50 protein-coding genes and 1 tRNA gene (2 of these 51 running past the window's edge) are annotated in these 57,671 nt (G+C 61.2%); 26 read left to right on the top strand and 25 right to left on the bottom strand.

All coding sequences use genetic code 11. The annotated features are described in order from the left end of the window. The 11 genes from hisS to trmJ form a co-directional block, all read right to left on the bottom strand. Positions 1-1,237: the 5' portion of a histidine--tRNA ligase gene (gene hisS / locus IE061_RS03265; protein WP_193460966.1), read on the bottom strand. It extends 80 nt beyond the left edge of the window; the window shows 1,237 of its 1,317 coding nt (coding positions 1-1,237); the start codon lies at positions 1,235-1,237; the stop codon falls past the left edge of the window. A gap of 68 nt (positions 1,238-1,305) precedes the next feature. Beyond that, the gene (ispG, locus tag IE061_RS03260) at positions 1,306-2,421 is read right to left on the bottom strand and encodes a flavodoxin-dependent (E)-4-hydroxy-3-methylbut-2-enyl-diphosphate synthase (RefSeq protein ID WP_193460965.1); all 1,116 of its coding nucleotides are present in this window, start codon (positions 2,419-2,421) and stop codon (positions 1,306-1,308) included. Positions 2,422-2,429: 8 nt separating this feature from the next. Beyond that, positions 2,430-3,371, bottom strand: a complete 942-nt coding sequence (locus IE061_RS03255; protein WP_193460964.1) for a RodZ domain-containing protein — start codon at positions 3,369-3,371, stop codon at positions 2,430-2,432. Positions 3,372-3,411: 40 nt separating this feature from the next. Then, entirely contained in the window at positions 3,412-4,143 is a 732-nt protein-coding gene (gene pilW / locus IE061_RS03250) for a type IV pilus biogenesis/stability protein PilW (RefSeq protein ID WP_016914921.1), read from the bottom strand. Positions 4,144-4,244: 101 nt separating this feature from the next. Further along, complete coding sequence (rlmN, locus tag IE061_RS03245; RefSeq protein ID WP_193460963.1) at positions 4,245-5,423, bottom strand: dual-specificity RNA methyltransferase RlmN; 1,179 nt, start codon at positions 5,421-5,423, stop codon at positions 4,245-4,247. A gap of 81 nt (positions 5,424-5,504) precedes the next feature. Then, positions 5,505-5,930 carry a nucleoside-diphosphate kinase gene (gene ndk / locus IE061_RS03240; protein ID WP_039180317.1) on the bottom strand — a complete coding sequence of 142 codons (426 nt, stop codon included), beginning with the start codon at positions 5,928-5,930 and terminating at the stop codon, positions 5,505-5,507. A gap of 168 nt (positions 5,931-6,098) precedes the next feature. Further along, positions 6,099-6,425: a HesB/IscA family protein gene (locus IE061_RS03235; RefSeq protein ID WP_016914918.1), complete on the bottom strand. Its 327-nt coding sequence runs from the start codon at positions 6,423-6,425 to the stop codon at positions 6,099-6,101. A gap of 28 nt (positions 6,426-6,453) precedes the next feature. Continuing rightward, a complete protein-coding gene (locus IE061_RS03230) occupies positions 6,454-7,644 on the bottom strand; it encodes an aminotransferase class V-fold PLP-dependent enzyme (protein ID WP_193460962.1) in 1,191 nt (396 codons plus the stop codon). Then, a complete protein-coding gene (iscR, locus tag IE061_RS03225; protein WP_016914916.1) occupies positions 7,641-8,144 on the bottom strand; it encodes a Fe-S cluster assembly transcriptional regulator IscR in 504 nt (167 codons plus the stop codon). Before iscR ends, IE061_RS03230 begins: the two co-directional genes overlap by 4 nt. 76 nt (positions 8,145-8,220) lie before the next feature. Continuing rightward, entirely contained in the window at positions 8,221-9,072 is an 852-nt protein-coding gene (gene cysE, locus IE061_RS03220; RefSeq protein WP_193460961.1) for a serine O-acetyltransferase, read from the bottom strand. Positions 9,073-9,190: 118 nt separating this feature from the next. Continuing rightward, positions 9,191-9,946 (bottom strand): tRNA (cytosine(32)/uridine(32)-2'-O)-methyltransferase TrmJ, encoded by a 756-nt coding sequence (trmJ, locus tag IE061_RS03215; RefSeq protein ID WP_016914914.1) that lies wholly within the window; start codon positions 9,944-9,946, stop codon positions 9,191-9,193. A 140-nt stretch (positions 9,947-10,086) separates the two neighbouring features. On the opposite strand from trmJ, the gene IE061_RS03210 reads away from it, so the two are divergent. Next, entirely contained in the window at positions 10,087-10,881 is a 795-nt protein-coding gene (locus IE061_RS03210) for an inositol monophosphatase family protein (protein WP_193460960.1), read from the top strand. 128 nt (positions 10,882-11,009) lie between these two features. Beyond that, positions 11,010-11,594, top strand: a complete 585-nt coding sequence (locus IE061_RS03205; RefSeq protein ID WP_193460959.1) for an LOG family protein — start codon at positions 11,010-11,012, stop codon at positions 11,592-11,594. 10 nt (positions 11,595-11,604) lie between these two features. Here the strand turns inward: IE061_RS03205 and IE061_RS03200 are convergent, their stop codons facing one another. Continuing rightward, a complete protein-coding gene (locus IE061_RS03200; protein ID WP_081195257.1) occupies positions 11,605-12,513 on the bottom strand; it encodes a LysR family transcriptional regulator in 909 nt (302 codons plus the stop codon). A gap of 104 nt (positions 12,514-12,617) precedes the next feature. On the opposite strand from IE061_RS03200, the gene IE061_RS03195 reads away from it, so the two are divergent. From IE061_RS03195 to IE061_RS03155, 9 genes are read left to right on the top strand one after another with little or no spacing between them, the layout of a single operon-like run. Beyond that, positions 12,618-13,370, top strand: a complete 753-nt coding sequence (locus IE061_RS03195) for a cysteine hydrolase family protein (RefSeq protein WP_193460958.1) — start codon at positions 12,618-12,620, stop codon at positions 13,368-13,370. Between the two features lie 35 nt (positions 13,371-13,405). Then, complete coding sequence (locus IE061_RS03190) at positions 13,406-14,470, top strand: ABC transporter substrate-binding protein (RefSeq protein ID WP_230478359.1); 1,065 nt, start codon at positions 13,406-13,408, stop codon at positions 14,468-14,470. A 10-nt stretch (positions 14,471-14,480) separates the two neighbouring features. Further along, positions 14,481-15,275, top strand: a complete 795-nt coding sequence (locus tag IE061_RS03185) for an SDR family NAD(P)-dependent oxidoreductase (RefSeq protein WP_081195260.1) — start codon at positions 14,481-14,483, stop codon at positions 15,273-15,275. A 14-nt stretch (positions 15,276-15,289) separates the two neighbouring features. Continuing rightward, positions 15,290-16,741: an allantoinase AllB gene (gene allB / locus IE061_RS03180; protein WP_193460957.1), complete on the top strand. Its 1,452-nt coding sequence runs from the start codon at positions 15,290-15,292 to the stop codon at positions 16,739-16,741. Further along, positions 16,735-17,592 carry an ABC transporter ATP-binding protein gene (locus tag IE061_RS03175; RefSeq protein WP_081195264.1) on the top strand — a complete coding sequence of 286 codons (858 nt, stop codon included), beginning with the start codon at positions 16,735-16,737 and terminating at the stop codon, positions 17,590-17,592. The genes allB and IE061_RS03175 overlap by 7 nt, the downstream gene beginning before the upstream one ends. Before the next feature lie 10 nt (positions 17,593-17,602). After that, on the top strand, positions 17,603-18,382 hold the full coding sequence (locus IE061_RS03170; RefSeq protein WP_193460956.1) for an ABC transporter permease: 780 nt from the start codon (positions 17,603-17,605) through the stop codon (positions 18,380-18,382). A gap of 19 nt (positions 18,383-18,401) precedes the next feature. After that, complete coding sequence (locus tag IE061_RS03165) at positions 18,402-19,418, top strand: ABC transporter substrate-binding protein (protein WP_039180283.1); 1,017 nt, start codon at positions 18,402-18,404, stop codon at positions 19,416-19,418. 56 nt (positions 19,419-19,474) lie between these two features. Then, entirely contained in the window at positions 19,475-20,920 is a 1,446-nt protein-coding gene (locus IE061_RS03160; protein ID WP_193460955.1) for an amidohydrolase family protein, read from the top strand. A gap of 11 nt (positions 20,921-20,931) precedes the next feature. Then, entirely contained in the window at positions 20,932-22,143 is a 1,212-nt protein-coding gene (locus tag IE061_RS03155) for a M20/M25/M40 family metallo-hydrolase (RefSeq protein WP_193460954.1), read from the top strand. Positions 22,144-22,217: 74 nt separating this feature from the next. Here IE061_RS03155 and secF read toward each other — a convergent pair whose 3' ends face one another. The 5 genes from secF to queA form a co-directional block, all read right to left on the bottom strand. Further along, positions 22,218-23,144: a protein translocase subunit SecF gene (gene secF / locus IE061_RS03150; protein ID WP_193460953.1), complete on the bottom strand. Its 927-nt coding sequence runs from the start codon at positions 23,142-23,144 to the stop codon at positions 22,218-22,220. A gap of 48 nt (positions 23,145-23,192) precedes the next feature. Next, positions 23,193-25,046: a protein translocase subunit SecD gene (gene secD / locus IE061_RS03145; RefSeq protein ID WP_193460952.1), complete on the bottom strand. Its 1,854-nt coding sequence runs from the start codon at positions 25,044-25,046 to the stop codon at positions 23,193-23,195. A gap of 134 nt (positions 25,047-25,180) precedes the next feature. After that, positions 25,181-25,507 (bottom strand): preprotein translocase subunit YajC, encoded by a 327-nt coding sequence (yajC, locus tag IE061_RS03140; protein WP_016914910.1) that lies wholly within the window; start codon positions 25,505-25,507, stop codon positions 25,181-25,183. A 74-nt stretch (positions 25,508-25,581) separates the two neighbouring features. Then, entirely contained in the window at positions 25,582-26,709 is a 1,128-nt protein-coding gene (tgt, locus tag IE061_RS03135; RefSeq protein ID WP_193460951.1) for a tRNA guanosine(34) transglycosylase Tgt, read from the bottom strand. A 53-nt stretch (positions 26,710-26,762) separates the two neighbouring features. Beyond that, positions 26,763-27,794, bottom strand: a complete 1,032-nt coding sequence (gene queA / locus IE061_RS03130) for a tRNA preQ1(34) S-adenosylmethionine ribosyltransferase-isomerase QueA (RefSeq protein WP_193460950.1) — start codon at positions 27,792-27,794, stop codon at positions 26,763-26,765. 113 nt (positions 27,795-27,907) lie between these two features. Between queA and IE061_RS03125 the strand changes: the two genes are divergently transcribed. The 8 genes from IE061_RS03125 (at position 27,908) to IE061_RS03090 (ending at position 40,068) form a co-directional block, all read left to right on the top strand. After that, positions 27,908-27,994 (top strand) — tRNA-Leu (locus IE061_RS03125). Positions 27,995-28,275: 281 nt separating this feature from the next. After that, the gene (locus tag IE061_RS03120; protein ID WP_193460949.1) at positions 28,276-34,377 is read left to right on the top strand and encodes a calcium-binding protein; all 6,102 of its coding nucleotides are present in this window, start codon (positions 28,276-28,278) and stop codon (positions 34,375-34,377) included. A 157-nt stretch (positions 34,378-34,534) separates the two neighbouring features. Then, entirely contained in the window at positions 34,535-34,891 is a 357-nt protein-coding gene (locus IE061_RS03115) for a RidA family protein (protein WP_039180261.1), read from the top strand. Between the two features lie 119 nt (positions 34,892-35,010). After that, positions 35,011-35,778: a helix-turn-helix transcriptional regulator gene (locus IE061_RS03110; protein WP_193460948.1), complete on the top strand. Its 768-nt coding sequence runs from the start codon at positions 35,011-35,013 to the stop codon at positions 35,776-35,778. Between the two features lie 222 nt (positions 35,779-36,000). After that, positions 36,001-36,945 carry a bifunctional Delta(1)-pyrroline-2-carboxylate/Delta(1)-piperideine-2-carboxylate reductase gene (gene lhpI, locus IE061_RS03105; protein ID WP_096922240.1) on the top strand — a complete coding sequence of 315 codons (945 nt, stop codon included), beginning with the start codon at positions 36,001-36,003 and terminating at the stop codon, positions 36,943-36,945. A 35-nt stretch (positions 36,946-36,980) separates the two neighbouring features. Continuing rightward, positions 36,981-38,012, top strand: a complete 1,032-nt coding sequence (locus IE061_RS03100) for a histone deacetylase family protein (protein WP_193460947.1) — start codon at positions 36,981-36,983, stop codon at positions 38,010-38,012. Then, positions 38,009-39,115 carry a class II histone deacetylase gene (locus IE061_RS03095; RefSeq protein WP_193460946.1) on the top strand — a complete coding sequence of 369 codons (1,107 nt, stop codon included), beginning with the start codon at positions 38,009-38,011 and terminating at the stop codon, positions 39,113-39,115. The genes IE061_RS03100 and IE061_RS03095 overlap by 4 nt, the downstream gene beginning before the upstream one ends. Beyond that, entirely contained in the window at positions 39,112-40,068 is a 957-nt protein-coding gene (locus tag IE061_RS03090; RefSeq protein ID WP_193460945.1) for a branched-chain amino acid transaminase, read from the top strand. Before IE061_RS03095 ends, IE061_RS03090 begins: the two co-directional genes overlap by 4 nt. Positions 40,069-40,096: 28 nt before the next feature. Here IE061_RS03090 and IE061_RS03085 read toward each other — a convergent pair whose 3' ends face one another. The 6 genes from IE061_RS03085 to IE061_RS03060 form a co-directional block, all read right to left on the bottom strand. After that, entirely contained in the window at positions 40,097-41,206 is a 1,110-nt protein-coding gene (locus tag IE061_RS03085; RefSeq protein ID WP_193460944.1) for a pyridoxal phosphate-dependent aminotransferase, read from the bottom strand. Between the two features lie 25 nt (positions 41,207-41,231). Then, on the bottom strand, positions 41,232-42,614 hold the full coding sequence (locus tag IE061_RS03080) for an FAD-binding oxidoreductase (RefSeq protein WP_193460943.1): 1,383 nt from the start codon (positions 42,612-42,614) through the stop codon (positions 41,232-41,234). A 119-nt stretch (positions 42,615-42,733) separates the two neighbouring features. Next, positions 42,734-44,386, bottom strand: coding sequence for an ABC transporter ATP-binding protein (locus tag IE061_RS03075; protein ID WP_193460942.1), 1,653 nt, complete (start codon positions 44,384-44,386; stop codon positions 42,734-42,736). A gap of 9 nt (positions 44,387-44,395) precedes the next feature. After that, complete coding sequence (locus tag IE061_RS03070; protein WP_193460941.1) at positions 44,396-45,229, bottom strand: ABC transporter permease; 834 nt, start codon at positions 45,227-45,229, stop codon at positions 44,396-44,398. Further along, positions 45,226-46,203 carry an ABC transporter permease gene (locus IE061_RS03065; RefSeq protein ID WP_081136550.1) on the bottom strand — a complete coding sequence of 326 codons (978 nt, stop codon included), beginning with the start codon at positions 46,201-46,203 and terminating at the stop codon, positions 45,226-45,228. Before IE061_RS03065 ends, IE061_RS03070 begins: the two co-directional genes overlap by 4 nt. Positions 46,204-46,264: 61 nt before the next feature. Then, on the bottom strand, positions 46,265-47,824 hold the full coding sequence (locus IE061_RS03060) for an ABC transporter substrate-binding protein (RefSeq protein ID WP_193460940.1): 1,560 nt from the start codon (positions 47,822-47,824) through the stop codon (positions 46,265-46,267). 216 nt (positions 47,825-48,040) lie between these two features. Between IE061_RS03060 and IE061_RS03055 the strand changes: the two genes are divergently transcribed. Then, the gene (locus IE061_RS03055; RefSeq protein WP_193460939.1) at positions 48,041-48,775 is read left to right on the top strand and encodes a GntR family transcriptional regulator; all 735 of its coding nucleotides are present in this window, start codon (positions 48,041-48,043) and stop codon (positions 48,773-48,775) included. Continuing rightward, positions 48,753-49,793, top strand: a complete 1,041-nt coding sequence (locus tag IE061_RS03050) for a histone deacetylase family protein (RefSeq protein WP_144982283.1) — start codon at positions 48,753-48,755, stop codon at positions 49,791-49,793. The genes IE061_RS03055 and IE061_RS03050 overlap by 23 nt, the downstream gene beginning before the upstream one ends. Here the strand turns inward: IE061_RS03050 and IE061_RS03045 are convergent. Together IE061_RS03045 and IE061_RS03040 are read right to left on the bottom strand one after the other, a co-directional pair. Continuing rightward, positions 49,790-50,095 carry a helix-turn-helix domain-containing protein gene (locus IE061_RS03045; protein WP_039180230.1) on the bottom strand — a complete coding sequence of 102 codons (306 nt, stop codon included), beginning with the start codon at positions 50,093-50,095 and terminating at the stop codon, positions 49,790-49,792. The two genes, IE061_RS03050 and IE061_RS03045, sit on opposite strands and share 4 nt — an antisense overlap. Then, positions 50,088-50,462 (bottom strand): type II toxin-antitoxin system RelE/ParE family toxin, encoded by a 375-nt coding sequence (locus IE061_RS03040; RefSeq protein ID WP_193460938.1) that lies wholly within the window; start codon positions 50,460-50,462, stop codon positions 50,088-50,090. Before IE061_RS03040 ends, IE061_RS03045 begins: the two co-directional genes overlap by 8 nt. Positions 50,463-50,597: 135 nt before the next feature. On the opposite strand from IE061_RS03040, the gene IE061_RS03035 reads away from it, so the two are divergent. The 5 genes from IE061_RS03035 to IE061_RS03015 form a co-directional block, all read left to right on the top strand. Continuing rightward, complete coding sequence (locus IE061_RS03035) at positions 50,598-54,257, top strand: ATP-binding protein (protein WP_193460937.1); 3,660 nt, start codon at positions 50,598-50,600, stop codon at positions 54,255-54,257. Continuing rightward, positions 54,254-54,883 carry a condensin complex protein MksE gene (locus tag IE061_RS03030; RefSeq protein ID WP_193460936.1) on the top strand — a complete coding sequence of 210 codons (630 nt, stop codon included), beginning with the start codon at positions 54,254-54,256 and terminating at the stop codon, positions 54,881-54,883. The genes IE061_RS03035 and IE061_RS03030 overlap by 4 nt, the downstream gene beginning before the upstream one ends. Beyond that, a complete protein-coding gene (locus IE061_RS03025; RefSeq protein WP_230478357.1) occupies positions 54,880-56,145 on the top strand; it encodes a hypothetical protein in 1,266 nt (421 codons plus the stop codon). The genes IE061_RS03030 and IE061_RS03025 overlap by 4 nt, the downstream gene beginning before the upstream one ends. Further along, positions 56,142-57,008: a DUF7281 domain-containing protein gene (locus IE061_RS03020; protein WP_193460935.1), complete on the top strand. Its 867-nt coding sequence runs from the start codon at positions 56,142-56,144 to the stop codon at positions 57,006-57,008. Before IE061_RS03025 ends, IE061_RS03020 begins: the two co-directional genes overlap by 4 nt. Positions 57,009-57,266: 258 nt before the next feature. Next, on the top strand, positions 57,267-57,671 hold the start of the coding sequence (locus tag IE061_RS03015) for a hypothetical protein (RefSeq protein ID WP_193460934.1). 516 nt of this gene lie beyond the right edge of the window; 405 of the gene's 921 nt are visible here — the first part of the coding sequence; it begins with the start codon at positions 57,267-57,269; the stop codon falls past the right edge of the window.

The following is a 57,671-nucleotide window of genomic DNA, read 5'->3' as shown; positions in this document are numbered from 1 at the left end:
GCTCACGGTCATCGCGCAGGAATTTCAGGGTGGCCGTTTGCTGAGACAGCTCGTCTTCACCCAGCAGAATGGCAATGGGCGCGGCGCTCTTGTCGGCCTTTTTCATGCGACTCTTGAAGCTGCCGCCACCGCAGTGCAGCTGCAGGCGCAGGTCGGGCAGTGCGCTGCGCAGCTGTTCTGCCAGGGTGAGAGCTGCCACGGTGGCGCTGTCATCCATCGGCACCAGATAGACGTCGCAGCCGCCCAAGGCTTCTTCCGGTACCAGGTCGAGAGTTTCCAGCAGCAGAATCAGCCGCTCGATCCCCATGGCAAAGCCCACGGCAGGTGTGGGCTTGCCGCCCAGCTGCTCGACCAGCCCATCGTAGCGGCCACCGGCACAAACGGTGCCCTGGCTGCCCAATGCCGTGGTGGTCCACTCGAACACCGTACGGCAGTAGTAGTCCAGGCCCCGCACCAGGCGCGGGTTGACCACGTAGGGAATGTTGGCCGCGTCGAGCATGGCCTTGAGCTGCTCGAAGTGCTCCCGCGAAGTCTCGTCCAGGTGATCCATCAGCTGAGGTGCGCCGTTCAGCATCTCGGCCATGTCGGGATTCTTGGAATCCAGAATGCGCAGCGGATTGCTGGTCAGGCGACGTTTGGAGTCTTCATCCAGTAGCGCATGGTGCTGTTCGAAGTACGCCACCAGCTTGTCGCGGTAGGCTGCGCGGGCGTCGCTGGAGCCCAGGGAGTTCAGTTCCAGAGTGACATGTTCGAGAAGGCCCAGCTCTTGCCATAAGCGGGCAGAGAGCAGAATGACCTCGGCGTCGATGTCCGGACCGTCGAAGCCATAGGTTTCCACGCCCACCTGATGAAACTGACGGTAGCGTCCTTTCTGGGGCCGCTCGTGGCGGAACATCGGGCCCTGATACCAAAGCCGCTGGGTCTGGTTGTGCAGCAGGCCATGCTCCATGGCAGCGCGTACGCAGCTGGCGGTGCCTTCCGGGCGCAGGGTCAGGCTGTCGCCGTTGCGGTCGTCGAAGGTGTACATCTCTTTTTCGACGATATCGGTGACTTCCCCGATGGAACGGGCAAACAGGGCGGTTTGCTCCACGATTGGCGTACGGATCTCATCAAAGCCGTAGCGCTGCATCAAGTGGCGTACCTTGGCCTCAAAAAATTGCCAGCGAGGGCTGTCGCTGGGCAATAGGTCGTTCATTCCACGGATGGCTTGAATCTTTTTAGCGGCGGACTTGCTCAATGAAAACTCCTTGTCTGGGCGGCAGCGCGAGGCGCAAGGCGTGCCGCCTGTTGCAGGCAACGCAGGTGTCAAACGCTGCGTGCAATCATGTTCTCTTGCTGCTGCTCTTTCTGGCGTACCTTGTCGCGGATCAGCTTTTCCAGGTCATCCACCAGATGGTCGTTACGCAGTTTGCTGGCAGGTTTGCCGTCGATGTAGACCAGGTTGGCGGGTGAACCACCGGTCAGACCGATATCGGTCTCCTTGGCTTCGCCAGGGCCGTTGACCACGCAGCCAATCACCGAGACATCCAGCGGGGTCATGATGTCTTCCAGGCGCTCTTCCAACTGGTTCATGGTGCTGATGACATCGAAGTTCTGCCGTGAACAGCTGGGGCAGGCGATGAAGTTGATGCCTTTGGCGCGCAGTCTCAGGCTCTTGAGCATGTCGAAGCCGACCTTGATCTCTTCCACCGGGTCGGCGGCCAGCGAGACGCGAATGGTATCGCCGATACCATCCATCAACAGCATGCCGAGGCCAATCGATGACTTGACCGTACCCGAGCGCAGGCCACCTGCTTCGGTAATGCCCAGGTGCAGCGGCTGCTCGATACGGGTGGCCAGGTCGCGGTAGGCAGCCACAGCCATGAACACGTCCGAGGCTTTGACGCTGACCTTGAACTCCTGGAAGTCGAGCCGATCCAGGTAGTCGATATGGCGCATGGCCGATTCGACCAGCGCGGCGGGCGTAGGCTCGCCGTACTTCTTTTGCAGGTCCTTTTCCAGCGAGCCGGCATTGACGCCAATGCGAATCGGAATGCCGTGTTCGCGGGCCGCGCTGACCACCGCACGGACGCGATCTTCCCGGCCAATATTGCCGGGGTTGATGCGCAGGCAGTCCACGCCCAGCTCGGCGACTCGCAGGGCAATCTTGTAGTCGAAGTGAATGTCGGCCACCAGCGGTACATCGACCCGCTGCTTGATCTTGCCGAAGGCTTCGGCGGCGTCCATGTCGGGAACCGACACGCGGACGATGTCGGCACCGGCTTTTTCCAACTGCTGGATCTGGCCCACCGTGGCATCCACATCCAGGGTGTTGGTGTTGGTCATGCTTTGAACGGCAATCGGGGCGTCGCCGCCCACGGCAACGCTACCAACCTGTATCTGGCGCGAGGGGCGACGTTTGATCGGAGAAGGGGCGTGCATAGGACGGGTCACTCTCCCAGGGTAAAGCGGGCAACATTGTTGGCACCCGCACGTTGCGCCAGGTTGACGGTATCGCCTTGATAACGCAGCTCGACACCGGTGGCATTACCGATCGTCAAACGAAAAGGCGGGGTACCCTCGACGCTGGCCGTGGTGCCAGGCGCTTGCAGGCCAACGAAAACGCGCTGGTTGTTGGCATCGAAAATTTCGGTCCAGGACTGCTCGTTGAACGTCAACTCCAGCAGGTTGGGGTTGGCGACGGGCTCCGGCGCGGTGTCTTCTGCCGCTGCTTCCGGCGCTTGTACCTCGGCAACATCGGTCGCGGGCTCGGCTGGGGTATCGGTGGCGTCGCTGTCCGGCGCAGCGCTGGCGTCGGTGTCGGCGACTTCGTCATCCATGCTGACCTGGGGTTCGTCGATCATGGGCGGAATCACCACCGGCGTAGGTTCGACCACCGGTTCGGCGGGAGGGGGCGTCGTAGTGTCGGTGGCATCCTCTTCCAGCGTGGAAGACGTACCCATGCTCGGGGGTTCGCTGCCACCACGGCTCTGCCACCAGGCGACGGTAACGCCAATCAGGCCCACGATCACCAACAGGGTGACCAGCTTGAATAGCCAGGCACCGACCTTCGACGGGGGCCGGGTAACGGCAACGGGCGTGACCTTGCGTTCGGGCTCACTGCCCCCGTGGCGCGCTTGATACGCCTCCAGTACCAGCCGTTCATCCAGCCCCAGATATTTTGCATAGGAGCGTAGGTAGCCGCGGCGATAGGCCGTGACGGGAATTTCTTCGTAGTTGTCTTTTTCCAGACCTTCGACCACCGCGCTGCGCAGGTTGAGCGCACGGGCAGCATCACTGATGGGCACACCCAGCGCTTCGCGTTGGCGTGAGAGCAGTTCGCCAGCGGTGCTGGTGGGGGTAACGCTATCGTGTAACGGTGTCTCGCTCATGGCTGAGCATCCTTCAAAAATTAGGTGGTCAGGGCAGTGATCAAGGGGCCAGCAGGCGTTGGTATTCGTCTGCCGTGGCTGTGTCGCCACGGGCGAGGGCGATATCCACCGCCATTTCCAACGCTGCCGGGTCGGGGCCTGCCAGCTGCAGGTAGCTTTGCAGTGGCTCCCAGGCCTGATCGTAGCGGCCCTGCGAAACTTCCAGTTCGGCTAACATTAAATACCCGCGTGTATTGCGCGGGTCGATACTCTGGGCGCGCTGCAAACGGTCGCGCGCCTTGTCAAATTCGTCAGTCGCCAGGTAGCACTGTCCCAGGTTGGTGAATAGCTGGGCACGACTGGCGTATTGTGCATCTTCGGAGGCGATTTCCAACTGCTCGCAGGCCTCCGGGTAACGCCCCTGTTGATACAGGAATGCGGCGTAGTTGTTACGTCCTCGCGTGAACGAGGGCGAGACGTTCAGGGCCTGCTGGAAATAGCGGTTGGCCAGCTCACGCTCCCCCTGCTGCTGATAGACCAGCGCAATCGCCTGAAGTGCCTCTGGGTGGCGGGCATCCAGTTCCAGCGCACGATCCAGCGCGTTCAGGGCGCGGGGCAGATTGTCCCGCTCCAGGTAGGCCACTCCCAGCTGGGCATAGGCATCGGCGGCGTCAGGATTGCTTTCATTGAACGTGGGCGTCGAGGTTGCACAGCCTGCCAGCAGCAGGCTGCCAGCAAGGACGGACAGCATGGGCACTCTGAAAAAGGAGAAGCACCTGCGATGACCGATCATGTATGTCCTCTTGAACAGTGCGGCCTTGCTCACACTAATGACGTTAGTAAAAAAACGTGTCCATCAAAGCGCTGTGTTGTGTGGAAGTCAAGACAGCGGCCTTAGTCTGCATCCAGTTGAACCGATTGAATATAGCGCGCACTGCGCTTGGTGCGGTCCTTTACGCGTCCGACCAGCTGCCCGCAGGCGGCATCGATGTCATCCCCACGGGTGGTACGGACGGTGGCGTTGTACTCCAAGTCATAAAGCCATTGCTGAAAACGCATGACCTGGTTGCGCGAGGGCTTTTCATAACCCGAATTGGGAAACGGGTTAAAGGGAATCAGGTTGATCTTGCAGGGCAGCTCCTTGAGGAGCGCGGCCAGCTGTTCGGCGTGTTCCTGCTGATCATTCACGTCCTTGATCAAGGTGTACTCGATAGTCACCTGACGATTGTCCGGGCATTTGGACAAATAGCGATGACAGGCATCCAGCAAGGCACGAATGTTGTACTTGCGGTTGATCGGGACGAGTTCGTTACGCAGCTCATCGGTGGAGGCGTGCAGCGAAATCGCCAGGCTGACGTCGATCTCATCGCCGAGTTTATCCATCATCGGCACGACGCCCGAGGTGGACAGGGTGACGCGGCGCTTGGAGAGGCCATAGCCGTTGTCGTCGAGCATCAGCTTCATGGCGGGCACGACGTTGTCGAAATTCAACAGCGGTTCGCCCATGCCCATCATGACCACGTTGGTCACCGGACGGTTGGCGGTATCCCGCCGAGGGCCGACGCTGCGTTGCGCTACCCACACCTGGCCAATGATCTCTGCAGCTGTCAGGTTACGCTGGAAGCCCTGTTTGCCCGTGGAGCAGAAGCTGCAATCCAGCGAACAGCCGACCTGTGACGATACGCACAGGGTGCGTCGTTTACCGTTCTCTGCCGGGATCAGCACCGTCTCGACATAGCTGCCATCTTCCACTTCGAGCACCCACTTGCGCGTGCCGTCGCTGGAGGTGCCTTCATACACGACGCCTGGGCCGCGAATCTCGGCCACTTGGGCGAGCTTGTCGCGCAGCGGCTTGGACAGGTTGGTCATCACGGCAAAGTCATCGACGCCCTCCTGATGAATCCACTTCATGACCTGAGTGGCACGGAATTTCTTTTCTCCAATGGATGAAAAGAAGGCTTCCATTTGCTCACGGGAAAGCCCCAGCAGGTTCTGGCGTGCGGGCTCCGCCTGCGAGGCAAGGTCAGGCGTGGCGAGGGAAGACGGTGATGATGGGGCGGCAGTGGTAGTCATGGCGGTCAGCGTTCAGAAAGAGGCGGGGGCCAGGCCCCCGCAAAAATGGCCGGCAACGAATGTTGAAACGGCAGCGCTGGTTTAGCGCGGGCAGATTTCGTCGTTACCGAAGAAGTAGCTAATTTCGCGTGCAGCGCTTTCGGCTGAGTCGGAACCATGGACAGCGTTGGCGTCGATTGTTTCCGCGAAGTCGGCGCGGATGGTGCCCGGAGCGGCTTCTTTCGGGTTGGTAGCACCCATCAGTTCACGGTTCTTGGCAATGGCGCCTTCCCCTTCCAGCACCTGTACGACGACCGGACCAGAGGTCATGAAGCCGACCAGGTCCTTGAAGAAGGGACGCTCTTTGTGCTCAGCGTAGAAACCACCGGCTTTCTCTTCGGAGAGGTGCAGCATCTTGGCCGCGACCACTTGCAGGCCTGCCTTTTCGAAGCGTGCGATGATGTCACCGATGGCATTCTTGGCTACGGCATCGGGCTTGATGATGGAAAGAGTACGTTCAGTCGCCATGCAGAAATCTCCTGGAAAGGGATAAAGCAGAAATTGCCGCCCCGGCAAGCCAGGGCGGCACAGAGAAGTATGTCCGGCTGCGTCCATAGGCTATGCCGCAGGCCGAGTGGCCGCGATTATAGCGTTTCACGCCGGGGATGAATACCGATGAGTTGCCTCATGGGGTGCTTAAACGGTAAAGCTTTCACCGCAGCCGCACTGATCCTTGACGTTGGGGTTGTTGAAGCGGAAGAAGCGATTGAGTCCTTCGCTGACGTAATCCACTTCGCTGCCGTCCAGCATCTCGACGGCATCGGTGGCTACATAGACGCTGGCCCCGTGGGACTCGAAGTGCACGTCATCCGGCTGAGCCTCGTCGGCAAAGTCGAGCACGTAGCTGTAGCCCGAACAGCCGCTGGGTTTTACGGATACCCGAAGGCCAAGCCCCTTGCCGCGCTCTTCGAGGACGCGGTGGATCTGCTCGGCGGCGGCGGGGGAAATGTTAAGCGTTGCCATGGAGCACTCTCCTTGAAAAGTCGGTCGGTCAGCGGCCAGGCGCAGTGGTCTGGCGTGCCGAAGCACGCAGGCCGTTGACGGCGTGGTGCAGTAGTGTCAGTGCATAGTCGATATCGGCTGGCTGGGTAAACCGCCCAAAGCTCAAGCGCAGTGAAGAGAGCGCCAGCCGACGAGGCGTACCAATGTCCAGCAGGACGTAAGAGGGGTCGACGCTGGCCGAGTTGCAGGCAGAGCCCGTGGACACGGCGACGTCGCGCAGAGCCATCAACAGCGCTTCGCCATCGACGCCCTCGAAAGCGAGATTGAGAATATTGGGCACCCCGTGCTGCTGGGGCGAGTTGGGGATGACGCCGTCCAGCGTGCTCAGGCCATTCAGCAACTGCTCGCGAAGGGCGGCAACATGGGCCTGATCCTGGGCCTGCTGCTGTTGCATGACGGTAAAGGCTTCTCCCATACCCGCAATCTGATGGGTGGGCAGGGTGCCGGAACGCATACCACGCTCGTGCCCGCCGCCGTGAATCAGCGCTTCGACACGTATGTCCGGGTGGCGTTTCACGTACAGAGCGCCGACCCCCTTGGGGCCATAGGCTTTATGGGCAGACAGCGACATCAAGTCGATATGCTGTTCGACCACGTCCAGCGGGATGCGTCCTACCGCCTGAGCGGCATCGGTATGGAAGGCTGCGCCAAAGTCGTGGGCCACGGCGGCCAGCGCCGCGATGTCGTTGATGCTGCCCAGCTCGTTGTTCACTGCCATCAGCGAGACCAGGGCGGTGTCATCCCGCATGACCTCGCGCAGCTGTTCGGGGGTGATGCGCCCGTCCCGCTGGGGCTTGAGCCAGGTGACCTCGAAGCCTTCGCTTTCCAGCGCCCTGGCGGTATCCACCACCGCCTTGTGTTCGATGGACGAAGTGACCAGGTGCATGCCGCGCTGGCGATTGGCGCGCATGAAGCCGATCAGCGCCAGGTTGTTGGCTTCGGTAGCACCGCTGGTCCACACGATCTCGCGGGGGTCGGCATGAATCAGGTCGGCCACCTGGCACCGTGCCTGCTCCACCACCTGCTCTGCCTGCCAGCCCAGCATGTGGCTACGCGATGCCGGGTTGGCAAACAGTTGGTCGACGGTCAGGTAGCGGGTCATCACCTCGGCCACGCGCTCATCTACCGGCGTAGTGGCGGCATAATCGAGGTAAATGGGCAGTGAGGGGGTGGCGGTCATGGGCTTGATTTCCAACGGGCAGTGAGTGGCGTCAGGGGGGACGAAGCAAGGATCCCGGCGTCGGCGCGCTGCTTCTGTCGAGCGGCAATGCGAATGACGTCCGGGCGCTGCATCAGCTGCGCCAGCGTCACGTCATCCAGAAAGTGGCGTATCTGACCCGAAAGTTCGCACCACAAGTGGTGGGTCAGGCAAGTGTCGCCCTGCTGGCAGTCGGAAAGCCCCTGGCAGCGGGTGGCATCGACGGTTTCATTGACCGCATCGATGACCTGGGACACGCTGATCTCGGTGGCAGGTCTGGCAAGAAGATAACCGCCGCCCGGACCACGCACGCTGGAGACCAGCCCGCTGCGCCGCAGCCGCGCAAACAGCTGTTCCAGATACGAGAGCGAGATCTCCTGGCGCTGGGATATATCGCCCAGGCTGGTGGGGCCTTGTGGCGTATTGATCGCCAGATCCAGCATGGCGGTAACGGCGTATCGGCCTTTGGTCGTCAAGCGCATAACAGGTACCTCGTCGCTGAGCCTCAGCGCACTGGCGGCAAGTGTAGCGCCATTATGGAAATCCTGAGTGCTTTGGTCAACTATTGGGACGGCTGTTGGTGTCGTCAGCGGTATCCACTGCTTCACTGCGCGTCTTACCCAGTCCGGGGCAGCCGGTATCGGCCTCATCCAGGATGTCGGCGAAGTCCTCATCTTTCAGTTCGGGCAGTTGGCCGTCACGGTAGCTGGCATCCAGCTTGCGCAGGGTAGAGCACATGCGTTCGATACGCTCGTCCACGGCGTGCATATGGTCCAGCATGGCCTGCATGGAGCGTGCCACTGGGTCGGGCATGCCATAGGCATCGAAGCCGAATTTCTGGCAGATGGCTTCGCGTCGGGCCGGGTCGATATCCAGCGCTTCCTCGATATCGGGCTCGGCGCGCTTGACGATCTTGCCAGGAATACCGACCACCGTTGCACCGGCAGGCACCTCTTTGGTGACCACGGCGTTGGAGCCAATCTTGGCGCCGGCCCCAACCGTGAACGGCCCCAGGATCTTGGCGCCAGCCCCGACGATCACGCCATCTTCCAGGGTGGGGTGACGCTTGCCTTTATTCCAGCTGGTGCCGCCTAGCGTGACCCCCTGGTAGAGCGTCACGTTGTCGCCGACCTGGGCGGTTTCGCCGATCACCACGCCCATGCCGTGATCGATAAAGAAGCGCCGACCAATGGTGGCGCCGGGGTGAATCTCGATACCGGTCATCCAGCGGGAGAAGGTAGATACCGTGCGCGCCAGCCACTTGAAGTTCTTCTTCCATAGCCAGTGGCCACAACGGTGCAGCAGCAGGGCATGCAGGCCCGGGTAGTTGGTCAAGACTTCGAGAAAGTTGCGTGCCGCTGGGTCGCGGTCGAATACGCTGTTGATGTCTTCGCGCAGGCGTTGAAACATGGGAGTGTCCTTGGGCGTAAAAGCGGCAGCGTGGCAGGCTGTGTTTGGGTCGGCCCCCAAATGTGGGGGCGCCACTGGATAACTTCAAGTTTAGGCCATGGGGCGACGATAACGCCTCTCAGCGCGGCGTTGTGTTCGGCTGGGCGGCCTTTTCCGTGGCCGACAGGATGCCGCGCAGAATGTTCATCTCCATTTTTTCGGGGCGAGCACGCAGGTACAGGCGGCGCAGGCGCGCCATCAACTGGCGCGGCTGTGCGGGGTCGTGAAACTCGATGGCGATCAGCGTGCGCTCCAGATGCTCGAAGTACCGCTCCAGCTCTTCGTGGGACGCCAGCGCGACTGCTTCGTCATCCTCTTGAGCGGGAGGCGCGTCGGCTTGCGTCAGCCAGGCCATGCGGCACTCGTAGGCGAGTACCTGTACCGCCGCCGCCAGGTTCAGCGAGCTGAAATCCGCATTGGTGGGAATGTGTACGTGGGCATGGCAGCGCTGCAGCTCGGCATTGGTCAAGCCGCTGTCCTCGCGCCCAAACACCAGCGCGATGCGCGCGTTGGCAGGGCGGCACTCGGCTGGCAGGCGCTCGGCCAGCGCTCGGGGGGAGATCATCGGCCAGGGCAGCGTACGTGAGCGAGCGCTGGCACCCACGGCCAGGGTGCAGTCGGCCACGGCATCTTCCAGCGTGGCATGAATGGCTGCCTGATGGAGCAGATGGTCGGCCCCTGACGCCCGAGAGATGCTCTCCTGGGTGAGCACGTCGCAGCGGGGGGCGACGAGCGCCAGATCCGCCAGGCCCATGTTGTGCATGGCGCGCGCCACGCCGCCAATATTGCCAGGATGGCTGGTGCCAATAAGAACGATTCGAATGCGGTCAAGCATGATAAGCCCGGTTCACGACGTAAAAGGCGCAGTTTAGCACGAGTCGATGGCATGCCCGAGGGGCCTCTGATAGAATTGCCCGCCATTAAGGTGTCCTGCGCCTGCCCCGTTCTTTAACATCACTGTGACAAGGCCCGATCATGAATCCAATGGTCCAATTTACGCTGCGCGCTGCGCGTAGCGCGGTTGAACATTTTTTGCGTGTTCGTGAGCGTATCGAAAACGCCCACGAAGAATTCAATCTTGACCGCCTGCTGGAAGACACGGCCCGCAAGGCCGAAGCCACCATCGTTCAGCAACTGCAGCGCGGCTATCCGCAGCATGGCTTCTCCGGCCGCTACACCCCCCATCAGGCGGGTAAAGGCGAAGGCGAAGAGATCGTTTGGAAGATCGAACCCCTTCACGGCTACTCCAATCTGGCCGTGGCAGGCAAGGGCTTTGCACTCTCAGTGGTGTGTCTCATCAAGGGTCGCCCCGAACACGCGGTGGTGGTCTCTCCCTTTGGCGATGACGAATACATCGCCAGTCGTGGCCGTGGTGCCCAGCACAACGACAAACGTATGCGCGTGAGCAAGCCCACGGCCATTCCTGGTACCCGCATGGCCATGAGCCTGCCGGAAGCCTGGCTGCGCCCCAGCCATCTGCCTGCCTACCTGACTGTGGCGCAGCAACTGGCCCCCCAGGTGGAAACCCTGGTCGCCACCGGCTCTGGCCTGCTGGACATTTGCGAACTGGCCGCTGGCCGCGTCGACAGCGTGTTCGTCCTGGGCCTGGAAGAGCAGGACATGCAGGTCGGTATGCTGCTGCTGAAAGAAGCCGGCGCGCTGATGGGCACGCCCGACGGCCAGCCCACCGTGACCGCAGAAGGCCAACTGATGGCCGCTGGCCCGCGCCTTTATAAAGCACTGATCAAACAGCTGGCGCCGCATTTCTGATAAGCCTTGTGTCACTTGCTCTTGATAACGCCCTGCCGGGATTCCGGCAGGGCGTTTTTCGTTGTGCGCTTGATTTGTGGTCGCGTCAGCGCTCTGATGAATGCCTTGAGCCATAGGGAGGTAAAACGATGCGTGAACTATCGGCGATAGCCGTTTTTTGTGGATCCAATGCCGGAGGGTCGCCCGACTATGCCAAGGGCGCTGCACGACTGGGTACTCATTTTGCCCACGGCGGTATCAAGCTGGTATACGGCGGCACCCACAAAGGGCTGATGGGCGCACTGGCGGATGCGCTGTTGGCAGCTCAGGGGCAGGCCCATGGCGTGATCACCGAACGCTTGCATGCCAAGGGGCACCTGCACCAAGGGCTACAAACGCATGAAGTGGTGGCCACCATGCGTGAGCGCAAAGGCCGGATGGCGGATCTATCGGGTGCCTTCATTGCCTTGCCGGGCGGGATTGGCACCCTGGAAGAGTTCATGGAAGTGTGGACGTTGAATCAACTGGGCGAAATACAGAAGCCGCTTGGTTTGTACAATATCAACGGCTTTTTCGACCCCTTCATGGCCTTTATCGATCATATGATCGCAGAGCGCTTTCTACCTCCAGAGCACCGAGGCTCTATCGTGCTTGAAAGCGACCCGCAAAAGCTGTTGCAGGGACTGCACGACTATCAGCCCACCACGGTGCCCAAATGGCTGCCGCCTGCATGATGCCAGCGTGCTATACGCTGGCCTCCATCTGATCCAGACATTGAGTGAGCTGGTCGGCAAAACGAGCGGCGGCGACCGACAGCGTGCGGCCCCGGAGCTGGGCACAAATCAGTGGGGCCGTGGGCACGTCACGTTCATCGATCGGACGCGAGATGATGGTATTTTCCTGGGCCATGTCGGGTGTGCCGATAGCGATTTGAAAGCCGACACTTCGGTGATCTTGCAGTAGCCCCCGCATCAGTTCGAAGGAGTTGGTCTCGGCGCTGATCTGGGCCTGATGGGTACGGCGTACCAGTATCGGGCTCAGCAGCTCCCTGACCCCCAACGAAGCGTCGGGCAGTACCAGAGGGTAATTCAGACACTCGCTCAGTCGAACCTTGGGCTGCTCGGCCAACGGGTGCTGTGCCGACATCAGCGCCACGACGGGCTGGGCCACCATGATGAGCTGCAAGACCTCAGAGCTCATCTTGGGGAACACTACCACGGCCAGCTCCGCTTCAAACGACATCAGCGCTTTCAGGGCTTCGCCTCGGTCTGCAATGCGAATCGAAAAAGAGACCCCCGGATGTCGCTCGCGAAACTGGCGGATCTGCTCAGGCAGGAATTTGAGCGCCAAGGCCTGGCTGGCGACGACCGAGACATGGCCCTTGCGCAACCCCTTTAGCCCCTCGATTTCTGAGCGCACCCTATCCAGGTCCGCCATGTGGCGGCGCACGTAATCCAGAAAGATCTCGCCTGCTGCGGTCAGCCGCATGCCCTTGGAGTGGCGCTCGAATATCTGGGTGCCCAGCTCTTCTTCGATTTGCTGGATGCGGCGATCCAGCGCAGAGGGCGTGATGTAGAGCGCTTCCGAAGCGCGCCGGATCGACCCCGCCCTGACCACGGCATCGATGTATTCGAACAGGCGTAAGTGCTTCATACGGTTTCCTGTGTTGAGTTTTTTAGAACACTATCCGAATTTTTTAGCAATAGATATCACCACAAAGACGGCGCTAGTCTGAAGCAGTCACCAAGGAGACTGCCATGTCCAGCTATCCCGATGCCTCCCACCGCGTATTGAATCGAGCACGACCCTCCGTGGTTTCTCTGGTTAGAGAGACACCCGAGCCGCAACGCTTGACGCTAATGGCTTCCCCTTGCTCGGTCACCCTCGATCTGGCTAGAAGCGCGCTGGTGGTAGTGGATATGCAGAACGACTTCTGTCATCCGCAGGGCTGGTTCGCCAGCAGCGGCATCGATATTGCTTATGCAAGGGAGATCATCCCCGGCTTGGCAACGCTGATGGCGAGCGCGCGGCAGCACAACGTGCCGGTCATACACCTGCACTGGGGAGTGCGCGCCGACACCATGGAGTTGAGCACTGGCCAACTGATGTTTGGTCGTCAGTTTGGCCAGCGCCAGGGCTATGGGGAGCGCTCTGCGTCAGGCCACTCCATTTTGGTGCGTGACGAGTGGGGTGCGGCTGCTATCGATGAATTGGCTCCCACCAACGAAGACATCGTGGTGCACAAGAGCCGTTTCAGTGGTTTTTGGCATACCGAACTGGACGCCATTCTGCGGCGACTGGATATCACCACGCTGCTACTGGTAGGCATCAATACCGAGCGTTGCGTGATGGCGACGCTCCAGGATGCCTCGTTTCTTGGCTACAACGTTGTGCTCATGGAAGAGGCGGTGGCTACACCGTCGCCTGACGTATCGCGACAGGCAGCATTGACGTTGATTAGACAGCTTTACGGGTTCACTGCGCGGGGCTGCTCGCTGGACGAGCAGTAACTCGCTCATCTCGCTGTTCAACTGGAGGTACTTCCATGCACTTATCGACCAAGCACTTAACAACGATGTCGTTGGCTATTCAGACCTGGCGCCGGGCCATCCTGGTACTGCTGGTTTCCCTGTGGATCGCTCCGGCTTCTGCGGAGACGTCTCTACGAATGGTATTGAACTGGTCGTATCAAGGGCCACAGGCCTGGTTCTTTCTCGCCCAGGAGCGAGGTTACTTTGCCGAGGAGGGGCTAGACCTGCGCATCGATCAAGGGTCTGGGTCGGGCGCCGCCGTGGGTAGCGTGGCCTCCGGCGCCTACGATGTCGGGTTTGGCGATATCAATGCCTTGATCAACTACGCCGCCAACCATCCGGATGATTCGCCTGTGGGGGTGTACATGCTCTACACCCAACCGCCTTTCACCATTGCCGTGACTTCAGACAGCGATATTCATGAACCCGCTGACCTCGAAGGCAGAACCATTGCCGGACCCGCCAATGACGGCGCCCTGCGCCTGTTTCCGGCCTTTGCCGCGCTGGCAGGCATCGATGCGGACAGTGTCGAGATCATGAACATCGAGCCGCGTCTGCGTGAGCAAATGCTCAATCGTGGGCAGGTCGATGCAGCCTTTGGCTTCGTCAATACGGTGCGCTTCAACGCCATGTTGGCAGGTATCGACCCTGACGAGCGTTTGCGCTTCATTCGCTACGGCGACCACGGCATGGACCTCTACTCCAATGCGATCATCGTGTCGCGTCGGCTGGCCGATGAGAACCCCGAGGCGGTGCGCGGGCTGGTGCGTGCCATCAACCGTGGTGTTGCCGACGTACTGGCGGACCCGGAAGCGGGCATGGAAGCCGTCATGGCGCAGGAGCCATTGATCAATCGGCAGGTCGAGACCGCTCGCTTGGCGGCCACCATCGAAGATGAAATGAACCACCCTGAGCTGCCCGAGATCGGCCTGGGCAATATCGATGAAACGCGCATGCAAGAAGCCATCGACATCGTGGTGTCGGCCTATGGGCTAGCACATACCCCTGCTCTGGAGGAGGTGTTCCGCACGGATTTCCTGCCTCCTGAAGAAGAGCGCATTTACTCCCTTTACGAATGAGGACCGCGTCATGGACTTGAAACTGGGTAACAAGATCGTTGCGATTACGGGGCCGGTAAAGGGGATGGGAGAAGCCATTACCCGAGCCTTCGCCGAAGAAGGGGCAAAGCTGGCCTTGTTGGCCAGGGATACCCAGGCCGTAGCCTCGCTGGAGCAAGCGCTGCGTGAGCAGGGAGCGGACGTCGTGCTGGTGGCATGTGACATCACGCACTCCGACCAGTGCGAGCGGGCAATAGCGCATATTCAGGAGGCGTTTGGCGATGTGCCTGATGTGCTGGTCAACGTGGCTGGCGGTTCGGGGCCGGTGGGCAAATCGGGCGCGGAAACGACGTTCGAGGAGTTCGAGGAGATCGTGCGTCTCAACATGGCAGGCTGCTTCAACACCATGCGCGCGGTGCTGCCGGGCATGATGGCTCGGCGTAGCGGCAAGATCGTCAATGTGGGTGGCACCTTCGGCATGCGTGGCAAGGCAGGTCGAATGGCCTACTCCGCCTCCAAGTGGGGCCTGCGGGGGATCACCAAAAGCATGGCGCTCGAAGCCGGCCCTTACAACATCAACATCAATATCGTGGCGCCGGGCATGGTCGATGGTGAGCGCTTTCGCAGCAAAGTGTGCCCCGACATGGCGGCAAAGCTGGGCATCAGCGAAGAGGAAGCGGCCCAGAAACATGCCGCCGACTATGCACTGCAGCGCATTTCCACCGCCCAGGACATTGCCGATGCTTGCCTGTTCATGGCGAGCGACCGTTCACGACAAATCACCGGCGCCGACTTGCCCGTAGATGGCGGCTGGGCCGCACTTTGACAAGGAATCCTCTCATGACACACGCAGATCTCGTGATTATCAATGGCCAGGTCGTCAGCCATGAAGCCACCCAGCCTGCGGCGATTGCCATCCGCGATGGCAAAATCATTGCCGTGGGCGACGAGGCCAGCATGCCACCCGCCAAAGACGTATTGGACGCCAAGGGCTTGCACCTGTTGCCGGGGGCGATTGACGTCCATGTGCACTTTCGAGAGCCAGGCTACACCCACAAGGAAACCTGGGAGAGCGGCACGGCGGCAGCGGCCATGGGCGGTGTCACCACCGTCTTCGATATGCCCAATACCCACCCGCCCACGGCAACTCCCGATGCTTTCGAGGACAAGCTGGCGCTGGCGAAGCAGCAGGCCTATGTCGACTTCGGTATTTATGGGCTGATGGCCGAAGACAACGTCGATCAGCTGGAAGCCTTGGCCGAGAGCGGCGTGATTGGCTTCAAATGCTTCATGGGGAACACCTTCGGTAATCTTCCGTCGCCTTCCACCGGGGCGATGCTGGAAGCCTTCGAACGGGTGGCCCCCTATGGCCTGCGCACCTCCCTGCACGCCGAGACCGCCTCCATCATGGCGTGGCGTTACGAGCGCTTGCGCAAGGCGGGCCGCAATGACGCGCTGGCGCACGTGGCAGCGCGCCCGGATGTGGTGGCGGTGGAGGCCGTCTCACGCGCCGCCATTCTGGCCGAATGGACGGGAGCTCGTATTCACGTTCTGCACGTTTCCTCGGCCGCCGAGCTAAGGCCCATGCGTGAGGCAAAACAGCGTGGCGTCGATATCACCAGTGAAACCTGTCCCCACTATTTGATGATGGACACTCATGACTACGCGTCGCTGGGCAGTCTGATGCGCGTGAATCCGCCCATTCGCGAGGCCAAGGATAGCGAAGCACTCTGGGAAGCGTTGCGTGATGGCACGGTCGACATGATTGCCACGGACCATGCGCCCCATACGCCAGAAGAGCAGTACAAGGAGGTGATTTGGGAGGCAGATTGCGGCTTTCCAGGCGTCGAAACGCAAATGCCCTTGATGCTGACCGCTGTCAGCGAAGGGCGTATCACCCTGCAGGATTACGTGCGCATCAGTGCCGTTGCTCCCGCCAAGGCCTGGGGGCTGTACCCACGGAAAGGCGCACTCATGGTGGGGGCGGATGCCGATATTGCCATCGTCGATCTCGAGCGCCGTGACGTCATCGATCAGCAAGCGCTGCATTCCCATCGCGCGCGGGCCACGCCATTTCATGGCTGGGCCGTGACGGGAATGCCGGTGCATACCCTGGTGCGTGGGCGCTTTGTCATGCGAGACCGTGCCCTGCAAACCGCCGCCAAAGGCACCGGCATGTCCGTGAAGAGGGTGCAGCAAATGACCCTGCCAACGCTCGTAAACAGTGACAAGACGCTGGCCGCCGAAGTGGCCAAGGCGAACGTCCAACAAGGGGAGCTAGCATCATGTTAACCATGTCCGTAGGCAACCAGACGACCGTGACCGCAGAGCCGCAGAGTGAGGCTGGCAGGGAGGCCATCAAGCTGGAGGGAGCAGAGGTCATCTATGGTCGTGGCAAGAAGATGACCCAGGCACTTGCACCAACACACTTGAAGGTAGAGCAAGGGGAGTTCGTGGCCCTGGTGGGGCCATCCGGATGCGGCAAGTCGACCATCCTCAAGCTGGTCAGTGACTTGCTGGCGCCGTCATCGGGGCATGTGCATGTCGGAGGGCGCGAAGTCGGTGCCAAGCGGGTTGGCGTGGGCATGGCCTTTCAGAACCCGACCATGCTGCCTTGGCTGAGTGTGCGTGACAATGTCATGTTGCCCTTGAAAATCGTACCGCCGTTTCGCTCACGCTATCGTCAGGCGCGGAAAGGGGAGTTTCGCGATCGGGCCGAAGCATTGCTGGAAAAAGTCGGCCTGAAGGGGTTTGGCGACAAACAGCCTTGGCAACTCTCCGGTGGCATGCTGCAACGGGCGTCACTGTGTCGGGCCTTGATTCATGACCCGGAACTGCTGCTGCTGGATGAACCTTTCGGCGCGTTGGACCAGTTCACCCGTGAAGAGCTGTGGGGAATCCTGCAGAACCTGTGGCTGGAGAGCCAGCCCACGGTACTGCTGGTCACCCACGACCTGCGCGAGGCAGCTTACCTGGGAACGCGTATCTGCGTCATGAGCCCGCGCCCCGGCAAGATCATCGATGATCAGAAAGTCCACCTGCCCAGGCCGCGCACCATTCCCATGACCTACGAGCAGGACTTCGTCCAGCTCACGCAGCAACTGCGTGAGTTGATCACCCACACTCGGCCAGATGCCGCCTAGGAGAAGTCCCATGGAACTCGTCGATAAACTACGCCAGAAACTTGCGGCAGCGCTGTTGATTCTGGGCTTCTTCGTCGCCTGGGAAGTCATTTGCCTGGTGTTTGGCGTGCCGGAAATCGTGCTGCCACGGCCCAGTCAGGTCATGGAGACCCTGATTGCACGCTTTACGCAGTTGCTACCCCATGTCATGCAGACATTGAGCACGACGCTCACCGGTTTTGTCATGGGAGTGACGGCAGGCCTGGTGCTGGGGGCCATCGTTGGCTCTTCGAAGGTGGCCTACGATACGGCTTACCCCCTGCTGGTCGGCTTTTCATCGATTCCCAAGGTGGCGGTGGTGCCGATCTTCGTGCTCTGGTTTGGCAGTGGCACCGTACCCGCCGTGCTGACCTCTTTCATCATCTGTATTTTCCCCGTGGTAGTGAATGTGGCAACGGGGCTGGCGACCACGGAGCCCGAGCTGGAAGACGTGCTCAAATCCCTGGGGGCCAAGAAGCGCGAAATTCTCTGGAACGTGGGCATCCCACGCGCCATGCCCTACTTTTTTGCCTCTCTGAAAGTGGCGATCACGCTGGCCTTCGTCGGCACGGTATTGGCAGAAACCATTGCCTCGAACCGAGGTATTGGCAACGTCATGATGATTGCCACCTCCAGCTTCGATGTCCCCCTCGTGTTTTCGGGGCTCTTCCTGCTCGCCATGCTCGGCGTCACCCTGTACCTGGTGTTCTCTATGATCGAGCGCAAGGTAACGGGCTGGGCCATGCGTAAATCAGAGCTGCCTGCGGCTTGAACGTTTCAAGGAGATAACCATGAAAAGTGTTTCATACCTCAAACGCCTGTGGTGGGCATGCCTGTTGATGCCGATGACGGCGAACGCCGAGTTGACGCGAGTCAATTTCACGCTGGACTGGAGTTTTCAGGGGGTACACGCCTGGTACTTCCTGGCCAAGGAGCGCGGTTACTTCGAGGAAGAGGGACTGGATGTACGCATAGATCAGGGCGATGGCTCTGCGGCAACGGTCAGCCGCATCATGTCGGGCGCCTACGATGCTGGTTTTGGCGATATCAATGCGCTGATTCAAAACGCCGCCGAGCGACCCGAACAGACCCCGGTCATGGTCTACCAGATATACAATCAGCCGCCGTTTGCCCTGCTGACGAAAGCCGATGGCCCCATTCAGAGTATCGACGATATCGAAGGGGCCACGTTGGGCGCCCCTGCCGGTAGCGCTTCCACGCGCCTGTTTCCCGCTTTCGCCGAGGCCGCCGGGATCGACCTGGCGCAGGTCAGCATTACCAACGTCGCCCCCAACCTGCAGGAGCAGTTGCTCCATCGAGGTGATGTCGATGGGTCACTGGTCTTCAATGTGACCAGCTACATGAACCTGGTGTCGCAAGGGCATGATCCCGATAGCGACTATCGCTGGTTTCCCTACGGTGACTATGGCGTCGAGGTGTACTCGAATGGCGTGATGGTTTCTCGAACGATGATGCAGGAGCAGCCCGCGGCAGTGGCCGGGTTGGTTCGGGCGATCAACCGTGCCGTGCAGGACGTGATGCAGGACCCGGAGGCGGGCATCGCCGCACTGTTGAAGGAAGAAGGGTTTCTCGACCGGGAAGCGGAAACGCGCCGACTCCAGTTTGCTCTCGACAATGTCATCGTGTCTGACGAATCCAGAGCAATAGGCGTGGGAGCGCTCGATGAGGAACGGTTGGCGCGTTCGATAGACACCATCGTCGCGCTATACGAGTTGCCCACTACGCCGAACGTGGCCGATATCTATAGCGCGGCATTCTTGCCGCCCCTCGATGAGCGCACGCTTTGACGATGCCACCAAGCTCGCCAGAGCGTCGGCAACATCGTTGTACTGGAGAGGCCTTCATGAGCCACCACACCTTTGCTGCCGCACTGCGCGGCAGCGCTTTTCAACTGGAAGGGCCTTGCTCGCTGCAGGTGCGTGACGGGCGCATCGCGGAGGTCACGCGCACTGCACACACGACAGCCACCCGAGAAAAACGGCTGGTCATGCCGGCCTTGGCGAATGCCCATGATCATGGCCGCCCATTGTCCACCAGTTCGTTTGGTGCTGCGGGAAAACCGCTGGAAACCTGGCTGCTACGCCTGGCCGTGATGCCATCCGTGGACCCTTACGTGGCGGCCTGCGCGGCGTTTGGGCGTGCCGCCGAAGGCGGTTGTGCTGCCGTCATGATGCACTGCACGCGGCCTCAGGGGCTGGACTCGTTGGTCGATGAAGTCAGGAAAGTGGCCCAGGCTGCCCAGGACGTCGGTATCCGACTGACCTTTGCTGTAGGGATGCGTGACCGAAACCCTCTCGTGTACGGCGACCATGGCGCGCTGGCAGCGCAGCTGGCGCAGGAGGAGCAACACGTCATCCAGCGCTACTTCAGCCTGCCATCCATGACCCCGGCAGAGCAGGTCCGGCAAGTCGAGGCCATGGCAGCGTCGCTGGAGGGGTTGGCATTGAATCTGCAGTTCGGCCCGACCGGCGTGCAGTGGTGTTCCGATGAGCTGCTGCGTGAGATAGCCGATGCGTCGGCGCAGAGCGGGCGTCGTGTGCATATGCACCTGCTGGAAACACGCTATCAGCGAGAGTGGGCCGACCATCACTTTCCTCAAGGCATCGTTCAGTACCTCGCCGACATCGGGTTGCTGTCGCCACGCCTTACCCTGGCGCACTGTGTCTGGGCGCGGCCCGAAGAGCTTGAACAGATAGCGGCGGCGGGGGCCACCATTGCCGTCAACACGAGTTCCAACCTGCATCTGCGCTCGGGCATCGCTCCCGTCGGCAACATGTGGCAAACAGGTTGCAAGGTAGCCATGGGCATCGATGGCTGTGCGCTGGATGAAGATGACGATGCATTGAGAGAAGTACGCCTCAATGCATTGCTGCATGCACCGCCAGGTTTTTCCGATGACGCTACTCGCCAGCGAATGTTGACCGCTGCCACCAGCGTGGGGCGCATGTCGCTGGGCTGGGAGCACCCGGCCTTACTGGAGCAGGGCGATGTCGCCGACTGGATCACGCTGGATCTCGATCGCTTGAATGGAGATGACCTGATGAAGGTAGACAGTGTGGATTTGCTGTTTGCACGGGCTACCCGTAGCCACCTGGACAGCGTGGTGGTCAGCGGCAAGCAGATCGTCGAGCGCGGCAAACTCATGACGCTGGATCTTGAGCAGGTTCACGAGGAACTGCGTGATATGTATCGCCACGCCTTGCACCAGCGCGCTGACCTGCAGCGTGCCTGGCCCGCCATCGAACACCATGTAGCCGCTTACTACCGCGACCGCATGGGATGTTGTTAAGGAGTTAGTCGATGAATCATTTGAAACACTGGCTGGAGCAGCGCGCAGACGAGCAGGTGGCCATGCTTCGGCAACTGGTACAAGTGCCTTCGGACAACCCCCCAGGTGATGGTATAGCCCACGCCCAGTGTGCCACCGAATGTCTAGAAAAACTGGGCTTCGAGGTCGAGCAACACCCAGTGCCCAGCGCATTATGTCGGCAGCATGGATTGCAACGAGTCACCAACCTGGTGGTGCGACATCGTTTTGGACCTGGCCCCGTCGTCGCGCTCAATGCCCATGGTGACGTGGTGCCCGCGGGGGGTGGCTGGAGCAAGGACCCGTATGGCGGGGAAGTCGACCAGGGCTGGCTGTATGGACGGGGAGCCGCCGTTTCCAAAAGTGACTTCGTGACCTATGCCTACGCGCTGAAGGCGTTGATTGATACGCAAGCGCTGGAGACGGGCAGTGTCGAACTGCACTTTACCTACGACGAAGAGACCGGCGGTTTTACGGGGCCTGCCTGGCTGCTGTCCGAGGGTATTTCTCGACCGGATTATGCCGTGTGTGCCGCTTTTTCATATCAGGTGATCACTGCCCACAACGGTTGTCTGCACCTGGAGGTCGTGCTCGAAGGTCGCTCTGCTCATGCCGCTTGGCATCACACCGGTAGTGATGCCATTGAAGCGTCCCTGCCCGTGCTGAGCGCCCTCTATCGCTACCGTGAAACCCTGGCTGAAAAAGTCTCCGCTTACCCTGGGGTCAATGCTCCCTCGTTGGTGGTCGGCACCATCGAGGGAGGCATCAATACGAATGTGGTGCCCGACCGTGTGGTCATGACCATCGATAGGCGGATCATTCCTGAGGAATCGCCGGATGTCATCGAGCAAGAGTTGCGGTCAGTGATCGAAGCAGCGGTACCTGAGAGCGCCATACGCGTGAGCATCCAGCGACGCCTATTGGCCAAGCCGTTCACCTCGACACCTGATTCCGAAAAGGTCGCCAGCCTGTTTGCCAGTGAGGCACAAAAGGTGCTGGGAGTTCCCGTAGGTACCGGCGCCATGCCTTTGTACACCGATGCTCGCCACTACAGCGAAGCGGGCGTGCCGACCATCATGTATGGCGCAGGCCCCAAGGACCCGCTCGACGCCAATGGGCACCGTGCAGACGAACGTGTGCCGGTTCACCTGTTGACCGATGCCGCGCTGGTCGTCGCCAATAGCCTCAAGCGACTACTCGCCTGAGCAGCCGCTGACGCAACGAAAAAGGCCTTGTCGCGTAAGCGGCAAGGCCTTTTGCTGAAGAGAGCATTCGCGCCTTACGGCAGCTCTTCTTCCTCTTCATCGCTCTCTTTCTTGGTCGGGATCAGGTCTTCCCGAGAGAGCTTGAGCGGGATCAGCAGGGCGCCAGAGATATAGATGGAGGAGAAGGTACCCACACCCACGCCTACCAGCAGCGCGATGGCGAAGTTCTCGATCATGTCGCCGCCCAGCAGCAGCAAGGCCAGCAGCACCAGGATGGTGGTGCCCGACGTTGCCAGCGTACGCGAGAGCGTGGCATTGATCGCTTCGTTGATGATTTGCGGCATGTTGTCGATCCGCGACGTGCGAATGGACTCGCGGATACGGTCGTACACCACGATGGTATCGTTGAGGGAATAACCGATGACCGCGAGCAGTGCGGCCAGTACCGTCAGGTTGAAGTCGAGCTGGAACAGCGCGAAGACACCCACCACGATGATCACGTCGTGCATCAGCGCCAGCAGAGCGCCGATGGCGAACTTGTACTGAAAGCGCAAGGCCACGTAGACCATCACGACGCCGAGGGCCACCAGCATGCCCATGCCGCTCTGGTCGCGCAGTTGCTCACCTACCTGAGCACCCACGAACTCCGCGCGCACCAGATTGACGTCAGCGCCATCGGCACGCAGCAGCCCGACGATTTCGCTGCCGATGTCGGGGTCAAAGGCCTGCTGAAGGCGAATCAGAATTTCGGTAGAAGCACCGAAGGTTTGTACGGACACATCCTGAAAGCCACTGTTTTCCAGCAGTTGGCGGATGGCATCCAGCGACGGTGCAGCACCGTAACGTACTTCGACCAGGGTGCCGCCCGTGAAGTCCAGCCCCAGGTTGAGCTGCTGAAAAACGATGGCACCGATAGAGACGATCAGCATCACCGCCGAGACGATGAACGCAAGGTTGCGTTGTCCCATGAAGTCGATGCGTAGCTGCGATAGGGGTTTCATTACCACCTCTTCAATTCTGTGCGGAGCGCGTATGTCTGCTTCACGAGATCAGATCCAGAGCTTCTTGACGGGCTTGCTGCCATAGGTGAGGTTGACCATGGCTCGTGTGACCATCAAGGCCGTGAACATGGAGGTCAAGATACCGATGGAGAGCGTTACCGCGAAGCCTTTTACCGGGCCAGTGCCAATCGAGAACAGGATGATGGCGACCAGCAGGGTGGTGATGTTGGCATCCACGATCGAGGTGAAGGCACGCTCGTAACCCGCATGAATGGCTTGTTGAATCGACAGACCGTTGCGCAACTCTTCGCGTATACGTTCGAAGATCAGTACGTTGGCATCTACCGCCATACCCAGGGTCAGCACGATACCGGCAATGCCCGGCAGGGTGAGGGTGGCCCCCAGCATCGACATCACTGCAATCAGCAGGGTCAGGTTGAGCGCCAGCGCCACGTTGGCGAAGATGCCGAACACCTTGTAGCGGATCAGCATGAACATCACCACCAGCAGCAGGCCAATCTGAACCGAGAGCAGGCCGCGTTCGATGTTCTCCTGACCCAGGCTTGGGCCGATGGTACGTTCCTGTACGAAGTAGATGGGCGCTGCCAGAGAGCCTGAGCGCAGCAGCAGGGCCAGTTCGGCGGCTTCGGTGGGCGAGTCGAGCCCGGTAATGCGGAAGCTGTTGCCCAGTGCGCTCTGAATGGTCGCCAGGCTGATCAAGCCGCGCTCCGTGTAGGGCTCGCGAATGATGGTCTGCTCGCCAGTCTCCGGGTCGGTCTCGACGCGGTCTTCGCTCTTGTGCTCGATGAACAGCACCGCCATGTTGCGCCCGATGTTGGTGCGCGTGGCGCGGTTCATCAATGTACCGCCGGTGCCATCCAGGTTGATGTTGACCTGTGGGCGGCCATTTTCATCGAAGCTGTGGCTAGCGCTGGAAACGCTGTCACCGGTAATGATCACGTCCCGCATCAGGTCTGCAGAACGGCCGCTGTCGTTACGGAAGTCGAAGCGCTCGGTTTCCATGTCGGGCGTGTCGTTACGCGCTTCCAGGCGGAACTCCAGGTTGGCCGTGGCGCCGACGATGCGCTTGGCTGCCACCGTGTCCTGAATGCCGGGCAGCTCGACCACGATCTGGCTGGGGCCCTGGCGCTGTACCATTGGCTCGGCCACGCCCAGCTCGTCGACACGGTTACGCAGGGTGGTCAGGTTCTGGTTGACCGCATAGTCCTGAATCTCGCTGACCGTTGCGTCGCTGAGTGACATGACCAGACGGGAGGCTCGGCCATCGCCCTGGTTGCTGTAATCGAAGTTGGGGAAGTCGCGGCTGATCAATCGGCGAGCAGCGTCGCGATCTTCGCTGCTGGCAAAATCGATGGACAGCGAACGCTCGGCGATCTCCGTATTGCGGTAACGGATGCGCTCGCCACGCAGCAGTTCACGGATGGCGCTGGCATTGACTTCCAGGCGCTGGGTCAGGGCTGCTTCCATGTCGACTTCCAGCAGGAAGTGAACGCCGCCGCGCAGGTCCAGACCCAGCGTCATGGGTGTGGCGGAGAAGGCCTGCAGCCAACCAGGCGTGGCTTCCGCCAGGTTCAAGGCAACGGTGGCGCCGCTACCCAGCACGTCAGTCGCGATATCCCGCGCATTCAGCTGGTCATCGTTGCTTTGCAAGCGAATCAACCACTGCCCGTCGACCTCTTCCACGGCCTTGATGGCAATGTCGTTGTCGGTCAGCGCTTGTTCGACGCGATTGATTTGCCGCTCATCGAGCATGTTGCCTTGGGCATCGCTCACCTGAATGGCGGGATCGGCGGGAAATAGATTGGGAAGCGAATAGATAAGGCCAACCACCAGGACGACCAGTATCAGCAGATACTTCCACAGGGGGTAACGGTTGAGCATGCAAGCCCTGCCTTCAATTACAAACGGAATCGCTGTGCACAGACAAGCTGTGCACAGCAACGTTCACCATCGACGCTACCATGTCACCCCTGCCGGGGTGGCTGGCACGGAGTCGGCAGGGGGAGGTGCGAGCGTTAGATGGACTTAATGGTGCCCTTGGGCAGTACGGCAGCCACGGCATTCTTCTGCACGTTGACTTCGGTACCTTCCGATACTTCCAGGGTCAGGAACTCATCGCTGACTTTGGTCACGCGGCCTACCAGGCCACCACCGATGACCACTTCATCACCCTTGGCCAGGCTGGAGACCAGCTGACGGTGCTGCTTGGCACGTTTTGCCTGGGGGCGCCACAGCAGGAAGTAGAAAATCAGCACAAAGCCGACGAGCATGACGATTTGCGCAATACCACCGCCAGCGGCGGCTTCCTGGGCATGGGCTGGTGAGATGAAGAAATCCAGCATTGCAGAGAACTCCTGAGTTAGAACAATGGGTGAACCGGTTGACGCCACTCAGTATGGCCGGTGGCGGTTAGTTATCAGGTTTCAGGTCCCGCGAGGGGAGGCACCGGCAAGCCGCGCCGTGCATAGAAGCCTTCCACAAAGGTCGTCAATGTACCCGCTTCGATTGCCGCGCGCAAATCAGCCATGACGCGCTGGTAGTAGCGCAAGTTATGGATGGTGTTGAGCATCGAGCCGAGCATTTCGTTGCAGCGGTCCAGGTGGTGCAGGTAGCCACGGGAAAAATTCTGGCAGGTGTAGCAGTCGCACTCTTCGTCCAGCGGACGCGTGTCGAAGCGGTGCTTGGCATTGCGGATCTTGACGATGCCGTCCGAGGTGAACAGGTGCCCGTTACGCGCATTGCGGGTCGGCATGACGCAGTCGAACATGTCCACGCCGCGGCGCACGCCCTCGACCAGATCCTCGGGTTTGCCGACCCCCATCAGGTAACGCGGGGTGTCGTCGGGCATCCAGGTGGGCAGGTAGTCGAGGACCTTGATCATCTCTTCCTTGGGCTCACCCACCGACAGGCCGCCGATGGCCAGGCCGTCGAAGCCTATGTCCAGCAGCCCCTTGAGCGAGCGTTCGCGCAATTCAGGGTACATGCCGCCCTGAATGATGCCGAACAGCGCCGAAGGCGAGTCACCGTGAGCCGTGCGTGAGCGCTTGGCCCAGCGCAGCGACAGCTCCATCGACTTCTCGGCCTCTTCGAAAGTGGCCGGGTAGGGGGTGCACTCATCGAAGATCATCACCACGTCAGAGCCCAGCGAGCGCTGCACGGCCATGGACTCTTCCGGCCCCATGAACACTTTGCTGCCGTCCACCGGCGAGCGGAAATGCACGCCTTGCTCGGTGATTTTGCGCATCTCGCCCAGCGAGAAGACCTGAAAGCCGCCTGAGTCGGTGAGGATCGGCTTGTCCCACTGGGCGAAGTCGTGCAAGTCGCCGTGGGCTTCGATGACATCGGTGCCCGGGCGCAGCCAGAGGTGGAACGTGTTGCCCAGGATGATTTCCGCGCCGATCTCTTTCACCGACTCGGGCGTCATGCCCTTGATGGTGCCGTAGGTACCCACCGGCATGAAGGCTGGCGTTTCTACCGTGCCCCGTGGGAAGTGAAGGCGGCCTCGGCGCGCACGGCCGTCTTCCGCAAGGCGCTCAAAGCGCATAAAGCATTCGTTTCGCATCACAATCGCTCGTTGATCTATCGGGTGGCACAGCGCTAGCGGGTGAGCAGCATGGCATCGCCATAGCTGAAAAAGGCGTAGCGCTCTTCTACCGCCGTGCGGTAGGCGTGCATGATGTGGTCATAGCCTGCAAAGGACGACACCAGCATCAGCAGCGTCGACTCGGGCAGGTGAAAGTTGGTGATCAGTGCATCGACACAGCGCCACTGGTAGCCAGGGTAGATAAAGATATCGGTATCGCCGCTGAACGGGGCGATCTCGCAGTCGCTGCTTTTCATGCAGGCACTCTCCAGGCAGCGCACGCTGGTGGTACCTACCGCCACCACGCGCTTGCCGGCCGCCTGGGTATCACGCACCTGCTGGCAGGTGGCTTCGGTGACCTCGATCCACTCGCTGTGCATGTGGTGTTCGAGGATATTGTCGACGCGCACGGGCTGAAAGGTGCCTGCGCCCACATGCAGGGTCACGAAGGCACTTTGAATGCCTTTTTCGGCCAGTGCATCCAGCAGCGGCTGATCGAAGTGCAGCCCCGCCGTAGGAGCGGCCACGGCCCCGTCGCGGCGCGCATACACGGTCTGATAGCGTTCGCGGTCGCTCAGCTCGTCTTCCCGAGTGATGTAGGGCGGCAGCGGCATATGGCCGTGCTGCTCCAGCAGAGCAATCATCGGCGTGTCGCCCAGAAAGCGCAGCTCGAACAGCGCATCGCGGCGGCCTTCCACCACGGCATGAATGTCGCCTTCGAAGATCAGCTCGGTGCCCGGCTTGGGCGACTTGCTGGAACGCAGGTGGGCAAGCCCACGGTGGCTGTCCAGCGGGCGCTCCAGCAGCATCTCGACTTTTCCGCCACTGGCCTTGTGGCCGTGCAGGCGTGCCGGTATCACTCGGGTGTCGTTGAATACCAGCAGGTCGCCTGGCTCCAGCAGCTCCAGCAGATCGGGAAAGCGACGATGCGCCAGCGCACCGCTCTGGCCATCCACACATAGCAAGCGGCAATCGCTGCGCTGCTCGGACGGATAGCGGGCAATCAGCTCATCGGGTAGCTCGAAATGGAAATCTGCTCGCTGCATGGGGAAGTGCTCTTTCGGTGGTCAAACAAGCCGCCTAGGATAGCGCTTTAGGCGCATAAAGTCAGTTGATGTGATTGACCTTGCAGGTTAACTCCGTATAATGCGCCTCCTATGCCGGTGTGGCGGAATTGGTAGACGCAGCGGATTCAAAATCCGCCGCCTTTACGGGTGTGCCAGTTCGAGTCTGGCCACCGGCACCAAACATGAAGGGCCTGACGTTCAATGTCAGGCCCTTTTTTGTTCTGTCCAAAGTGTCCTTTTGTGCCTCGGTATTCTGCCCGAGAGCGCCCATGTGTTTTCTAATGCTCTTAAACAGGGCATTACCCCCTCTTTTTTCAGGTTTCTTTCCTACTTCTTTATGAAATACTTGACCCCATTTGAATGGCGCCTTTCCGTGAGGCTGCCGGGGCGATGTTCGCCTAACTAACTAGAAAAAGCATTCGCCATGGGCGCTTGCGAACCTTCAGTGGAGATGTGCTCAATGGCGATGTCATCAGCCGATATTCTCAAGTCGACGCAGCCTGGCGTTATCAACGGTCATTTGCTCAATGGCGTCAGGGTCAGCAGCGTAGAGGCTCAGGGTGCTTGGCAAGCACTTGCCGACACCCGTAGCGACGTATCGCGCATTGAGATACCGGCGGACCCCCATGAGCGCGTGGCCTTCGTGCGCCGCTGGATGGAAAAGAACCAGAAGACCCTCAAGCAAGGCGGTATGGCCGCTACATTGGTGCTGCCCTTGCTCGCCCAGCAGGCCTTGGCCGACAAGATGGTGCCAGTGAATGACCTGCAAGGCGTGTCAGAAGTCATTCGCCAGCCCAACGGCAGCCTCACACTGATGATGAACAGCGGCCAGCGTATCGATCTGGCGGCGGCGGACGTGGCGCTGGCCAACGGGCGTGTCGTGGTCGATGTGGACGCTCTCATGCAACAGCTCGGTAATGACAGCGGTCTTCTTGTGCCGCTCAGTCAGCTACCGGATGTGCAAACCTGGGAGCTGTTGCCGGACGGAAACGTTCTGGTGACGATGGCCGATGGTTCGCAGCTCGTGGTGCCACGTTGGGCGGTGGTCGAGCAGGGTGACCTGCTGCTGATCAGCCCCAGCGATGCTCTGCAACAAGGTCTGGCTGACGGTGAAGATTTTGGCAACTTGCTGTTCGTACCCAGCGCCTCGTTTACGTCGGCACCGTCGAGCACGGCTGCCGTGGCGGGGACCACTGGCTCGAACAGTGCGCCGGTCAGCTCGTTTGCCGATATCCCGCCATGGCTTTATATCGGTGGTGGTGCCATTGCGGTAGGTGCGGCTGCAGGTGGTGGGGGCGGTGGTGGCGGTGGCAATGGAAGCGGCGATAGTGGCAGTGGTGGCGGTACTACACCATCTCCAGTGCCTCCCGTGACCATCAGCGGCTATGTGATCGATGGGTATATTTCCGGGGCGACCGTCACTCGTGAGTTCGATGCCAACAGTGTCACCACAGACGGTAACGGTTTCTTCTCTGGTTTGCAGGGCAGCGGAATCTTGACCGCCACCGGTGGTGTCGATATCTCGACGGGATTGCCCTTCACGGGGGTTCTGCGGGCCCCGGATGGCTCAACGGTCATTACTCCCCTCACCACCATGATGGTGCAGCTGAGTCAGCAGTTCGGCCTCAATAATGCCGATGCACAAGCAGCCATCAAGACCGCCTTGAATCTCGATGCACGCATCGACCTGATGACCACCGACCCACTCAGCGTGTCCTCTCCAAACGTGGAGTTGCTGATTGCCGGTGTCAAAGTCGCAAGCCTTTTGGCCATGGCGGCTACGGCAGGCATCAGCTCTGCCGACGCCTTGTCGCGGCTGGGCGTGGCATTCAATCAGGCAGGAGAAGAAGGGCGTGCGCTGACCAATCAGGAAATGGCCGACGCGCTGGGGTTGCCAGCCATTGCAGGCCAGGTGAAGCAAGCACTGGATGCCATCGATGCCGCGGGTGAAAACCTGGATATAGATGCCTACCGCGATGGCTCGCGCAACCCGCTGCGAGATGCCCAACGGGAAGCTCAAGACCCTGACAGCAACCTCTCGGATACCATCGAAGCCAGGGCGGATGTTCCCTACTTGACGCTTCAGCAAGCATTGACGCTGGCGCAGAATGGCGAACTACCTGCCCAGTACCTCATCAATCCCAACGAGCCTGTGGCGGCAGGCAATCTTGGGCTCACGGCAGCGGCCGAGCGTCTGGCGCTCGTGCAGCGCATTCTGGCAGGCGACTACGATGTCGAGACGGCGCCTATCGCCCTGACCGATATTTACACGTGGTCGATCCGCGCCAGTGCCGGAGACGTGCTGGTCAGTGGTGGCCTGGAACGTCCGGAAGTCGTCGGCGCCGAGCGCGTCACGCTCACCAACAGCACCATCCGGCCAGACCAGTATCGCGCTCTGGAAACGCTGGACAACTTTGAGCTGGGCAACGTCGTCGTGCGTTATACCCTGGAGCAGGCGCTGGATGAGCTGGCCGATGATCTGATCATGCCAGCCAACTACACCATCAATCCCGATACGCCCTATCCGGTCAGGAATCTGACGCTTCGTGAAGCGGCGGAGCTGCTGGACCATACCCGCGAGCTGCTCGACCGTGCTCAGAACGCCGAATCCGACAACCTGACACGCGAAGAGCTGTTTACTTGGCACATCGTCGATAGCGTTGCCAATATTCTGGCTGCGTCCAGTGCCAGCCCCCAAGTGAGCGAAGCGCTCAGTATCCGAGTGACGGCAGCACAAATCACGCCCGAGCAGTTCGTGCGCCTCAATAGCCTGGACAACTTCGTTCTCGAGCCCACTGAAGTGCGCTACACCCTGGCTCAGGCGCTGGAAGCCGAGCCGCTGGCCAGCAACTACATCATTACCCTGAATGCGCCTTTGCCCGAGCAGACACTCACGGTCGCGGGTGCACAAACGCTGTATCGCAGCATCGAAACCATCCTCGATGGCGCCAACAATTCGCCGGTATTGACCACGCTGTTCATCTGGAATGTCAGCGACAGTGCCAGCCGCATCATCAACGCGCTGGACGCCGTGCATGTCACGGAAGCGCGGCGTGTGTCGGTCACCGACGAAACGATTCAGGCCGCGCAGTACGAGCAGTTGACCAGCCTTGGCAACTTCGACCTGGGCAATACCGTAGTGCTCTACACCCTGCAGCAGGCGGTCACGGCGCTCGAAGCGGACGTCGCGCTGGCTGACAACTACGAAATTCTCGCCAACCCTCGCTATAACGTCACCAATCTGAGCGTGGAGCAAGCAGCCAGCCGATTGGCCATCGTCGAGTCGCTGATCGGCGAAGAACTCGTCCCACAGCGTTACACCTGGACCATCCGCGATAGCGTCGACGCCATTCTGGCCGCTGCGGGCGAGAAGCACCTGACCAGCGCCAATACCGTCACCATCGATGCCAACATCATCACGCTGGCCAACTACGATGCCTTGGCGGCGCTCCAAGGGGTCAGTTTCAGCAACCTCGATACCATCACGGTGGAGTACACCCTTCAGCAGGCCATCGATGCCGGGAGCGAGCTACGCCCCAACTATGCCATCAATACCGACCCCGCCAGCCGCCTGGAGCGCAGCTACAACTCCATCGGTGATGCTGAGCAAGATTACAATCAGTACCTGAGCATCGTGCAAGGCGCACAGAACAACCCTAACCTACGAGATGCTTTCCGTTGGGACATCACCGACTCTGCGCCCAACATCATCGGAGCACGCACCGAGGCCTATTTGCTTCAGGCTCAGGAAGTACGCGTCAGCGACGACAACATTTCTCAGCAGCAGTACCAGGATTTGCGGGCGCTCAACAACTTTGTGCTGGGCGACACGATCGTGGACTACCAGACGTTGGCCGACGCGGTGGGCGCGCGTGCAGACAACGTATTGGCACCTGCCGATAGCTACCGCATCATCAATGATACCGACTATGTCATTCAGCAGCCGCTGACGGTCGCCAACGCCTTGACGCAGCTGAATATCGTCAAGGGCGTGCTGGCAGGCGCCACCAACCGCAGCGAAGCAGATTTCGCAGAGCTATACATCTGGAACATCAGTGATACCCCTGCGCGTATCCTCAACGCGGCAACACAGGACCACATCACCGGCGCCAACACTATCTTTGCCGATGCCAATGGGCGTATCACGTTTGCGGAGTACACGGCGCTGGTAGAAGCGCTGGGGATAGATGGCTTCACTTATAACCTGGTGCTGTACACGCTCCAGCAGGCCATCGATGAAGATAATGGCGACCGACTGGTAGACGACTACAGCATTGCGGCGACCCCCGTGGTGACCATTGCCGACCCGCTCACTGCCGAGGCTGCGGAGGCCCTGTATAGCCAGGTCTCTGCCCTGTTAGAGGGGGCCATTGCCAAACCCGCCATTACCAGTGCGCTGGTGTACAGCATCACTGACAGTGCTGCCAGCCTGCTGGAGACGCTAGGTGAAGGCGACGCCTTCCCGAGCTACGTACGTCAAGCGCAGAATGTGCGTATCAATGACGAGACCACCATCAGCTTCGCTGATTACGAGGCACTGGCCACCCTCGCCAATTTCAGAATCCAGACCTACACGCTACAAGAAGCGGTAGGAATTTTCCTGGATGATGACAGCGAACTGGCAGCCAACTACATCATCAATACGACCACGGCATACCAAGCGCAAAATCTCTCGGTGGCCGATGCCTTAACGTATAAAGAGGCCGTAGATACTATTCTTGGTGGCGATGATGCGGCTGCAAGGAATGCCCGTATCAATGATGAGGCATTAGGGGATTTGTATAGCTGGACGATACGGGATAGTGCAGAAAATATCTTAACGCAGCAGGCTGAAGATCCCTCAATATTGCAGGATGCAGTGAGTATTCGCCTGACGGATGAATCGATCATCTATGCTGATCAGTATTTGGCTGGGCTCAATGAACTCATGACGCCTGCTGATTTGGCAGACGTAAGGGTTGATTTCTTCTATGGTAATTCGACTCGTCTAAGTTTTATTCAGGGCCAAGGTTTTGCAGCTAACTTCGGCATTGTGGTGGGAGATGATAGTCCTCTCACGTACTTTGGTGACGACGATCGTGGTGAAACGGCTGTCGTGGCTGAAGCTGAATATCTGCGTATCGCTGAAATTTTCAATAACGCAGCCTTGGTGCCGGAAGGCGGCATTCCTGCGCTAGTTCAGTGGCGCATCAATGACTCTGTCAATAATATCGACCCTAATGCTCAATCAGTCTTGCTGGCAGATCAGATACATCTGACAGAGACAGACTTGACCGCTGCCCAGTTTCTGAAGTTTGTCAGTGTGGAAGACGGGAGTGTGACGTTGCTGACGTCACTCCAAACGGCTGATATTGAGACCGTTACCTTCACGCCAGAAGAAGCCTATGCGAACAGAGAGGCTTTCCTGGAGTTGGCGGTTGGCGTCGCGAATTTCGATATCGTCGGGGCGCAGTGGGTCTTTAGCGAGCCTTTTTCAGTCGAGGAGGCCAATATCCTCAATACGACTCTGAATTCGCTGATTGCAGCAGCCAATGTCTCACCGACTAGGGAAGAAGCCTACAGTTGGCGTGTGCTGGATTCAGTCGCGAATTTGGTCGTAAACGAAAATGGTGAATTTACCGTTATCAACGATGATGGGGTGCGTAATGCCGCTGAAGTGCGTGTGAGCGACAGCGAAATTTCCATATCACAATTTGAAGCGCTGCTTGCGCTTGATAGCTTTATTCAAGGGGACGTGGTGGTTGGCTATACCCTTGGTGAAGCGCTGGAGCGCCTGCCTGCCGCCTTTGGCCTAGCTGATAACTACACCCTCATTGATGAGGAGCCCTTTAATATTGGCGAGTTGAACGCTTTCGATGCCAAGCGGATTTATCAGTTAGTAGAGCGTCTTATTGAAGGCGCAGAAAACCGTGATGCAGTGACGGTCGATAGCTTGATGTCTTGGGTAATTAAGGACTCAATAGCAGCATATCGGGAGGTGGGTATCGAGTCAGATAATGCTTTCCTGCTTGAGGCTGATCGCGTAGTAGTTGCTTCTGGTGACACGGTGACTGCTGAGGATCGACAGCGTGCTGAAGAAGCTTCTGACGACTCAGGTGCCAATTTCGTTGCTGAAGTGGGTTCTCCAGCCCCCCCTTACAGCCTCACTTACACCCTGAGTGGCAGCGAAACCTTGGGCGACCCCATCATCGACTTCAGCGTGGGTGAAGGAGGCGACGTTTTCTTCATCGACCTGACGGCTGATGAGTTTGATGCGCTGCGTGGTGATGGCACGGGCTTTGACATTTATGACGGTGCCACAACGCTGGGGGTGAATACCGCCTTTGCAGTATTTACCACCGAAAGCTTTACAAATCTCGAGTGGCTCAATGGCTTGGGCCTTGAGGATAACGACGTCGTTTACCTCTTGGCCAACGAAAATGCCACCGGCAACAATGCGCAGCTCTTCAAGGTCGAAGATGTAGGCGATGAGTTCAGCACACAGATACTCGCCAACTTCGAAAATCTGGACCTCAACGGCTTCCTCGAAGAGAACTGGAATACCAACTACAACATCACTTGATGCATGCGAAAACCCCTGCAGTGGCAAGATAGGCCTGGCAGGGGCGGGCTTGTGTTGGTGTGCAGCGTAAATCATGCCACTATCAGCGCGTGGCCAGGCAATTGGCTGGCCACGCATGTCATCACTTCATCAACCTAATGTCGCGGGAGACAACCCCATGGGCGTGACCTATCACGAAAGCAATGCGCGTATGAGCCAAGTGGCTGTTCATAACGGAACCGTCTACCTCGCGGGCCAGGTGCCAGCCGATGCCACGGTGGGCATGCGTGGCCAAACCGAGCAGGTGCTGGCGCGTATCGATGAGCTGCTGGCGCAGGCGGGCACTTCCAAAGAGCACCTGATCTCTGCGCAGGTATGGGTCACCGACATGGCCGAGTTCGCAGAAATGAACGAAGCGTGGGAAGCCTGGGTGGTACCGGGTCGTCCGCCGGTGCGCGCTGCGCTGGAAGCCAAGCTGGCCAAGCCCGAGTGGAAAGTGGAAATCATGGTCATCGCGGCACTGCCCGACGCCTGATCGGTTGCTTCAAGGCTGTCACGAGGGGGCGTTAACCGAGCGTTAACGCCCCCTCGATTTTTATTTCGTGATCGTTTTATAGTGAAGCTTCCTTCTTACACTTCCCGAACGGTACGGTCATGGTCCAGTTCGAGCTGCATAGCCGCAATCTGGCGCAAGAGCAGGTGGCGCACACCCACGATTTTCACCAGTTGATACTGGCCACGTGTGGCGTGACGGAACTGTCCATGGAAGGCCAGGGGGAGCGGGTGACCGCTCGCCGGGGCTGCTTGATCCCTTCGTCACGCCATCACGAGTATCAGGGCGATGGCAGCAACCGAACCCTGGTGCTGGATATCCCCGTGCAGCACCTGGCCACGCTGGAAAAGGGCAGTGAGATCGAGCGGCTATTCGATAAACCGCGCTTCTTTACCGTTCCCCCCGCCTTGAACCAGCTCACCCACGCGTTGGCCCATCAGTTGGAACAGTGCCCGGCCCTGCAAAACGAAATTGCCGCGCTGTTACTACGGGCGCTCTACATGTACCTGCAGGATGCACCGCTCCAGACGGCAGCCCAGATGGGCGCGCGCTGCATCAGTGAGCGGCTGGACCTGGAGCGCCTGGATGCCTGGCTCGATCAGCACCTGGCCGATGACATTCGTGTCGAGCAGATGGCCGCCCTATGCGCCTTGAGTCCCGGCCACTTTCATAGCTGCTTTCGTGAGCTCACCGGGGTGACGCCGCTGGCCTATGTGCAGCGCAGGCGGCTGGAGCACGCGCGCACCCTGGTGCGCCATAGCGCCATGAGCCTTGGCCATATCGCCATGTTGGTGGGTTTTCGCGACCAGGGCAGCTTTTCCCGTGCCTACCGTCGTTACTTCGACATTTCCCCTTCGTCGGATCGCTAGCGTCTGAAACCTCGGCCTACCTGACTTGCGGGCAAACTTGCCAGAGTCTCGGGCAAGCAACCGCTGCTGCATCGTCGTAGTCTCAAGAGAAGTTCGATGACGCTGGAGAGCGCTGATGCTACCACCCTCGTTTTATCCCCATGCCCACACGCACGCGGTGGCCTTTGCTACCCATCGGGTCATTGTGCAAGGCCTCGTCTATCACCTGCAGGGGGAGTGGGCATGAAGGTCATTTCTGCCAAGGAAGTCGAGCAGTTTCTAGCCTGGCCAGGCCTGATCGAGCGCCTGCACCATACCTTCGTGAACGGGGTGGAGTCGCCACCGCGCCACCATCACGCCATGCATCGGCCGGATGGCGAAGCCACCATGCTGCTGATGCCCGCCTGGGAAGCGGCAGGCTATATCGGGGTGAAGATGGTCAACGTGTTTCCGCAAAATGCCGAACACGGCCTGCCGGCTATTTCCGGCCTTTACCTGCTCAGCGAAGGCCAACACGGCCAGCCGCTGGCGTGCATCGATGGCAGCGAACTGACCCGCCGCCGCACCGCCGCCGCCTCTGCGCTGGCGGCTCAGGTGCTGGCCAGGGAAGACGCCGAAACGCTGCTGGTGGTGGGTACCGGCAAGCTGGCCCCCATGGTGATCGAAGCCCACGCAAGCGTCAGGCCCATCAAGCGCGTGCTGGTCTGGGGGCGTAACCCCCACAAGGCAGCCGCCATTGCCGAAGAGTATGCAGACCGCTTCGATACCCAGGTCGTCGACACCTTGGCCACCGCCGTGGCAGAGGCCGACATCGTCAGCTGCGTGACGCTCTCCACCCAGCCCATCATCCGGGGCGAGTGGCTGACGCCAGGCACGCACCTGGACCTGATTGGTGCCTTTCGTCCGCAAATGCGCGAAACCGATGCCGAGTGCCTGCGCCGTGCCCAGGTGTTCGTGGATACCTACGCGGGGGCACAAGGCGAAGCGGGCGACATCCTGCAGGCCATCGAGGAAGGCGCCTTCCAGTTCGAGGAGATCCAGGCGGAGCTGGCCGACGTCTTACGCGGTGAGAAGCCCGGGCGCACCAGCCCGCAGGCCATCACGCTGTTCAAGTCGGTGGGCGCCTCTCTGGAAGATTTAGCCGCGGCGATCGAGCTCTGGGAGTCGTTACCCGCTACGCTGAAGTAGCGCTTGCTAGCTCCAACGGCCAAAGGACGGTGACCATGAAGTGTTTTTATCATCCTGATCAGGCGCTGCATGCGCCGCCCACTTTCCTGCTGCGTGGCCAGCCGGCGCCTTCCCCGGAAGGGCCGGTGCGGGCCGAGCTGCTCACTCAGGGGTTGGCAAAGGTGGGCTTGGCGCTGGTGGCCCCGGACGCGCCGGACTCGCCCCAGCTGCGCCAGCGGCTGGCGCAGATTCATACGCCGCGCTACCTGACCTTTCTGGAAACGATCCATGCCCGCTGGCAGGCGTTGCCCAACGCCGCCGCGCTGGTGGCGCCCAACATTCACCCCTGCGGCGGCGGCCATCACTACCCCCGCCACCCCATAGGCCAGGCGGGCTGGCACCTGCACGACATGGCTTGCCCGCTCAGCGCCACCAGTTTCCAAGGCGCATTGGCCTCGGCTGCTGCGGCCGAAGCGGCGGCAGAAGCGGTACTGGGAGGGGAGACGGTGACCTATGCGCTGTGCCGCCCACCCGGCCACCATGCCGGGCCCGAGCGGGCAGGCGGCTTTTGCCTGTTGAACAACTCGGCGCTGGCCGCGACCGTGCTGCGCGAACGCTTTGCCAGAGTGGCGATCATCGATGTGGATTTGCACCACGGCAACGGCACCCAGGACATTTTCTACGCCAGAGACGATGTATGGACCGGTTCGCTGCACGCCGACCCCAGCGACTTCTACCCCTTTTTCTGGGGCGGGGCTGACGAAGAAGGCAGCGATGACGGCGTGGGCGCCAACGTGAACCTCCCCCTGCCGGTGGGCAGCGACGGTGAGGTCTATCTGGACGCGCTGGCGATTTTGATCGATCACTTGCAGCGTTTCGAACCGGATGCGGTGGTGGTCGCTCTGGGGCTGGATGCCCATAAGGCAGACCCGCTGGCCGGTTTGAACGTGGAAACCGAAGCGTTTATCGAGGTAGGCAAACGCCTGGCCGCGCTGTCGCTCCCTATGGTGATCGTGCAGGAAGGCGGCTACCCCACCGAATATCTCAGCGCCAACCTGGCGGCCTTCATGAAGGGGTTTAACGCATGAGCGGTACCGGCTTCTACTGGCACGAACGCTGCTTCTGGCACGACCAGGGGGCCATCGGCGTGTTCTCGGCGCCGGGTGAGTTCTTGCAGCCCCAGGCCGCCTCGGAAAGCCCCGAAAGCAAGCGGCGGCTGAAAAACATTCTGGAAGTCAGCGGGCTGATCGACGAGCTTTACGTGGTCAAGCCGCCCGCCGCCACGCTGGAAGACCTGCTGCGCTTTCACACGCCGCGCTACCTGGAAGAACTTCAGGCAGGCGATGCGGCAAGGGGCGGTAACGGCGGCGACTGCGCGCCCTACATGCCAGGCAGCTGGGCCGCTGCGACCCACTCGGCGGGCTTGGCCATCGCCGCCGTAGACGCCGTCGCCCGGGGCGAAGTACGCAACGCCTACGCCCTGTGCCGCCCGCCGGGCCATCATGCCGAAGCCGACCAGGGCCGTGGGTTCTGCCTGTTAGGCAATATTCCCGTGGCGGTGATGCGTGCCCAGGCGCTGGGCCAGGCCAGTCGCGTGGCGATTCTCGACTGGGACGTACATCACGGTAACGGCCAGCAGGCTGCGTTCTATCGCGACCCGAACACCTTCACCATCTCAATACATCAGGCAGCCAACTACCCACTGGAGAGCGGCGCTTTCGAAGAGCAGGGGGAGGGCGCTGGAACCGGGACGAACCTCAACCTGCCGCTGCCCCCTGGATGTGGCCTGGGGGCCTATGCGTATGCCATGGAAAGGCTGGTACTGCCTGCGTTGGAAGCCTTTCAGCCCGATCTCATCATCGTTGCCTGTGGCTACGACGCCTGTGCCAAGGACCCGCTGGGCAAGATGCTGCTCAACAGTCAGGCCTTCGCCACCATGACGGCGCAAGTAAAGGCCGCGGCGGAGCGCTGCTGCGCTGGCAAGCTGGTGATCGTGCACGAAGGCGGCTACTCCGAAGGCTACGTGCCGCTCTGCGGCCATGCGGTGGTCCAGACGCTGGCGGGCAGCACGACCGCCGTGTTCGACCCGCAAAACGACGAAATCGCCGCCTGGGGTTATCAGGCGCTGCAGCCGCACCAGCAGGCATTGATCGATACCTGGCAACGACAGTGGGAGCAAACCACCCGATGACACCTCTTCATGATCGAGACGGCTGGATCTGGCAGGACGGCCAGTGGCTTGCCTGGCGAGATGCCAGGGTTCATGTGTTCACCCATACGCTACATTACGGGATGGGCTGCTTCGAGGGCGTGCGGGCCTACGCCGGTGCGCAAGGCCCGTGCCTGTTCCGGGTGGAGGAGCACACCCGCAGGCTCGTGGAAAGCGCCCACGCGCTGGATATTCCGCTGCCGTTTCGCGAAGCCGAGCTGATCGATGCTCAGTGCAAAAGCATCACCAAAAACGGCTTGCAGGATGCCTACCTGAAGCCCACCGTGTTTCTGGGTTCAGAAGACCTGGGGCTGCGCGCCCAAGGGCTGACCACCCATGTGATGATCGCCGCCTGGGATTTGGGGCCGTACCTTTCACCGCAGGCCGCGACCCATGGATTGCGTGCCTTGACCTCTTCCTGGGCGCGCCACCATGTCAACATCAGCCTGTGCCGAGCCAAGACCAGCGGCCACTACGTGAATTCGATGCTGGCGCTCAACACGGCGGTCAAGGCCGGGTTCGATGAGACCATCATGCTCGACCCCGAAGGGTACGTGGCCGAGGCCTCGGCGGCGAATGTCTTCCTGCTGCGCGATGGCGTGCTGCACACTCCGGAAGTCACCTCTTGCCTGCAGGGCATCACCCGAGACAGCGTCATACAGCTGGCCCGCGACGTGCTGGGCATCGAAGTGAAAGAGCGGCGTATCACCCGCGATGAGCTGTACACCGCCGACGAAGCCTTCCTGACCGGCACCGCTGCCGAAATCCTGCCGCTCAGGGAGCTGGATGGACGACGCATTGGCCATCGTGCCGAAGCGCCGCCGCCCAGCGAGCCGATACCTGCCCACAGCGTCACGGCGCAGCTGCAGCAGCTCTATCGCCAGGTGGTACGCGGCGAGCTGGAGGCCTACCAGCACTGGCTGACCCCGGCATGAGAGGGGAGTGGCGCCGGGGCCTGCGCGGCTAGCCGTGCTGTCGAAGCGCCTTTTCCAGCGCCGACAACCTGCCCGGCTGCAGTGCCTCTTCTACCGCCGTGATGCGAATCACGTTGGCCAGTTGCGGGTGAGCAAGGCGGGCCACCAGCACGCCATCGTCCAGCAGCTCCTGATGCACGGCGGCGGCCAGCTCGGCGCTGGATAGGCGGATGCCGACGAAGTTGGTGGCGCTGGGCAGCACGTCTGCCCCCAGCGCCGTGAAGTGCAGCGCCAGCTGTTCACGGCGCGCTTTGACATCCGCGATATGCTGCTGCACTTCCTCGGGGTGGTCGAGCACGACCTCGGCGGCGGCCTGGGTGAAGGAAGAGACGGCGTAGTGAATACGCACTTTCATCATCATCGCCAGCACGTCGGGCTCGGCAATTGCGTAGCCAATCCGCATGCCCGCCAGGCCATGGGCCTTGGAGAGCGTGCGCAGGCGAATCACCCCCGGCAGCGCCTGGCCCAGAAACTCACTTCCCGCATCGTCACGAAAATCCCCGTAGGCCTCATCCAGCAGCAGCCAGCAGTCGTTGGGTAGCGCCTGGCGAAACTTGAGAATGGCGCTATCGCTGTGCAGGTGGCCGCTGGGGTTGTCCGGGTTGGCCAGGTACACCAGCCGCGCTTGCTCCTGATGGGCTGCTGCCGCCAGCGCTTCCAGATCGGGGGCGAGCACGCCAAGCGCTTCATGGTAGCTGGGCTCGACCAACCGGCAGCCCTGGCCTTGGGCAAAGTACCCGAAAGTGGGGTAGGTGCCTGCGGTACTCACCACGGCCTCGCCCACGGTGCAGGTGGTGCGCAGTGCCAGGGCGATCAGGCTGTCGGCACCGGCGTCCACCAGCAGGTGGTCGAGGGGGATGTCTTGCTGGGCGCTGATGCGCTGGCGAACGCCCAGTGCTTCGGCATCGCCATAGCAATACACGTGTTGTGCCACGGCATCACCGAAGTGTTCCCGCAGCGCGCGGTGGGGCATGTCCAGCCCCTCGTTGGAGCCCAGGCGGTGAGGGATCTCACGGCCGAGCCGCCGCTCCAGCACCTTGATGCCGGGGAAAGGGTTCACGGGGCCAACGCCCGTCAGGTGGTCGGGGTAGCGGGGCATAATCAGGTCCTGATCAGTTCAATGTTCAACGCAATATTTTGCCACGGTTCAGCAGCTTATGAGGGTCGAGTGCCTGCTTGAGGGTGTGCATCAGCGCAACTTCCTCTGCCGAGCGGCAGGTCTCCAGCCATGGGCGCTTTTCCAGGCCGATCCCATGTTCGGCAGACACCGAGCCGCCCAGCGCCGCCAGGGGTTGATATACCAGGGTCTCGACCTCCCGGCGTACCGCCAATTCATGACTGCCCACGCACACCGAAATATGCAGGTTGCCATCGCCCAGGTGGCCAAAGACCACGAGCCGGGCATCGGGCCAGTGCTGGGTCAGCTGGTGCTCCAGGGCATCGGTGTAGCGCTGCATGTCGGCAATCGGCAGGCTGACATCGAACGTCAATACCGGGGTCATGGCCTTGACCAGACCTTCGATGTCTTCACGAATGGCCCACAGGCCGTCTCGCTGCGCCGCTGACTGAGCCAGCACCGCATCGACGATCAGCTCGTTCTCCAGCGCGCTCTCCAGGGCCTCACGGAACTGGGTCGTATTGCGCTCGGCATCGCTACCCAGGGATTCGATGATGACATAAAACGGATGGCTGGTGGCAATGGGGGGCGTGTGGCGTCCCGAGGTTTCCGTCAGCAGGCGGTAATGGTTCTGCCACATGACCTCGAAAGCCCCCAGGCTACCGCCCAGCGCCTTGCCCATGTGGCGGAGCAGGGCCGTCAAGGCCTCGAACGAAGGGCAGGCCACCAGCGCGGTTTGTTCGCTGGGCGTGGGCGGCTGCAAGCGCAGCACCGCGCGGGTCACGATACCCAGCGTGCCTTCACTGCCAATGAACAGCTGCTTGAGGTCGAACCCGGCATTGTTTTTCAGCATGCGGTTCATGGAGCTCACGATACGGCCATCGGCCATCACGGCTTCCAGCCCCAGCACCTGCTGGCGCATCATGCCATAGCGGATCACCCGCACGCCCCCGGCGTTGGTGGCGATATTACCGCCAATCGTGCAACTGCCCCGGGCGCCCAAATCCAGCGGGAACTGCAAGCCCGCGTCGCTGGCGGCCTCCTGTACCCGCTGCAAAGGGGCACCGGCCTGGACGGTCAGCGTACCGCCAACGTGGTCGATCTCTTCGATGGCGGTCATGCGCTCCAGTGAAATCACCAGCTCCTCTTCGCTGGCGTCGGCGCCATGCACCAGCCCGGTCAGCCCGCCGTGGGTCACCACCGGCTGCCGGACCTCGTGGCAAGCGCGCATCACCTCGGCCAACGCTTGGGTGCTGGCCGGGCGCACGATGGCACCGGCAAGGCAGGGAGCGCCGGTCATCCAGTCGACGCGGCGGCTACGCACATCGTCTCCGGTGAGTACGTGCGCGGGGCCGACGATGGCGCGAAGCGCCTCCAGGGTAATCTGCATGCCTGTTTCCTTACGTGACGTTCCATCGTTGTTTGAAGACAGTTGTGTGAAGACGATTGTGTGAATCAAGACGTATAAATAAACGCTGATGAACCAGCGTGTGACGCATCAAAGGCTAATCAGGCCGACGCGGCGGCAGGCGCTTCGCGCCCCGGAATCGCATCGAGCAGCGAACGGGTATAGGCCGCCTGGGGGGCCAGAAATATCTGCTCGGCGCTGCCTTGCTCGACGATGCGCCCATGCTGCATGACGACGATACGATCACAAATCTGGGCGGCCACCCGCAAGTCGTGGGTGATGAACAGCAGTGACAGCGACAGCCGCTGTTTCAGCGATTCCAGCAGCTCCAGCACCTGCGCCTGAATGGAGACGTCCAGCGCAGAGACCGCCTCATCGGCCACGATCAATTCAGGGTTGAGCGCCAGCGCTCTGGCAATGCCGATGCGCTGGCGTTGGCCGCCTGAAAACTCATGGGGGAAACGCGTCACCGCACTGGCACCCAGCCCCACCAGTTCCAGCAGCTCACCGGCCTGGCGGAGCGCGGCGGCCTTCGGCGTGCCGTTGGCCATGGGGCCTTGAGCGATTGCCATGCCGACCCGGGTGCGCGGGTTCAAGGACGCATAAGGGTCCTGAAAAATCATCTGCACCCGGTGGCGTTCGCGGCGCAGCGCGCTGCCGTTCAACTGCGAAAAATTGACCCCATCCAGCAGCAGCTCGCCATTATCCGGGTGCTCCAGGCGCACCACGCAGCGGCCAAGGGTCGATTTGCCCGAGCCGGACTCGCCCACGATACCTACGGTCTCGCCTTTGGCCAGCGTCAGCGATACGTCATCCAGCGCGCGCACTTCCCGAGTGGCCTTGAACCAGCCCCCGCGTGAACGAAACACCTTGTTGAGCCCCTTGATCTCCAGCAGGGGCGCCGAGGTGGCGGGCGCCCGGTGCGGCGGAAGGGCATTGCTGGGAATGGCGGCGATCAAGGCCTGGGTATACGCATCCTGGGGGTTCTCCAGCATATCCCGGGCATTGCCGATTTCAACGATGCGGCCATGGCGCATGACGCAAACACGGTTGGCGATTTCCGCTACCACGCCAAAATCGTGAGTGATGAACATGACGGCCATGCCACGCCGCTGTTGCAGGTCACGAATCAGCGCCAGAATCTGCGCCTGGGTGGTCACATCCAGCGCCGTGGTGGGCTCATCGGCAATCAGCAGCACCGGTTCGAGCGCCAGCGCCATGGCAATCATCACCCGTTGCCGCTGCCCGCCGGAAAGCTCGAAGGGGTAGGCGCTGATGGCCTTCTCTGGCTGCGGGATACCCACTTCCACCAGCAGTTCCAGCGCCCGCGCCTGGCGCTGCCTGGGGCTGAGCTGGCCATGGGCCTCGAACACTTCGGCAATCTGTGCGCCCACGCGCATCAAGGGGTTCAGTGCCGTCATTGGCTCCTGAAAGATCATGCCGATCTTCAGGCCGCGCAGCGTTCGGTGCTGCTTTTCGCTCAGGGCCAGCAGGTTCTGGCCTTCGAACGTGACGCTGCCCTGCACGGGGCGAACGCCCTTGGGCAGCAGGCCCATGACCGTGTTGGCGGCCATGGACTTGCCCGACCCGGACTCCCCGACCACGCACATGATCTCGCCACGGTTGACGCTATAGCTGACATTCTCCACCGCCAGCGGCCGGTCTGCGCCTTTGGGCAACGCCACGCTCAAGCCTTCGATCTGTAGTACGGCGGGCGCCTCGTCCTGGCCAGCGGGTTGCACGACATCGTTCATGGCAGGCTCCTAACGCTCACGGGAAAGTTTGGGGTTCAGCGCATCGTCCAGCCCTTCACCGACCAGGTTGAGTGCCAGAACGGTCAGCAGAATGGCCACGCCAGGGAAGAAGCTCAGCCACCATGCCTGGCGAATCACGGTACGCGCGGCACCGATCATGTAGCCCCAGGACATGACGTTCGGGTCGCCCAGCCCCAGAAACGAGAGCGACGACTCCAGCAGAATCGCCGTGGCCACCATGAGCGAGGCCAGCACGATGATGGGCGAGAGCGTATTGGGCAGGATCTGGCGCAGGATGATGGTGGTATTGGACTGGCCGACCAGCCGAGCGGCCTCGACGTACTCCCGGTGGCGCAGCGACATGAACTCCGCCCGCACCAGGCGGGCCACGGGCGGCCAGCTCACCAGGGCAATGGCCAGCACGATGGAGGTCACGCTGGGCTGCATGATGGCCACCAGCACGATGGCCAGGGCAAAGTTGGGGATGGTCTGAAAAAACTCGGTGATGCGCATCAGCGCGTCATCTATCCAGCCACCGTAATACCCGGCAATGGCCCCCAGCGGCACGCCAATCAGCAGGGCCACGCTGGTGGACACCAGGCCAATCAGCAGCGATACCCAGGCGCCATGCATCAGGCCCGCCGCCACGTTGCGGCCCATGGTGTCGGTGCCCAAGGGGAACCCCTCCTGCGAGAACGGCGGCAGGAAGGGGCGCTGTACCATGCGCCAGGGCGATTCGGGAAACAGCAGCGGGGCAAGAAGGGCCATGGCGATGATCACCAGCAGGATGACCAGCCCCACCAGCGCCCCGCGGTTCTGGGCGAAACGTGCAAAAAAGCTCATGAGGCCCCCTTGATGCGTGGGTCTGCCAGGCGATACACCAGATCGGTGAGAATGTTGAACACGATCACCAGCGCCGCAGAGAAGAAGAAAATACCCAGCAAGAGGTTGTAGTCACGCTGTTGCAGCGCTTCGAACATCAGCCTGCCGATGCCGGGCCAGGCGAACACGGTTTCGGTGAGGATCGCGCCGCCCACCATTTGCCCGGCCTGCAGGCCCGCCAGGGTGATGATCGGCAGCAGCGCATTCCTGAGCACATGGCGACGCTGGATGACGCCCGGCTTGAGCCCCTTGGCCCGGGCCGTTTTGACATAGTCCTGCTGAGCGGCATCCAGCATGGAGGTGCGCGTCATGCGGGTGTAAATCGCCATGAAAAAGAGCGCCAGGGTCGTGGCAGGCAGCACCAGGTGTTTCGCCACGTCCAGCGCCAGGGCCAGCCCGGTATGGCCAGCGCCCACGGTGTACAGCCCATAGGCAGGCAGCCAGCCCAGGTACACCGAGAACACCACCACGGACATCAGCGCCACCCAGAACAGCGGCGTTGCGTAGAACACCAGCGCCAGCGCCATGATCAGCGAGCCCGACGGCTTCTTGGCTCTGGCCGCCGCCATGGAACCGGCAATGATGCCCAGCACCAGCGAGAGCACAAAGGCGGTACCGGTGAGCAACAGCGTGGCGGGCAAGCGCGCCATGATCAGGTCGAAGACGGGCGTGCCCAGCCGGTAGGAGTAGCCAAAATCCAGCATGGCAATGCCAGAGACGTAGCGCCATAGCTGCACGTAGATAGGCTGGTCGAGGCCGAAGCGCACGCGCAGCTGGTCGAGAAATTCCTGGTCGGCGGCACCGGCTTCCCCGGCCAGAATGGCCGCCGGGTCGCCGGGGGCCATCTGAATCAGGAAGAAGTTGAAGATCACGATCAAAAACAGGACGATCACGGCTTTGAACAGCCGCATGACGATCAAGCGGGCATATAACATGAGCATATTCCTGACATAGCTGAAACACCCGGGTCGCCATGGCGGCCCGGGTGGCACCTACCTAGCGGTCCAGCCAGGCATCCTTGAAGCCATCGTTCACGCCGACCCCGGAGGTCACCAGGTCCTGAACATCACAGCGGTAAAGGGTGGGGAAGCCAAGCTCCATCAGCCAGCCAACCGGGACATCCTCATGCAGAATTTCCTGCACTTCACGGTAGAGGGCTTCGCGCTCCTCATCAGGAAACGCCGTGGCGGCGGCATTGAACAGCTCATCTACCCGCTCGTTCTCATAACCCTGAACGTTATTCCAGGGGGAGCCCTTGGCGATGTTGTCAGACAGGTAGGTACGTGAAATGCCCAGCGCAGGGTCGCCGTACTGGAAAAGATAGGTAAAGGCCAGGTCGTAATCCCAGTCACCCAGGCGCTGGTTCCAGCCGCCCACGTCGGTGGCCTGGGTGCGGACGTTGATGCCTACTTCACGCAGGTTCTGCTGCACGGCTTCTGCCCAGCGGGTCCAGGTCTCGCCGTAAGGCAGCGGCAGAATGGTGATCTCTTCGCCGTCGTACTCCATTTCTGCCAGCAGCTCCCGAGCGCGCTCGGGGTTGTGGTCGTAGGGCTCCAGGCCGTCATACTGGAAGCTGGCATTCGAACCAAAGGCCGACAGCGGAACATTGCCCAGCCCATTCCAAAGCACGTCGCGGGCAAATTCGCGGTCCATGGCGTACATCACGGCCTGGCGGAAGCGCTTGTCGGCGGTGGGGCCTTCCCGGTTGTTCATCCACAGCATGGCAAAGGGGCTGAAGTACTCATGGCCCTGTTCGGTCATGCAGACGTTATCCATGGCCGAAAGGCGCGGAATATCGAAGTTTTCCACGGTGCCGCTGGGCAGGACATCGATGGTGCCATTCTCGAAGGCCACGGCCCGAGAGCCGCCATCGGGAATCACGTGCCAGTTGACCCCATCCAGGTAAGGCAGGCCCTCTTCGTAGTAGTCGTCGTTTCTGACCAGCTCGATGACCGTGCCACGCTCCCAGTTGGCGAACTTGAACGGCCCCGTGCCAATCGGGTGGTCATTGTGCTCGTTATTGCGGAAGTCGGTGCCTTCGTACAAGTGCCTGGGCACCATGGTGAAGGTGCCCGCCTCGAACGAGATCAGGAAGGGGCCGAAGGGCTCGGTCAGGGTAAATACCACCGTGTGGTCGTCGCTGGCCTCGATGCTTTCCACATGCTGTAACACGGCCCGTGCGCTGGGGTTCAACTCACGGTGGAAAACATCGGCAGAAAACACCACGTCGTCGGCGGTGAAGGGCTCTCCATCGTGCCAGCTGACGTTATCGCGCAAATGGAAGGTATAGACCCGGCCATCGTCGCTGACCTCCCAGGACTCGGCCAACTGGGGCATGGGCTCCAGGTCGGTGGTGTAGCGCAGCAGGCCTTCATAGATATTGCCCGCCACGGTGCGCGTGGGGGCGTTCTGAATCATGCCCAGTACCAGCCCCGGCGGCTCGGGTTGAATGATGGTGTTGACCGTTCCACCGGGTTGCGGGTCTGCGGCCAGCACGGATGTGGAACCCAGCGCAAGCGTGACGGCAGAGAGTGCCAAAGCCAAAGGTGTTTTCATGTTTCCTGCTCCTCGGTTTATTGGTACGTAAAAGCTTTACGTCGTCGTTAGTCGAGCGAGGCGTGACGTGTTCAGGCCAGGTTGTGGTGTTTGTTGGCGGCCCTTTTTGACCATAGCAGCGGCTGGTAAAACTGTCGACAGTCGTCAATCGTCCGTCGACAAGTGCGGTTTTTTTGCCATACTCAAGCCATGTCATGGCGACCACGAGTAGACTTTATGGCCCCTTTGCCAACGGCGCCGCAGGCGGTTATCCAGCAGCACAACCTGGTCGAGCAGGTGGCGGACTACCTGACCCAAGCAATTATTCAGCAACACTTTTTACCCGGCGAACGGCTTTCTGAAGTGCAGCTTTCCCGCGCGCTGGGGGTGAGCCGTGCGCCGGTCCGTGAAGCAGCGCGCTTGCTGGAAAGCCGCGGTTTGCTGATTTCAAAGCCGCGCAAGGGCTTCTTCGTCCGTGCGTTGAATACCGTTGAACTGGAGGACGTCTTCGACCTGCGGCTGTGCATGGAGCGGCACGCCATTCAGCGCCTGTGCCAGCGTTACACGCCCGAGGCCGAACAGGCCTTGCAGCAGCAGGTAGCCGTGCTGTGCGAGGCCGCCGCTGGAAACGACGGCACGCGCCGCATCGAAGAAGACCTGACGTTCCACCGCCTGATGCTGCACTACGCAGGCAACGAGCGTCTGCTGCGGGCCTTCGATGACCTGGCCCATGAATTACGCCTCTGTATTGCGCTGATCACCAAAACCCATGAAGCCCCCGAGACCATCGCCACCAGCCATTTCAAGTTGCTCGACGCCCTGGCCACGGGCCGCCCGGAAGCCTGCCGCGAGGCCATCAATTTTCACATCGGGGTGGCCAGAGACTTCGTGGTGAAGGGGGTGGGCGAGAGTGAGAGCGAAAGTGGGAGCGAGAATGGAGCCCCGGCCAATGAAGACCTTCTTTCACGCTGAACAGCGCCTGCACCATCCGCGCACCTACTTCTCGCGGGGCAAGATGCGCGCCCCGCAGGAAGTACCCGAACGCGCCACGGCGCTGCTGTCGGCCGTGCACCGGCTAGGGTTTGATGTGCAGGCTCCCATCGACCACGGCGTCGCGCCGTTGCGGGCCGTGCACTCGCTGGCCTACCTGCGTTTTCTGGAAAGTGCTTATCGGCGCTGGCATGCGCTGGACGAAGACTGGGGGGACGAAGTGATCTCCAACATATTCGTACGCTCGCCCAACGCCCTGCGCGGTATCCTGGCCGAAGCGGCACGTTACCTGGCCGATGGCAGCGCGCCCGTGGGCCAGCACACTTGGCACTCGGCGTACTGGTCGGCGCAAAGTGCCGTGTCCGGGGCGGAGGCGTTATTGGCTGGGGAGCGCTTCGCGTATGCGCTGTCACGCCCGCCGGGCCACCATGCGGGTATCGACTCCGCTGGTGGTTTCTGCTTTCTCAACAATGCCGCCATTGCTGCCCAGCACCTCACCGCGCGGTTTCCGCGCATCGTCGTGCTCGACCCGGATATGCACCACGGTCAGGGCATACAGGAGATCTTCTACCAGCGCGACGATGTGCTCTATATCTCCATCCATGGCGATACCACCAACTTCTATCCGGCGGTCTCCGGCTTCGAAGAGGAGCGCGGGGAAGGGGCCGGGCTGGGCTACAACCTCAACCTGCCCATGCCCCACGGCTCGGCAGAAGCGGTGTTCTTCGACCGCTTGGCCCAAGCCTGCCAGGCCATTCGCCTGTTCGAGCCCGATGCGCTGGTGCTGGCGCTGGGGTTCGATATTCATGAGCGCGACCCTCAGGCCAAAGTAGCGGTATCGACACCCGGTTTTGGCGAGTTGGGACGCACCATCGCAAGCCTCAATGTGCCCACCCTGGTGGTACAGGAAGGCGGCTACTACCTGGAAGGGCTGGAAGCCAACGCGGTGAGCTTTTTTGAAGGATTGCTGGGAGCGAAAGAAAGAAGGGAGAACGATTAAGCCAGTATTTCCAATCCCTTTTCGGCCACCAGGTTTAGCAGCTTGAGCGAAGGACCATTGGGTTTTTTCTGGCCTTGTTCCCACTTCTGGATGGTAGACACGCTAGTGTTCAGGTATGCGGCGAACACGCCTTGGCTGGCGTGATTCCTGGTGCGGATCTGCTTGATCTGTATGGCTGTATACTCTTTGACAGGCGGCAGACAGAGCGCATCGAACTCACGCAGCGTGGTGTCTTTCATCACACCCGCCGTGTGCAGGTCTTGAGCCGTTTCATGCACCATATCCAGAATTGATTTATCCATCGTTTTTAACCTCGATCAATGCGCCATACCTGATGGCTTCGGTCAATGCCGTGTCACTGTAGCCCAGCAATTCTTTGGCTAAATATTTTAATGCTTTAAGCTCTTCAGCACTGATGTTAGCGCGAGCATTTTTGGCAAAACCGTAAACGAAAAATGCTTTATTGCCGATCTTGTAAGCCAGTAGGGTTCTGACACCACTGCTCTTGCCTCGGCCACCGATTGCCACGCGCTTTTTCACCACATGGCCACCCAAGTCGGCATCAATCAGGCCGCGCTCCATTTCCTCAACGGCGGCGAGCAAAGCAGCATCATCCAGCCCTTCCTTGGCTGCCCACTTACTGAACGCCTTGTTTTTAAATACTCGCATCGGATCCCTTTTTTATCACTTTAATATGTATAGCACTAAGTGACACACCATGCCAGTGTTGTGCAGCCGCGTAGCTGCTTTGGTCTGTGTCTGGCAAGATAGCGTTTTCGGACGTTAAACGATCAAGGACACGGCATGGCGCATCTGCTACGCATCGTGATGATTCACGGCCACCTGAACGGCGTGGTCGAACTCAGTGTGGACGGCCACACCAATATTTGCGGCACCAACGCGTCGGGTAAAACCACGCTCCAGCGGCTGGTGCCGGTGTTTTACGGCGAGCTGCCCAACAAGGTGGTGCCGAAAACCCGCATGAAATTCGATGCGTTCTATTTGCCCCATCGCAACAGCTACCTGGTATACGAATACCGCCGCGAAGCGGGCAACGTGTGCCAGGCGGTGCTGACCCGCAAGCAGGAAGGCGGCGTGGAGTATCGCTTCGTCGGCGCGCCTTACCGCCCGGAAGACTACCTGGTCGAGACCGAGCAGGGCCCGCTGGCGCTGGACTACACCCAGTGGGCCAGCGGGCTGCGCCGCAGCGGTACGCCGGTGTCGCCCAAGCTGGGGGCCACCTCCGAGTTCCGCTCGGTGATCCAGAACGACTTTACCCAGCTCCACGGCAACAGCCGCGATGGCCTGAAGCTGCGCCAGATCGCCGCCCAGTTCAGCCTGGTCAATCCCGAGCGGCGCATTCGCCATATCGAAAAGCTGGTCTCGGCGGTGCACGCCAAAGAGGGCAAGATGGACACCCTCAAGACCATGCTGGCGGCGATTTTCGAAGAGGACGGCGTCGAGCTGCCGGTTACTCGCATTCGCAGTGCCAAGGCCCGCGAGTGGATTCACCAGATGCGCCAATCCATGCGCCTGGAGCCGCTGCAGGCCGCGTTGGCCAAGCTCTCCGGCATCGACCGTGAACTGGCCGAGCTCGATACCACCCTGTGGCAACTCAAACCCCAGCTGGCCGCCGACCGCGAACAGGCCCAGCGGCAGGTCGTCGACCTGGAAGGCGAACTCAACCGCCACCAGCGGGAGTTTCAGGCCGAAGAGCAGGCCTACGGCGAACGGCGGGATGCGCTCAACGACCAGCACAGCGAAGTGGCAAGCCAGCTGCAGCACGCCCAGCACCGCCTCAACGACCTGCAAACCCGCTTCGAGCAGTACGCCGATGCCGACATGCCCGGCCTGGAGCGGGACATCAACGCGCTGCCCCAGTGGCGCGAGCAGCGCGACCAGTTGCAGCAACACCTGCAAGTGATGCAGGACGCAGTAAAGGAAAGCCAGGCGCGCCTGGATGGCCGACTACGCGAACTCTCTGAAAACCTCGCCCGCCAGACTCAAGAGAACCAGGAGCTGATCGATGCGCTGGTGGAGGAGAAAGCCGAGCGCCGCGAGCAGCAGTGGCAAACCGAACAGCAGCATAACGAGCGCTACCAGCAGGCTCGCCAGCGCTTGGAGAGCGAGTATCAGGCCCAGCTGGAGCTAGGCGTCGAGCAGTTGGCCGAGCTGAAGGCCCAGCTGGCCATGCCCAGCCAAACCCGCGAAGAAGCCCAGGAGGCCGAGCTGGCCCAGGCGCGGCTGGACGATGCCCAGCAGGCCCGCAGCGCGGCCGGGGCCACCCTGGAAGCGCTGCGCCGCGAGCTGGAAGCCCACAAGCGCGAGCGCGACACCGCCGAACAGCATCTCGTGCAGTGCCGTCAGCAGCGGGAGCGCGCCGAGCAGCACTGCTACACCCTTTACCAGCAGCAGACCCCCGAACAGGGCAGCCTGCGCCACTTCCTGCGCTACCACCGCCCCGGCTGGGAACAGCAGCTCGGCAAGGTGATCGCCCCGGAACTACTGGAGCGCCGCGACCTCGCCCCCCAACTGGCCGACAACGCCAGCGACGACCTGTTCGGGCTGGCGTTGGACCTTTCCGCCATCGCGCTGCCCGACTACGCCCAGGACGAAGCCAGCCTGCTGGCCGCCATCGAGGAAGCCGAGAGCACCAAGGCCCGAGCCCACACCGCCTGCACCGCCGCTGAAAAGGCCCTCAAGCAGCACAACGAGCGGGTACAGCAGGCCGATGAAGCCCAGGACACCGCCCGGCTGGCCCACCAGCGCGCTGAGCAGGAGGTGGAGTACGCCCTGGAAGCGCGCCGCCAACAGCAGGCCCGCCACACGGAAAGCCAGAAAGCTCGCCGTGCCCACATCGAAGCCGCCCTGGCCCGCCAGGAGCAGGCCCAAACCGAGCTGCGCGACGAGAAGCGCGACGCCCTGGCCGAGCTGGCCGAAACCCACCAGGGCCAACTGCTGGAGCTCAAGGCCGACGCCCAGAGCCAGCTCGATAGCCTCGATGCCCAGCTACGCACCTACAAACAGCAGCTCAGCGATGCCAACGCCGAACACCAGCGCCAGCGCGCCGAGCTGGAAGAGGCCTTCAGCCAGGAGCTGGCCGAACAGGGCGTCGACCCCGCCCAGCTCAAGGCCACGCGAACTCGCCTGGAAGCCCAGAACGAGCGCATTCGCAAAACCGCCGCCCGCCAGGAGGAGCTGGCCGAGTACCAGCGCTTCATGCGCATCGAGTGGGGCCAGCACAAACCTCAGCTGGTGGCGGAAGAGGCCGAGCTGGCCCAGCGCGACCAGCAGCTCAAGCGCGACAAAGCGCATCTGAAAAACGCCTTCCACGCCGCCAGAGAGGCCCACCAGCAGGCGGTGAACGGCCTGAAGGCCCAGCGCGACAGCGCCCGTGGCACCCTGGAAGCCCTGACGCCGCTGCTCAACCAGCTGGAAAGCCTGGAGCTGGTGGCCGAAGGCGCGCCGCTGGAAGCCAGCCTGGGCGATGTGGACGAGCGCATCGAGCGCACCCGCCAGGCCCTGGCCAGCCGCCACCAGCAGCTGGAGCAGCTGCGCCGAGGCTGCCTGGACGTCGAAAGCCAACTGATCAAGGACGCCAGCAGCGGCTTTGCCGATGCCCTGCAAAGCGAGCGCGACAAGCTGCCCAGCGACAGCCCCCGGCTACTGCTGCCGCTGCTGCGCGGCATGCTCAAACTGCTGGAAGACCAACAGCAGCAGCTGATTCAGGAAGGCCGCAACCTCAGCGACGACCTGGACAAGTTCTTCATCGTCTTCCGCGACCTGAACCGGCGCATCAGCGCCCAGAGCCGTCGGCTTTCGGAAGAGGTCGCCGACGACCTGCGCCTGGAAGGCATCACCAAGGCGGAAGTGCGCATTCAATCCACCATCGACGAGCTGGGCTTCTGGGAACCGCTCAAGCTGTTCGCCCAGCGCTACAAGGCGTGGCGGGAGTCCGGCCAGACGCTGCCCAGCGACGACTACCTCAACGCCCTGGCCGACGTGGTCGATTTGCTGCGCAGCGACCAGCAGTACAGCTTCGAAAGCCTGCTGCGCCTGGAGCTGCACCTGAACGAAGGCGGCACGGACCTGGTGATCAAGAACGACCGTCAGCTGCTGGAGTCCTCCAGCCACGGCATGGCGTATCTGATTCTGTGCAAGTTCCTGCTGGCGTTTACCCGCCTGCTGCGGGGCGATGCGCACATCGCCATCCACTGGCCCATCGATGAGATCGGCACCCTGGCCTACCACAACGTCGAAAAACTGTTCGATGCCTGCGACAGCAACCGCATCCATATCGTCGGGGCCTTCCCCAACCCGGAATCCGACGTACTGCTGCTGTTCGCCAACCGCTACCTCATCGAACGGGACGCCCAGCAACAGCGCCAGCTCAAGCGTATCGAGCCGCGTCTCAGCGCGCTGGCGCAGAAAATCAAGCAGCGCCAACAGGAGGTGAGCGCATGATCGAACACGGCCCCCTGCTCGAACGCCTGCTGGCAGGCGACTTCATCTGCGCCGTCAGCGACGATAACGCCTACCGCCACCTGGCCAACGAAGAGATCCGCGAGGCCATCGACGCCTACCTGCGCCCGCTCAATCGGCGGCTGGCCAGCAACGAGGATGCCAGCGTCTACTTCCTGGCCTGGCGGCAGCTCAACGACACCGCCCGGGAGCAGCTCTCCCGCCAGCTCGCCGATACGCTCAACAGCCTGCTGCCCATGCTGGAGTGGCTGCAACTGGTGCAGGAAGCGCTGGGCCGCGACGCCCTGGCCGCCCCTGGCGACGTGCTCAAGCCCGCCGAGTTCAGCGCCAAGTGCGAAGACAACCAGAGCCTGCGCGAGCGCCTGGAACGGCTGGCCACGGACAGCTTCTTTGGCTCCCAGAGCGACCAGCTGGATGCCCAGGTGAAGCAGATCTTCAAACGGCTGAAAGAGCACGGCTACCTGATGCAGCCCCACAGTGAACGCCAGGTGTTCGTGGTGACCGGCAAGATGGACTACCTGGTGGACGTGGTGCGCTTCATCCGCGACGAAGAGAACCTGCCCATCGACGCCGACGAGGACACCGGCACGCAGGAGGCCCTGCTGTGAGTCGGCGGGAGGGCAGTGCTTCGGGCAGTGGCGTGAGCGAGCTGGAGAGCCGCCTGCTCAAGACCGGCGCGGAACGCCTGGCACTGCTGGGCAAGCACGCCGAACGGCTGATGCAGGCCTACACCCGCGACGACGTACCGCTGGAAGGCCTGAGCGACGGCGCGCTGCGCAAGCTGCTGGCCGCCCGGGTGCTGTGGCGGCCCGACGAGCAGAGCGGCGTCAAACTCTCGCCCAAGGTGCGCGACCTGATCGCCGAAATGCTCGCCGACGAAACCCGCCGCCACGTCAACGCCGACGTGGCCGAAACCCTGGAGCTGATTCGCACTCAGGTCGATAGCTACCGGGAAGCTCGCAGCAAGGGCGAACACTGGCGCCAGGAGCAGCAGCTACTGCGCCTGCGCCAGGAGGTAGACGACCTCAACGGCCGCTTTGCCGACGCCATCGACAGCCTGTGGCAGCGGCTCAACAGCGATTTCGGCTTCGTCAGCCAGCTCAACGACAAGATCCGCGAGAACGACCGCGCCCAGAAGCAGATCGTGCGCCTGCTCGATGGCCTCGCGCTGATCGACTTCGACGAGCTGATCGCCCTGGTAGGCAGCGACGGCAGCCTGCGCAAGCTGCTCATCAGCCAGCTTCAGAACCGCCTGAGCCACCACTACACCAGCCTGCGGGAAGTGCAGCGGCGGCTGATCGAACTCATGGCCCGCTTCCGCAAGCAGCAGGCCCGCAGCCGCCTGATGACCGGCATGGCCGCCTTCCTGCGCGAACACCCGGGCTTCGTGCCCGGCAACTACGCCCAGCGCAGCGAGGTGCCCGCGCTGTTCAACCGCGCCGCACCGCTCAACCCCGCCGCCGCCCCGGCGCTGGACCGCCCCCTGGACACCCGGGTACTGGCCGAGCTGCTGCACGAGCTGCCCGCCCCGCGCCACGCCGCGCAAAACGTGGCCGTGGCCAACCCCGTGCAGCTCGCCGAAGAGAGCCTGGCCGCCGCCCGCCAGCAGGCCCTCAAGCTGGACGTCGAGCGCTTCTACCTCGCGGTGCTCGACCAGCCGCCCGCCGAGCCGGTCAGCGCCCTGGCCTACCTGCAACAGAGCGGCCTGGAGTGGGCAGATGAAATCTGGCTGTTTCAGGTGATCGCCGAATACCAGGGCCTGCCGCGCCGCGAGCAGCAGGCCTTTCGCCTTCATCAGGAAGAGAGCAGGGCCAGCGCCTATAACGACCTGCGGTTGATTCACGATGTGGCCCTGGCGGTGACGGTATGAACCTGCCTAGCCGCGCACGGGCAGGGCTCAACGGCGTGGCCCGGGAACTCAATCGCCAGCCCACGGTGGAGAAGCCCCGCCGGCAGTGGGTGGAAGACGTGGTGGCCTGGTGCCGCCAGCAGGATATCGACCTCGGCATGCGGCTTTCCAGCCAGGCCCTGCGCTTCGATACCGAGCTGCTGGCGCAGATCGATAGCGTTCTGGCCAGCGCCCACCTCGCCCCGCTGGGCCGCTCGCTCAGCGGCTTGAGCAGCGCCGCCCAGGCCAAAGAGGGGGTAGAAGAAGACAAAGCCACCCGCGAAGGCCCCCGCGCCTGGCGCGTACTGCTCAGCCTGCCGCCCCAGCCCACTCCGGGGCTTTCCCACGAGCCGCGCTGCAGTCGCGACGTGGACGTTCGCCACCTCACGCTGGGGGTCTTCGGCGCGCTGGTGCAGGTGGAAAACCTCGACAGCTTCTACGCCTTCAATCCGAACATCAGCGCCCTCAGCGGCTACGCCCAGCCGCTCATCGCCTACCGAGGCGACAGCCACTACGGCGGCGGCTTCGCCCACCTGGCCGAGGTATGGCGCAAAACCCGCAGGCCGCACCTCTACGCAGGCGACTTCGACGCCAAGGGCGTGACCCTGGCGCTGGACAGCGGCGCCACGCACCTGCTGCTCCCCGACATGGCGTGGCTCAGCCAACACGCCACCCCCCTGCACCAGCCCGCCGGGCAGCTCCCCTACCAACGGCGCCTGCGCCAACTCCACGTCAGCCTACCGCCCCAACACCCGCTAAGACCCTACCTCACGCTGCTGGAAAAACAGCGCGGCCTCAAACAGCAGTGGTTTGAGGGGGAATTGGTGGCGGTGGGGATTGGCTAATGGCTTGCCTCTTGTCTGGGCCTCGCGTGGAACATCAGCTGTGCAGTGCGTTTCTGGCGGTTGGATGAGGCAAAGCAAAGCGCGCAAGCCCGCGAATTTTGGCTACATCGCCAAAATTCTCTTTGCACGCTGTTGAATCAATGAGGTAGATTCAATGTGGTGGCTATGAAACCTCAGTCATTGTGATGTCATGTTCATTGAGGTTTCATGGCAGGGCGTGTAATCACTGTTAAAAGCATCACTCCTTAAAGGTGAAAATTGAATTATCACAAGAACAGACTGATATGCTTTTTAGATGTCCTGGGCTTTTCAGCGATGGTCGAAAAGACGGGAATCGAAGAGGTTTATAATAAATATTCAGAATTCGTCGATACTGCAAAAAATAAGGTTTTTTTTGGAGTGCCTGAGGACTACGAAGGGCCTAGCAATAATTTTGAGATATCTGAAATCGTTTCTGATTCAATAATTCTAGTTTCCTATGGTGTCGATAATGTTGCCTCTGTTAATAATTTTATAGGGTCCATTAATTTCTTTTTAGAGCTAGGCCTGAGAAATGGCTTCATGTTTCGTGGGTGCGTTAATCAGGGTGACATCATTTTTGATGAAGAGAGACGTATATTTCTAAGTAATGAGTTTAATGAGCTAGCAAAGTATGAGCCTCAA

Origin of the sequence: Vreelandella hamiltonii (assembly GCF_014651795.1) — a bacterium.
In the GTDB taxonomy this organism is placed as follows: domain Bacteria; phylum Pseudomonadota; class Gammaproteobacteria; order Pseudomonadales; family Halomonadaceae; genus Vreelandella; species Vreelandella hamiltonii.
Note: the sequence above shows the minus strand (reverse complement) of the source record. Positions and strands in the feature narration are given on the sequence as shown.

Excerpts from the sequence above, each read along its gene's own strand:
- ispG (WP_193460965.1), bottom strand. The coding sequence starts at position 2,421 with ATGCACGCCCCTTCTCCGATCAAACGTCGCCCCTCGCGCCAGATACAG.
- IE061_RS03255 (WP_193460964.1), bottom strand. The coding sequence starts at position 3,371 with ATGAGCGAGACACCGTTACACGATAGCGTTACCCCCACCAGCACCGCT.
- pilW (WP_016914921.1), bottom strand. The coding sequence starts at position 4,143 with ATGATCGGTCATCGCAGGTGCTTCTCCTTTTTCAGAGTGCCCATGCTG.
- rlmN (WP_193460963.1), bottom strand. The coding sequence starts at position 5,423 with ATGACTACCACTGCCGCCCCATCATCACCGTCTTCCCTCGCCACGCCT.
- ndk (WP_039180317.1), bottom strand. The coding sequence starts at position 5,930 with ATGGCGACTGAACGTACTCTTTCCATCATCAAGCCCGATGCCGTAGCC.
- IE061_RS03235 (WP_016914918.1), bottom strand. The coding sequence starts at position 6,425 with ATGGCAACGCTTAACATTTCCCCCGCCGCCGCCGAGCAGATCCACCGC.
- IE061_RS03230 (WP_193460962.1), bottom strand. The coding sequence starts at position 7,644 with ATGACCGCCACCCCCTCACTGCCCATTTACCTCGATTATGCCGCCACT.
- iscR (WP_016914916.1), bottom strand. The coding sequence starts at position 8,144 with ATGCGCTTGACGACCAAAGGCCGATACGCCGTTACCGCCATGCTGGAT.
- cysE (WP_193460961.1), bottom strand. The coding sequence starts at position 9,072 with ATGTTTCAACGCCTGCGCGAAGACATCAACAGCGTATTCGACCGCGAC.
- trmJ (WP_016914914.1), bottom strand. The coding sequence starts at position 9,946 with ATGCTTGACCGCATTCGAATCGTTCTTATTGGCACCAGCCATCCTGGC.
- IE061_RS03210 (WP_193460960.1), top strand. The coding sequence starts at position 10,087 with ATGAATCCAATGGTCCAATTTACGCTGCGCGCTGCGCGTAGCGCGGTT.
- IE061_RS03205 (WP_193460959.1), top strand. The coding sequence starts at position 11,010 with ATGCGTGAACTATCGGCGATAGCCGTTTTTTGTGGATCCAATGCCGGA.
- IE061_RS03200 (WP_081195257.1), bottom strand. The coding sequence starts at position 12,513 with ATGAAGCACTTACGCCTGTTCGAATACATCGATGCCGTGGTCAGGGCG.
- IE061_RS03195 (WP_193460958.1), top strand. The coding sequence starts at position 12,618 with ATGTCCAGCTATCCCGATGCCTCCCACCGCGTATTGAATCGAGCACGA.
- IE061_RS03190 (WP_230478359.1), top strand. The coding sequence starts at position 13,406 with ATGCACTTATCGACCAAGCACTTAACAACGATGTCGTTGGCTATTCAG.
- IE061_RS03185 (WP_081195260.1), top strand. The coding sequence starts at position 14,481 with ATGGACTTGAAACTGGGTAACAAGATCGTTGCGATTACGGGGCCGGTA.
- allB (WP_193460957.1), top strand. The coding sequence starts at position 15,290 with ATGACACACGCAGATCTCGTGATTATCAATGGCCAGGTCGTCAGCCAT.
- IE061_RS03175 (WP_081195264.1), top strand. The coding sequence starts at position 16,735 with ATGTTAACCATGTCCGTAGGCAACCAGACGACCGTGACCGCAGAGCCG.
- IE061_RS03170 (WP_193460956.1), top strand. The coding sequence starts at position 17,603 with ATGGAACTCGTCGATAAACTACGCCAGAAACTTGCGGCAGCGCTGTTG.
- IE061_RS03165 (WP_039180283.1), top strand. The coding sequence starts at position 18,402 with ATGAAAAGTGTTTCATACCTCAAACGCCTGTGGTGGGCATGCCTGTTG.
- IE061_RS03160 (WP_193460955.1), top strand. The coding sequence starts at position 19,475 with ATGAGCCACCACACCTTTGCTGCCGCACTGCGCGGCAGCGCTTTTCAA.
- IE061_RS03155 (WP_193460954.1), top strand. The coding sequence starts at position 20,932 with ATGAATCATTTGAAACACTGGCTGGAGCAGCGCGCAGACGAGCAGGTG.
- secF (WP_193460953.1), bottom strand. The coding sequence starts at position 23,144 with ATGAAACCCCTATCGCAGCTACGCATCGACTTCATGGGACAACGCAAC.
- secD (WP_193460952.1), bottom strand. The coding sequence starts at position 25,046 with ATGCTCAACCGTTACCCCCTGTGGAAGTATCTGCTGATACTGGTCGTC.
- yajC (WP_016914910.1), bottom strand. The coding sequence starts at position 25,507 with ATGCTGGATTTCTTCATCTCACCAGCCCATGCCCAGGAAGCCGCCGCT.
- tgt (WP_193460951.1), bottom strand. The coding sequence starts at position 26,709 with ATGCGCTTTGAGCGCCTTGCGGAAGACGGCCGTGCGCGCCGAGGCCGC.
- queA (WP_193460950.1), bottom strand. The coding sequence starts at position 27,794 with ATGCAGCGAGCAGATTTCCATTTCGAGCTACCCGATGAGCTGATTGCC.
- IE061_RS03120 (WP_193460949.1), top strand. The coding sequence starts at position 28,276 with ATGGCGATGTCATCAGCCGATATTCTCAAGTCGACGCAGCCTGGCGTT.
- IE061_RS03115 (WP_039180261.1), top strand. The coding sequence starts at position 34,535 with ATGGGCGTGACCTATCACGAAAGCAATGCGCGTATGAGCCAAGTGGCT.
- IE061_RS03110 (WP_193460948.1), top strand. The coding sequence starts at position 35,011 with ATGGTCCAGTTCGAGCTGCATAGCCGCAATCTGGCGCAAGAGCAGGTG.
- lhpI (WP_096922240.1), top strand. The coding sequence starts at position 36,001 with ATGAAGGTCATTTCTGCCAAGGAAGTCGAGCAGTTTCTAGCCTGGCCA.
- IE061_RS03100 (WP_193460947.1), top strand. The coding sequence starts at position 36,981 with ATGAAGTGTTTTTATCATCCTGATCAGGCGCTGCATGCGCCGCCCACT.
- IE061_RS03095 (WP_193460946.1), top strand. The coding sequence starts at position 38,009 with ATGAGCGGTACCGGCTTCTACTGGCACGAACGCTGCTTCTGGCACGAC.
- IE061_RS03090 (WP_193460945.1), top strand. The coding sequence starts at position 39,112 with ATGACACCTCTTCATGATCGAGACGGCTGGATCTGGCAGGACGGCCAG.
- IE061_RS03085 (WP_193460944.1), bottom strand. The coding sequence starts at position 41,206 with ATGCCCCGCTACCCCGACCACCTGACGGGCGTTGGCCCCGTGAACCCT.
- IE061_RS03080 (WP_193460943.1), bottom strand. The coding sequence starts at position 42,614 with ATGCAGATTACCCTGGAGGCGCTTCGCGCCATCGTCGGCCCCGCGCAC.
- IE061_RS03075 (WP_193460942.1), bottom strand. The coding sequence starts at position 44,386 with ATGAACGATGTCGTGCAACCCGCTGGCCAGGACGAGGCGCCCGCCGTA.
- IE061_RS03070 (WP_193460941.1), bottom strand. The coding sequence starts at position 45,229 with ATGAGCTTTTTTGCACGTTTCGCCCAGAACCGCGGGGCGCTGGTGGGG.
- IE061_RS03065 (WP_081136550.1), bottom strand. The coding sequence starts at position 46,203 with ATGTTATATGCCCGCTTGATCGTCATGCGGCTGTTCAAAGCCGTGATC.
- IE061_RS03060 (WP_193460940.1), bottom strand. The coding sequence starts at position 47,824 with ATGAAAACACCTTTGGCTTTGGCACTCTCTGCCGTCACGCTTGCGCTG.
- IE061_RS03055 (WP_193460939.1), top strand. The coding sequence starts at position 48,041 with ATGGCCCCTTTGCCAACGGCGCCGCAGGCGGTTATCCAGCAGCACAAC.
- IE061_RS03050 (WP_144982283.1), top strand. The coding sequence starts at position 48,753 with ATGAAGACCTTCTTTCACGCTGAACAGCGCCTGCACCATCCGCGCACC.
- IE061_RS03045 (WP_039180230.1), bottom strand. The coding sequence starts at position 50,095 with ATGGATAAATCAATTCTGGATATGGTGCATGAAACGGCTCAAGACCTG.
- IE061_RS03040 (WP_193460938.1), bottom strand. The coding sequence starts at position 50,462 with ATGCGAGTATTTAAAAACAAGGCGTTCAGTAAGTGGGCAGCCAAGGAA.
- IE061_RS03035 (WP_193460937.1), top strand. The coding sequence starts at position 50,598 with ATGGCGCATCTGCTACGCATCGTGATGATTCACGGCCACCTGAACGGC.
- IE061_RS03030 (WP_193460936.1), top strand. The coding sequence starts at position 54,254 with ATGATCGAACACGGCCCCCTGCTCGAACGCCTGCTGGCAGGCGACTTC.
- IE061_RS03020 (WP_193460935.1), top strand. The coding sequence starts at position 56,142 with ATGAACCTGCCTAGCCGCGCACGGGCAGGGCTCAACGGCGTGGCCCGG.